Consider the following 57,671-nt stretch of genomic DNA (forward strand, 5'->3'; position numbering starts at 1 on the left):
ACTTTTAAAACAGGAACATAACCTTCTAAAGATTTAACCGCCTGACGATTTTTAATTTCTAATTGATTTCCGTTTAAAGTTGAAATCGCTGGTTGATATACCCATTTATTTTCAAAAATCGAACCTTTTGGTTTTCCGTTAGAATCAACAATTCCTTTTGTATTGAAATTTCCGTCATGGTATTTTTCACCAAAATCTCCTCCATGCGCAAAATAATTCTGACCCGATCTTGAATCAAATTTCACTAAACCTTGGTCTTTAAATTCCCAAATACAGCCTCCAATAACTCTTGGAAGCGAGCGGAATTCATCCCATAATTCTTTTAGATTCCCAACTGAATTCCCCATTGCATGAGAATATTCAACGAAAATAATTGGTCTTGTATCTTTCTTTTGATCTACTAAAAACTTCGGTGTGAAAACGCCTGGATAAAAACGGCTCACCATATCTACATACGAATCGTCTTGCGGGTTTTCGAATCTATAAGCGTGATCGATTGTTTTTGGATATCTTGGATCAAGCGGGTCGATGTAACCGTCTAATTTTGCATTTCCTTGCGCTGGCTCATAATGTACTGGACGTGTAATATCGAAATCGTGAACCCAACCCGACATTGCCGAGTGATTTGGTCCTTTTCCTCCTTCGTTACCTAAACTCCACATTACCACAGACGGATGGTTTTTATCGCGTTCTACCATTCTGATCATACGTTCCATGTAAGCATTTGTCCACTGTGGATCGTTGCTTAACTTACCGCCAATTCCGTGTGTTTCTTGGTTGGCTTCGTCCATAACCATAATTCCGTATTGGTCGCATAATTCGTAGAAATAAGGATCGTTTGGATAATGGCTCGTACGTATAAAGTTGAAATTAAACTTTTTAATCGTCGTAATATCTTGTTTGATGTCTTCTCTCGTAACCGCTTTTCCTCTTGTTGGATGATGATCGTGACGGTTTACGCCATACACATAAGTCTCTTTTCCGTTGATGAGCATTTTTCCGTTTTCTTTCGAGAATTCAATCGAACGGAAACCAACTTTACAGCTTTTGGCTTCTGTAACATTTCCGTTTTTGTCTTTTATAGAAATGACCATCGTATATAAATTCGGTTCTTCTGAACTCCATTTTTTAGGATTTTTAATATTCTCTTGGAAGAATCCAAAGCGAACATTGTCCAAACGAGGATAACTTTCGTTGATCAAATCGATCACCGGTCTTTGAAGTGGTTCTTTGAACATTGCCGTATTATTGGCATCGTACAACTGAACATTCATCGTATAATCTTTTATTTTTTCTCCTGTAAGGTTTTCTACTTTTGGTCTTAGTTTGAAAATAGCATCTTTGTATTCCTTGTCTAATTTCGTTTGAACAAAGAAATCTTGAATACGCAATTTTGGTTCTGCCATAATGAAAACTTCACGTTGGATTCCGCTCATGCGCCAATGATCCTGATCTTCTAAATAAGAACCATCTGTCCAACGAATTACGCGAACTGAAACTACATTTTCTCCTGCTTTTAAATATGGCGTAACATCAAATTCTGAGGGCAAGAAACTATCTTCTCCGTATCCTAAAAATTCTCCGTTTAACCATACTTCAAAACCTGAACTAACTGCTCCAAAATGTAATGTAACGGTCATATCTTTCCAATTTTCAGGAACGGTAAAACTTCTTTGGTAAGAACCTACTCCATTATAATCTTTAGGAATATAAGGCGGATTTATAGGTCTAAAAGGATAAACAGCACTTTTATAAATTGGATTATCATACCCTTTCATTTCCCAGTTGGAAGGCACTTCGATTTTATCCCAACCTGAAACGGTATTTTTATAGAAATCTTTTGAAGCTAAATTTAAATTTACTGCATATTTAAAATTCCAATCGCCGTTCAGCATTTGGATTCGGCTTTTGGTTCTATCACCTTTTAAAGCGTCTTCAACACTGGTGTACGAGTATGCAGTTGCTCTCGAAGGCTGTCTGTTGATGCTTGTAATCGTTGGATCTTCCCAAGGCGCAAATTCATATTTTTTATGAAGTTCTGGAACTCCTGCTGGTTCTCCTGTTACGGATTGGGCCTGTATTGTGTAAGATGTGAATAGTAAAATGTAAAATGTGAATACTGATTTTGGTATCGAAAATCGAAACCTTGAAAAGTGATTATTTTGAATTGGTTGAAACATTATAATTTATTTTTTTATTCGCCTTTTTTTGTCATTTCGACGAAGGAGAAATCTCCGTAAGTAACTCCGCAATGTGAGTCAAATCTTTGTAGAGTTTCTCGCGGAGATTTCTCCTTCGTCGAAATGACAAAACTGTGTCTTTATTTATTTTCTCCGTTATTAAACCTAACAGGTTTTTAAAACCTGTTAGGTTTGAAACGTACTATATCTTAGTTCTTCTTTTTCTTCTCAGGTGGAGCCACAAAATTCATTTTGCTTTTTCCTAAATCTTTAGAAGTTGCGATTGCGATTCCTCTTTGTTCTGCTTTGTTAACAGCACAATAAAAATGATACACAACACCATCATGTTTTACAACAAAAGATTTATGAGCAAACATATCATCGTAAGGTTCAGATGATTTCACTAAATCCTCTCCTTTCCAGTCGGTCCAGTTGACTAAATCATTTGAAACGGCGAAACGGTTAAATGCACCTTGATCCCATCCCGTCCAGAAAGCTCCAAAATAGAACATTACCCAAGTATCATTAATACGCTGAATATAAGCATCTCCAGAAATTCCTTTATGATGATTGATTAACGGTTTATTGCCATAACGCTCCCAATGTTTCATATCATTTGATACCGCCATCGCAATTCGCTCTGCACCTTTAGCTGGATTGATACTATCACCACGGGCATTGTAATACATGATAAAATTGTGCCCTGTCAATTTATCCTTATCACGAATCACACTATTTTTATACATTGTGCTATTATCCCACCATTTAGCATCCTTGTCTTTTGGCGTTAAAACCGGATTTTCTAATCTTTGAAATTCGTGTGGTTTTGTCGGCGCTTCTTTCGTATAAGCCATTCCGATTGATAAAACGCCAGCTTCATAACCTTTGCTGTCTCCACCAAAATAACTCATCCAGTATTTGTCATCGTATTTTTCCCATTCATAACTTCCTCCCCAAGTCATGTCTTGCAACGAAATATAACCTGCTTTTTGGTTGACATCCCAGTATTTTTCATTTTCTGAGAATGACATTACTTTTCCTAGATGCTTCCAGTCTAGTAAATTGTCGCTTTCCGCTAACCAAGTTTCATAACCTCTTCCATCATAAATTAAGTATGTCATGTACCATTTGCCGTCTTTTCTGAAAACGCTCGGACAGTCCATTTTATAAGAGTTGTCCGTTGGAACCATCACCAAACCGTATTTGTAAGGCGTTTTTATTTCCTCATAAATTTCCTGCATTACGCTGTCGGTAATTTCTCTTTTCTTGTATTTGGTTGCACAGCTTGTTAGGACAACTGCTGAAATGGTTAGGATTAGATACTTAATTTTCATTTTTTGGTTATGTTTTGTTTGCTTTTGCCACGAGGGCGCTAAGACTCTAAGTTTATTTTTTTCTTTGTGACTTTGTGTCTTTGCGAGATTAATTCTAAGCTTTATTTATTGCTCTCGCAAAGTCGCTAAGGCGCAAAGTTTTTTTATTTTTCTCTCGCAGATTTTACAGATTTAGCTGATTTTTTTATCTGCTTGATCTGCAAAATCTGCGGGAAACTTTAATTTATTTCTTTAACTAAAATAAAATCTGTGCAAATCAGCACCTTTACGAAGTAAATCCGTTTAATCTGCGTTCTATTTATGCTCAATTATTTCTTCAATTCTTTTAACTTAGATTCCATCACATCTTTATTCAATTTGACTTTTATCATTCCTGTTGGGTGAAATCTTCTTTTTAAATCTATTGCGTTATAAACTATGGTGTAAACGTCATTTCCTTCTGGGATTAAGCATAATGGCGTTCTCATAATATCCCACCATTTATCAACTTTGGTTTCGATTGGTAAATAATGTGCTTCTGACCAATTAACGCCGTCTGCTGATAATGAATACGCAATCATATTTGGTAAATGATGTCCCCAGCCGTCTGGACCTCCGTCGAAAATTGCGATGTACAATCCGTTTGGTAATTGGCTTACAATTGGATTTTCAACAAAAAGCGGATGCATGGTTTTAATTGGCTCCAAACCTTTGTTCATTCTCAACCAAGGACCTTCTAAACTTTTTGATTCGGCTAAAGCCACAAACCAGCCTTTTCCTGATTTCTTTGGATAATCTGCCCAAGAATTAAACGGATAAGCTCCACTGTAAAATCCGAAATATTTGTCGCCTACTTGATACGGAAAAAAAGAAGCCACACCTTGACGACCTTCCCAAGGTTGAGAATCTAATCCTGGTTCCATAATGATTCCCATATCTTTATAAGGACCACCGATTCCATTGATTCCTTCAACAGTCGATTCGCAACGCCAAATTCTTCCGAATGAGTGATTTGGTTCTATTTCTTTACTAACAGTATAAGCCAAATAATAGCCGTACCATTTGTTTGCTTTTTCATTAAAAACTGGCATGTAAGACCAAATTGCCGCTCGACGATCATTCATTGGGTTGTCATCTTCGGTTACGGCATAAGTTCCGCTTGCTTGATAGATAGTAGATTCTCTTTTCCAATGAATCGCATCTTTACTTGTCCAATGTCCGATTTTGGTTTTTACACGATCATAGTAATAATCAACACCTTTTTCTCCTGCTCTTTCTGTTGGAAACATATGATAGGTATCACCAACTTTTACAACGCGTCCACCTTCAAAACCACCTTGAATTCCATCAGTTCCAGACATTCCTTCATCAATAACCGGTTTATTTTCTCCGCCAATAACTTCAAAAAGCGGTTTTTCATCTGAAAATCCTTCAACGATAAATGTTGGATTCCAAAGTTTTCCATCTGGCAATTTAGCATCTCTTGCATTCAACTGTTGATCGCTTTTTAAAACTCCTAAAACAGTAAACAATCCTTTTTGATTTGGTAAAATAGTGTGAGTTCCTTTTCCGTAAGGAACTGCATAAACATCAACAGGCGGTAAACCCGTAATGGTAGCTCCATTTGAAATAATCTCATTGTTATTTCCAATTTGATTCACTTGAAGATACTCCCCATTTTTATCCTGAAAAACACCAACCAAAACCATTACAGGTTCTTTAAACTTTAATTGTAATGGAGTGTTTGTTCCGTTTTTGTATTTATCTAATGGAAGTTCAATTCCTGTCAATCCTTGTAATTCTGGAGCTAAACGAACGATATTGTGTTTGCTTCCTGAAAAAACATGAGCGTATTGAGTAGTTTTGAAAGTTTTGTAATTTGATTTTACGATTTCAAATGAGGCTGGTTTCCATAATGCGTTTTGGGCTGTTGCTTGAATGCAGATAGCAAACAGCATTAGGAAAGCAATTTTTACTTTGAAATTGGATGTTGTGTCTTTTGAAAACATTGGTTTTTATTTTTTTGAGTTTTTTTGTCATTCCGACGAAGGAGGAATCACACTAGAAATTCCTCAAGTATAATCGAAAATCTTTGTGGAGTTACTTGCGGAGATTTCTCCTTCGTCGAAATGACAAAACTATCGTTGTAATCTTTGTGGTTACGAGTGTGATTCCTCCTTCGTCGGAATGACAAACTGTAACGATAAACTTAACTTAAAACTTAAATCGCTTTATAATTTATTACATACTCCACATTTGGCTTCACAATCAGCTGATATTTATTTTTTGCTAATTCTGTAATTGTTCCTGAGTTTGTTTTTGGTTTGCTTGCACTTTTGAAAATTAATTTTCCTTCTCCTTCACCTGCTTTTACTTTAATTTCTTTGGTACTGCAATACACAGCAACTTCTCCGTTTGGTGTTGGAACTTTTCCTTCCATCCATTTTAAACCTCCTAAATTTGGTTTGATTTCATATTCTGAATAACCTGGAGCGGTTGGTTTTACACCTAAATAATATTTTCCTAATAAGTAAATCGGACTTGCTCCCCACGCGTGGCAAAGGCTTTTTCCGTAAGGGCGACCGTACATTTCTAAATGGTCTTTTCCACTTTGTTTTGGATCGTATTTTTCCCAGAATGATGTTGCTCCGAGATTTAACATTCCGCCCCAATAATCGCGAATTTCATTAAGAACAAATTTCTGTTCGTCCATTGCGCACAAGGCTTCTAACTCATAAAAACGCATGTAAGGCGTTGTAATTTGAAGAACATCTTTATTCAGTAATACTTTATTTTTCACACTTTGCTTTTGTTCTTCATTAAAATAATTGAAGAAAATACCAAACATATTAGCGTATCTGGTTACAATATTTTGCATTTTTCCATCGATACGCTGATGTTTCATTACGTTTTCTTTTTTATCCCAAAAGACATCAAATAAGTTGGTTTTTAAATCGGCAGCTAATTTTTGATATTGTCTTTGGTCTTCATTTTTACCAGCGATTTCAGCGCTAACAGCCATGGCTTCTAAACTTCTTGCCAAAAGCATTTGTTCAAAACTAACTTCTCCTGTCTTTGGCAATCCATCTGCCCAATCAATAAAAACCCAGTCGCCTTCTAGTGGCTCTAAGAATCCGTTTTTGTTTCTTCTTTCTAAACAGAAATCCATCAATGATTTCATTCTTGGATAGTATGTTTTGATGAATTTTGTATCACCTGTGTGTAAGTAGTAATCGTAAACACCTACAAACCAATACAACGAATAATCCATAATGATATTAACGTGAGCCGTTACAGGATCTTTTCCGCGAAGCGCTGACATTGTTCGTTCAACAGAAGGCGAATCAAAGAACAAATAATAGTTCATTAAATAACTTTGATACGCATCTCCAGACCAAACCCAACGGTCACGTTTGATTCCGTCAATAAAAAATTCACGAGAAGTTAAATGCATCGTGTAAGCCGACACATCCCAAATTTTATTCAATAATTGATCTGAAGATTTGAAGGCGCCACGATAATCTAATGGCAGATATTCATAAAGCATCGAAATCGAATCGTATTTCACACCTGCATCTGCTTGTACTTGAACATAGCGGAATGCTTTTGATCCATCGTGCGTGTAAGTTTCAGATTGTTTTCCATCGAAAGATAAATGATCTAAAGTTTCGCATTTCGCAGAATCCAAAGCTTCTTCACGAGATTCGCCGTAATAAAGGGCTACTTTACCTTTTCCTTTTAAACCGTGAATTTTGATGTAACCAAAAGTTTCTTTTCCGAAATCTACTAATTCACCACCCGCTATTTTTTCTGTTTTCTTAGCACTTAATGGTTTGGTTGTTAATTTAAATTCAGAAGGTTTATTTTCTGCCGAATCAAAATTCCAAGAACCAACAGGAACCCAAGGCGTACCAGATTGTTGTGCTTTTCCGGCTTCGTCAATCCAAAGTTTATCTTCATTGGTTACTTTCCAAGAGGAATCAGATTTCACATATTGACCAGAAATATAAATCGCTGGCAATACTTCCTGATTGTAAACTTTAAAAGAAATTTTGTGTTTTCCATCAGGAATTTTTATTGATTTTGGCTGTCCATAAATTTGAACGCCATCTAAAAGTAATTGAAAAGGTCCTTCAGAGAATATTTTCACTTCATCTGGCTTTGGAATATCTACTTCGGTTTGAAAAGTCACCAAAGCATAAGGGCTATAATATTGCCAAAGTGGCGGAAAAACTGCTTCGCGTTCTGTACGTCTTACTTGCATTTTATTGCTCAACCAAACTTCGAAATCGCCTGGATACCAAATCCATGTCGCTTCTTTTGATTTTTCCTGTGCAGATACTAGAGAACAACAAAAAAAAGCAACATAAAGAAATAAAATTTTAAAAACGGAAGAGCGGTTTAGCATAGTAAGTTTATTTTGGGACTAAAGATAAGTGTTATAATTACATTTCACAACCTGTACTGTCCTGTTATTTCATAAATGATCGCACTATTTGATAATTTTTTAAGGGAAAAATTATGGGGTATCACTTTTTTAGTATTAAAAAAAATGATGTTGAGATTTTTACGTACGCTGATGACACGGATTCGCTTTCGCGAAGACGCTGATTTACGCGGATTTTAATTATATCAACGTAGCAAGCTTTGTCAAAGTTTAAAACTTTGACAAAGCTATTGATGATAATAAAAAAAAAAAAAAACGTGTTCACCCGCGTCTTCGCGAAAGTGAATCCGTTTTATCCGCGTCCTAATCTATAGTTTAAGCAATCAGTTTTTCAGATTCGTTCTCATCTTCCAAAATATAATTAGAAGGTGTTGTTCCTAAATGTTTCTTGAACATAAAAATGAAAGCGCTAGCTGTTTCGTAACCTAAATCTAAAGCGATTTCTTTTATAGATTGTTTTTCTCCCAATCTTTTAATGGCTTCCAGTAATTTCATTCGCGTACGCCAATCGCTGAAATTCATTCCTAATTCTTTTATGAATAAGCGTGATAAAGTTCGGCTGCTCATAAAAGAAAGTTCAGCATAATAATCAATATTTTGTTTGCTGGCAATGTCATTCATTAAAAGTTCAACCACTTTTTGAAGTCTTTCGTTGTTTGTAGTTGGCAAGAAAGTGGCGCTTGGAATAATTAATGCTAATTCATCCAAAAAAACAGCAATTATTCTTCTTTGTGATTCACTTAAGTTTCCGCTTGTTCCAAAAGAAATGATTTTGAAAACTAATTGTTTCAAAAACATCGGAATATCAAATGAAAAACTCTTTTCTGGCAATCCTTTCATTGCAGACGGATCGATAAAAACGCTATAATAATTTACATCTTTCTGAAAAGTAACCTGATGCTCTACTCCACCGGGAAGCCACAAACCTTGAAGCGGATTTACAACCCAAATATTATTTCCTACCACAACATTCATAACGCCGCGTGTCGCATAGATTAACTGACCTCTTGGATGCGAATGGGAAATACACTCTTCGTTGGTTACCATTTCGGTATAACCAATAACTGGGATCGAGGAATCAACTTGATATCCAAAATCCGTTGCCATTCTATATGTCCGATATTGACTATTCATTGTCCAAATATAGCAATTTTGACATTCTAATTTGTTTCAATTTTGTAAAAAAATAATTCAGCTGTTATTTTTAAAATTACCATTAATCTAAATATAACTCATGGAAACCGTTAAAGTACAACCAGAAGTAATTAAAAAAACAACGTATTCGATACTTTTTATAATCAGCTTTTCGCATTTAATCAATGACCTTTTACAAGCTGTTGTCCCTTCAATTTATCCGCTTATTAAAGACAATTTTGGACTGAGCTTTACGCAGATCGGAATTATCACTTTTACTTACCAAATCGTAGCTTCAATCCTGCAGCCTTTTGTTGGAATGTATACCGATAAAAATTCTAGACCCTATTCTTTAGTTATTGGAATGTGTTTTACGATGACTGGATTATTTCTAGTGTCTATCGCGACTAGTTTTGTTTTCTTATTAATGTCAGTAAGCTTAATCGGAATTGGATCTTCTATTTTCCACCCAGAATCTTCTCGTGTAGCGCATTTGGCTTCGGGCGGTAAAAAAGGATTGGCGCAGTCTATCTTTCAATTAGGAGGAAATGCAGGAAGTGCCATCGGACCTTTATTGGCGGCTTTTATTATCATTCCGCATGGACAAAGTTATGTAGCTTGGTTTTGTATTATTGCTTTAATTGGCGTTTTTACTTTGTACAGAATTGCGATTTGGTATACTGCTCATTTATCTGAAAGAATGGCTAATAAATCAGCTCATAAAATTGAAACGCACCATTTATCTAAAAACCGTGTAATTGCTTCATTAGTTATTCTATTGGTTTTAATTTTCTCTAAATACTTCTACATGAGCAGCATTACGAGTTATTATACTTTCTTTTTGATTGATAAATTCCATATTTCAATTCAGCAGTCACAAGTATACTTATTCTTGTTCTCTGGAGCTGTTGCAGCAGGAACTTTAATTGGAGGACCAATTGGTGACCGTTTTGGAAGAAAATATGTAATCTGGGTTTCTATTCTTGGAGTTGCTCCGTTTACTTTGATGTTGCCTTATGTCTCTTTATTCTGGGTTGGAACTTTATCTGTAATTATCGGATTGATTCTTTCTTCGGCTTTCTCTGCAATCTTAGTTTATGCAACCGAATTAATGCCAGGAAAAGTTGGCTTAGTAGCAGGTCTTTTCTTTGGATTTGCTTTCGGAATGGGCGGATTAGGTTCTGCTGTTTTAGGAAAAATTGCCGATGCTACAAGTATTGAATATGTATTTAAAATTTGTGCATTCCTGCCTTTGATTGGAATTATTACTGGATTTTTACCGAATATTGAAGGGAGAAAGAAGGCTTAATTTTTAAGTTTTGCAGCGAAGTCGCTAAGGCGCAAAATTTATTTTAAATATTATAATTCAATTGCGTCCAGCTTTAGCTGGATAAAAATTAACACAAAGCTCAAAAGGCTTTAGCCAAACTACACGTTTTTTGGCTAAAGCCTTTTTCTATTCTTACTTTATACCTCCAGCTAAAACTGGAGGCAATTCATAAAAAAGAAATTTCATTATATAAAAATTTTCCTATAATCATTTTTTTGGTTTCCTATCCACAATACAGGCTTTTCATAACATAAAAACAGGCTTTCGTAACTAATTAAAATTTTCAAATTATTTTCTGAAATACCTTAGTTATTAATTTAACCTAAAAAATTATGGAAACAACTACATTTATCAAAGCAAAGCAATTATTAGGAAGCTGGTTGCCCCAAGACCCGCAAATTATTGAAAATTGGACACAGAAAATTAGGAACTTTACCAAAAAATATCCAACATTTCTCATTCCAGAAATTGCCGAATTTCAAAATCTAGTATATTCAGACCCTGTTTTGTATGCGAATGTGCAAGGAATGTTTGCCGAAGCTCATTTTCTAAAAAAACAAACTCCTTTGGTTTGGGAACCAGAACCTATGACTTTTGAAGATTTCCTTTATTTACTAAACGGAATCATGAGAACTGCTCCAGAAGCTTATCAAACTGGTGCTCCCGGAAATCAAACTCCTGCAGGTATGATTGGTTTTCCAATTAATGCCCTTTTAGCGTGGCCAATGGCAACCAGTTTTGGGTATGATGTTTTTTCAAATGCATTGGTTAATCAGCAATTAAAAAAAATATTAAAGTATTGGTCTAAATTCTTGACTTCAGAAGATTCTAGATATGTTTTGATAGACAATGATGCTTCAGAAAATGTAATTGCATGGTTGAGCGAATTAGCACAATCTGAAATGATGCAAGTTGCCAAAGGTGCTTTAGGTTTAGAACCGAATCCTATTCCTGTCAACGCCACATTTTCTGATGTTTTTCAGTCCAATACTTCAGATCCGTATTACGGATTTAAAAGTTGGGATGATTTTTTTACCAGATTGTTTTGCAAAAATATACGTCCAGTAACTGCACCTAATGACGATTCGATTATTGTAAACGCTTGTGAGTCGGCACCTTTGCAAGTAGCTAAAAATGTAGCTTTGTCGGATCAATTTTGGTTAAAAGGACAGCCGTATTCATTAGAAAACATGATGAATTTTGATGAATTAGCTCCTCAATTTGATGGAGGAACAGTTTATCAGGCTTTTTTGAGTGCTTTGAGCTACCATCGCTGGCACAGTCCTGTAAACGGCAGAATCGTAAAAACGGAAATTGTAAACGGTACTTATTATTTAGAAAATCTCTATCAAGGTTTCTACAATCCAGACGGACCTGATGCAAGCGCGCCTAACAATTCACAACCTTTTTTAACAGCAGTTGCCACCAGAGCTCTCATATTTATTGAGGCAGATAATCCAGCCATTGGACTTATGTGTGTAATTCCTGTCGGGATGGCAGAAGTTTCCAGCTGTCAAATTACAGTAAAAGCGGGCGACATTGTAAAAAAAGGTGACGAACTGGGAATGTTTCATTTTGGAGGTTCTACACACTGTCTGATTTTTAGACCGGGTGTTAATTTAGATTTCACTACTTATGAAAATCCAGGTTTGGACGCTCCTAATAATATTCGTGTAAATACACAAATAGCAAAAGTGATTTAGATTGTGCTTCGCAAGCAATTTCTCTCTATAAATGTAAAAACACATAACGTTCTTTGAATGTTATGTGTTTTTAAGTTGAAACCTTGGGCTATGTTTGAGATTCTTTGCCTAAAAAAATAATTAAGCTCGCAAAGTCGCTAAGACGCAAAGTTTGTTTTTTAAAAACTTAAAAGAAATAAACTTTGCGTCTTAGCGACTTTGCGAGCAATTTCTATTTAATGGAAATTGAAAATTAGATACAAAACAAAGATTGTCAAGCCTAATAGGCCAAATAACACTTTGACTTTCTTACTAGTTTTAGGAATATCTGTTTCATCTGAAACATTAAGTTCAGGATTCTTATCAACTAAAGAAATAATCACCGCAGTAATTAAAAGCACAGCAAAAATGTAAAACGAAATCAATAAAAAGTGAGGCCAAACTGGGTATTTATCGGCTGGGAAAATCCACAAGTATAAAACTCCAACAAATAAACTAAAAGCAGAACCCCAAGAAAGCGTTGCATTTACGGCTTTTTTAGTGGTGCGTTTCCAGAAAACACTCAAAAGGAACACAACAGATAACGAAGGCGCCAAGAAACCTAAAACTGCCTGAAAAATGTTGAATAAATTCTGTCCTTTGATATTGTCAATTGCAACGGCAATCAAAATCGCAAATACACAACCAGCAGCAATCGTTAAACGACCAATTCTAATCTGGTCTTTAATAGTCGCTGTCGGGTTGATTTTCTTTACATAAATATCATTCGTAAAAACGGTGCTCAAAGCATTCAGTGAAGAACCAATTGTTCCTACCAAAACGGCAATCATTACGCAGATTACCAAACCGTTCATTCCGCTTGGGAAAAGGTTCGTAACCATTGTCATATAAGCTAAATCGGAGTTTTCTCCTAATTCAGGATACAAAGCGTAGCACAAAATTCCAGGCAAAATAAATAGCGGAAGCGCCATCACTTTCAGCCATCCAATGAAGTTCACTCCAAGTTGTCCTTGCTCTAGGTTTTTCGCTCCTAAAACACTCTGCACCATTGATTGGTCCGTACAGAAAAAAGCAACTGCAGCAACAGGATATCCTAATAAAATAGCTGGCCATGGATAACTTGCATCATCAGAAGGACGAACTAAATTCCAAAAATTTGATGGTGTTTTTGCTGCTAAAGCTTCGATTCCGCCCACTTTCTGCAATCCTAAATACGAAAGCGTTAATGAAACTACAATCAGTAGAATCATCTGAAAAACGTTGACTTTTGCAATCGCTTTTAATCCACCTGCAAAAGTGAAAATTCCAGAGAAAATCACTAAAACGGTAACGCTTTGCCACATCGGAATTCCCAAAATCTGACGTACTAAAACACCTCCACTGAATAATCCTAAAGACAACCAGCTTACTAATATTTTTACCAAAGCGTACCAAGCCAAAATGTTTTGAGTACTGTCGCCGTAGCGTTTTCCCATATACTCGGGCATGGTGCTTACTTTACTCGCAATATAACGCGGTGCAAAAACCATCGCCAAAAGCAGTAAAAAAACAAAAGCATACCATTCGAAATTTCCTGCTACAATTCCCGTTGCGTAACCAATACTAGCAAAGGCTAATAAAGACGACGGACCAACATTGGTTCCCCACATATTAAACCCGATGCTGTACCAGTTTAATGAATTTCCAGCCAAGAAAAGCGTTTCGTCTTTCTTTCTCTGCTTGACACTTACCACATAACCAATGATTAATAATGCGACTAAATAACCAGCCACAATTACAAAATCAAGTGTTGTTAATTTATCGTAGATACTGTTCATAGTCCGTATTCATTAAGAATATCCGCAATTTTAACCGGCATTCCAGTTTGCAGCGATTTGTCCATTGCTTGTAATAAAGCTACGGTTCCAATTCCTTCTTCCATGTTTGGATAGGCTTCGAAATTCTGTTCGATACTATCTACAAAATATTCTAAATAATTCTGATATTCTCCGCCATGATGACTTTGTCCTTCAAAACGGAAATAATATTTTAAAGTGCTGTCGCCCCAAGTAATTACTTTTTCTTCGCCAGTTTTATCAGTAACCGCATAACGCAATTCGTGATAATCGGCTTGGCTTGCGCCTTCTGTTGCTCTCAAAATGGTACTCATGCCGCTATCGCGTTGCGCTGGCTGAGTTGGCGAAGTATAAACACCACTTACACGGGCAATTCTACCGTCAGTTGCTTTAAAAATAAAGTGCATCGTATCTTCATTTTTCAATCCCGCCGATTGTCCATTAGCGCTAATCATTCCGTAACCCATAACTTCCTGAATGTTTGGAAGATACCATCTTATGAAATCTACAGGATGGCTCAAACCTCCGTACAACCATTTAAATGACTGTAAAAGCGACCATTCTTTCTTTAAAAACCATCTATGGTCAGCATGATACTGGGCTTCAATGGTAATCAAATCTCCAATTAATCCTGCTTCGTAATCTGCTCTTTGTCTTTTTGCTGGTTCGAAGAAACGTGAACTTTGTCCAATGAAAACCTTTTTTCCTGTCGATTTACTTAATTCTAAGAGTTCTTTAGCATCAGATAAATCATCGATGAACGGTTTTGTACAAACAACATGTTTTCCACTTAACAAAGCTTGTTTTACGTGTTGTGCATGCAAATGATCTGGCGTATAAATCGCGATAATATCAATCGATTCATCATTCAATAAATCATCATAATTGGTGGTGTACGAATGAAAATCGAATTCTTTTGCTCTCTGCTTGCAGATTTCTTCGTTTCTGTCGCACACTTTTACAAGTTCTAATTTTGAACTTTCTAAGGCTGCCGACATTGTGCTTCGTCCTTCTCCAAGTCCGAGAATGGCTATTTTTAACATGGGTTGTGGTTATTTTAGATTGTTGATTTTAGATTTTTAGATTGTTTTTTAGCCACAGATTAAAAGGATTAAAATGATTTTTTCTAATCTGTGAAAATCCTTTAATCTGTGGCAAAATATTTCTCAACGTATTATTTTTTTGTTTCTATTTCTACTTTGTTTAAGAAAATCCAAGTCTCATCTGGTTTTGTGCCATCGATACCACTTTGGTATTTTTTCATTAAGGCATTCCAGTCGTCTACACGCGGATTGTTTTGTGTTGTTTTCGGATTTAATTTATCCAGATTTTCACCTTTCGGAATACTGATTACCAAGATTAATTGTCTGTCTTTTTTAAAGACTTGCAACTGCTGGAAATCAGCATTACAAAAACCTTTTGCTACTTCTGGCCATTTCTCGAATTGCGTTTTATGATATTCTACATATTCTTTCTGCAGTTTTTCATCAGCAGGAAGATTGGCAGTTAAAACCACATTTTCCCAATCTGATGCTGGTTTTGAATCTTTGCATCTTTCGAAGTTTTGGAAATCGTAAACCAAATCATCGTATATTTTAATTTCTAAAGAAGGAAAAGCGCCCGCCAATTTTCTCTTAGTTCTTTCTGGCTGATTCATTTTTCCGTAAATCACCAAATGATTTTTCCATTGGTACAATTCCTGCCCCACGATTCTGAATCCAACCAAAGTTGATTTAATTTTTTCGATATCAAAATCAGAACCTATCAATTCAATTGCATACGGTTTAGGCATTTCCTGCAATCCCCATTTTTCGTCGATTACAACTTCTTTTTCTAAATCTTTGTAAGGCGCTCTAATTCCGGCATCATCTTTAATTTTTGTGCTTACATACGGATCGTTGTGTTCCCAGATATTTCCTTTTGGACCGTTATGATTTTTTAAGATTTTCTTTTCAGCAATCCAGTTATTTTTAATCGTAAAACCTTCAGAACCTTCATCGGTATACAAATACAACCATAAAAACGGGTCGTGTGCATAAGGACTGTTGTAAACCTTGTCAATATAATTTTCTTCTATTCGGCTTCCAGGTTGTGCAGAAAGCGTGTAGATTCCAGCTACATCGTGTAAATGTTTTGCGTAATGATGAATTTTATTTCCTAAAATTTTATTGTTCTGCATTACGTTCGGCGTATGCGTCCAACCCCAACCCATTGCAATTCCAGAGTACGATACATCTGAAATTTCGTTGTGTTCAATTGTAATATTTCTAACAAAACCAGCACTGATTCCTAAAGTTCCCCAATCTTCATTGGTTACGTTCGTAATTAAATTATCAGCTATTACTTCATCAGAACACATTTCTCTTTCATCTTTTATGATTAAAGGCAAATGCGCTTCAAAAGCTTCTTCAGAGAAAATCCCAACATTAATGGCGCTTCCGCCAATATCTTTAAATAAATTTCCTTTTATTGTATTGTGATTTGTTCCTTTATTTAAATCTAAACCAGTCGAAGCCAAATGCTCAAAACGGCAAGACTCAAACTGAATGTTATTCGAATAATTCACTTCAACTGCTGCGCGAGGTCTTCCAACCCAAGCCTGATTTTCTAAATTCGCCTGATTTGGAGTTCCTGGTTGTTTCAATTTATAAGCGTCTAACAAATACAAACCGGATTGCAAAGGAACATGACCTTGCTGCGAAGGACGAAGCCAGTTGCTGTATTGAAATGAAATTCCTTTAAATCTAAAATGCCTTACAGGAGAATCGATTGTTCCTTTTACTTCCACTAAATTTTCTAAAACTGGCGCTGTAACTGTAACCGAATTAATTTCTTCACCAGCTCTTGGAATGTAATAGATTTTAGCATTTTTCTTGTCTAAATACCATTCTCCAGGTTCATTTAAAAGTGAAAAAGCATTGTTTAAGAAGTAAGCCGAATTTCCATTGTTTTTAGAAATCCACGGTGCTGGCCACGGATGCTCGCTTTGAATACGGCTTTCTGGTTCTTCAAACGAAAGTTTGGCGCTGTCTTTTTGTACTTCAATATTTTTGATACGAAGATTCGCATTTGACCACCATTGCACAATAAACATTTCCATTCCTGGCTCATACTTAACCGATTTATCTTTAAACGGAATCCAACACGTTTGCTCTTCGTGATTCCATGAAAGAATACGTTCCATTGTAGTTCCAGTCGTATTTTTGGCTCTTACGGCTTTTTTACCATTTACCCATAATTGTCTGTAATCGATAATGCTTCCTGCTTTTTTTGGAGCATCAGCAACCCAAACAGTACCTTTTTTAAGTCCGTTTATAACTGTTGTCGATTTTGTCCAATTTTTGATTTCAATTCCACCACTGATAATTGGTTTTGCGTTTACATCGGCTTCGATTGTAGTCGGACTATCTGCTGTTCCAGAATCTTCAGGTCTTACAAACAACGGTTCGTTTAAGTAATACGTTCCCTTCATTACTATAATTCTAATTCCGTCTTTTACTGATGTATCTTTTAGTCGACGAAGTTCTCTGGCTTTTCGCATTGCCATATGAACTGTTGCCAACGGACTCTCTTTTGTTCCCGAATTTTTATCGTTCCCTTTTGGAGAAACCCAAATTTCAGCCCCACTCATAGAAAATGAAGTGACGATTAACAAAAAGACAACGAGTATTTTAGTAATAGAATTTAAGCGCATTATTTAGATTTTTGATTTTTTTCTTGGAATAAAATTATTAGGCATTCAATAGAAGCAGTAATTATTTTACAAATAAATGTATTTTTAACACTTTTACCAAATAATTCGTCTAATATAAAGGAACATAAAATTACGACCATCCTGTACCCTCCTGTAATCTTCAGACTTAGAACGTTATTTTGATGTTATTAAAGATTTCATTAGTAAAAATTTATTTATGTTTTTGATTCCAACTAATCGGTAAAAAAATCAAATTCATAAAAATTCTGTTATAATTTAATCAAAATTATAGTTTGGTAATATTTTTTTAATAGATTTGTGTAATCGATTACATTATCAATTTGTAGTTTTTAAAATGGAAATTTTATTCATCATCTAAAAAAATACAAATTAAAAAATCGACTTGACATCTAGTATCATTAAAAAACAACCATAATACAAATCAGAATGAAAACTAACTTAACTAACCTTTTTTGTACTGCCGTGAGCATTTTGGCATTGAGCTTCTCCAATCCCAGCAATGCCCAAAAAGCAAATGACTACAATGTCGAATTTACTATGTCAAAAATTAATGAACCTGTTATTCCAAATAACACCGTAAACATTAAAGACTTTGGAGCGGTAAACGGCGGATACGTGTTAAACACAAAAGCATTTGCAGATGCCATAGATGCTGTTTCAAAAAAAGGTGGTGGAAAAGTCGTTATTCCTCCAGGAATCTGGCTTACGGGACCAATCATTCTAAAAAGCAATATCGAATTGCATGCTGAAAGAGGCGCTTTGATTAAATTTTCTACCGACAAATCTCTTTATCCTCTTATAGAAACCAATTTTGAGGGATTAAATACATGGAGATGCATCTCTCCTATTTATGGTAAAAACCTTGAAAACATTGCTTTTACAGGAAATGGTGTTTGGGATGGTTCTGGAGAAGTTTGGAGACAGGTTAAAAAAGGTAAATTGACTGAAAGCCAATGGAAAGAAGTTATTTCAAGAGGTGGCGTTTTAAATAAAGAAAAAACGAGTTGGTATCCATCAGAGATTTTCATGAATGCTTCTAAAGGTGCCGACCAAAATGTTCGTCCTGACTTAAAAACAAAAGAAGAATTCGAAAAAATTCATGATTTCCTTCGTCCTGTACTGGTAAGTATTCAAAACAGTAAAAGAGTTTTATTTGACGGACCTGTTTTTCAAAATTCACCGGCATGGAACATTCACCCTTTTATGGTTGAAGATTTAATTGTTAGAAATACAACGGTTCGTAACCCGTGGTATTCGCAAAACGGAGACGGTCTTGACGTAGAATGCTGTAAAAATGTATTGGTTGAAAATTCAAGTTTCGATGTTGGAGACGATGCCATTTGTATTAAGTCTGGTAAAGATAAAGACGGACGCGAAAGAGGTGTTCCTTGCGAAAATATTATTGTGAGAAACAATATCGTATATCACGGTCACGGAGGAGTTACAGTTGGTAGCGAAATGTCTGGTGGTGTAAAAAACCTTCACGTTTCAAACTGTACCTTTATGGGAACTGATGTGGGTTTACGTTTCAAAAGTGCTCGCGGAAGAGGTGGTGTTGTAGAAAACATCTTTATTTCGGATGTATTTATGACTGATATTCCTTCACAGGCTATTTCTTTCAATTTGTATTATGGAGGAAAATCTATTGCTGAAACTTTAGAAGAAGGCGGAGATAAAATCGTAAATAAAGCAATGCCTGTAACGGTTGAAACACCTCAATTCAAGAATATTTCAATTAAAAATATTACGATTAAAGGTGCTCAGCAAGCTGTATTTTTACAAGGTCTTCCTGAAATGAATTTAGAAAATATTGAAATTACCAATTTAATTGCCAAAGCTGAAAAAGGTTTTTCAATTATTGATGCTAAAGGACTAAAAATTACCAACGTACAATTGGACATTGAAGCTAAAAATGCTTTTGAGATTTATAATGCTCAGAATCTTACTTTAAAGAATGTAGAATTTAAACCTTCTTCGGCAAACACTATTACAATTGATGGTGGAGTAACTAAAAATGTCGACTTAAGTGGTTTATCTAAAACTACAACAGTTGGAAAAGATGTTCCTAAAAAAGCGGTAAAATTCTAAAAACAGGGAGGTATGTTTAAAGCGAATTCCATAAACGGCTCAAAATTGCTTTTAGCAACTTTTTGTACACTTTCATTTGTATGTTCGAATGCGCAATCAAGTGAAATCAGTACAAAACCTTTTACAGACGGCACCAATCATTGGTATTTTATTAAAGACAAAACCAATATCATAAATCCGATTCCGAATCAGCCGAAATATGCCGAAACGGATTACACCAAAATCGCCGATAACATTCTGTATTTCCAGCGTGATAATGGCGGATGGCCGAAGAATTATGATATGAAAGCCATTCTAACGCCACAGCAGATTGATAGTGTCGTTAAAACGAAATATATTGAACATACGACTTTTGATAATGAAACGACTTACACGCATATTCATTATTTAGCGCAGGTTTATACACTTACAAAAGACCAAAAATATAAAGATGGTTGTTTACGTGGAATTAATTTCACTTTAAAAGCGCAATACTCAAACGGTGGCTGGCCTCAATATTTTCCTTTGGAAAAAGGTTACAGTCGTCATATTACGTTTAACGACGGAGCGTATATGGGAATTATGAATCTCTTAAAAAAGATTGTAAATAATGATCCAGATTATGCTTTTATTGATGCTAAAACCAGAAAAAAAGTTGCCAAGGTTTACGAAAATGGTTTAGACTGTATTTTAAAAATGCAGATTAAAGACAATGGAAAACTAACAGCATGGTGTCAACAACATGATGAAATAACACTTGAACCTGCTTGGGCGCGTAAATTTGAACCGCCAAGCATCTGCAATGCTGAAAGTGTTGATATTGTTTTGTTTTTAATGGACATTAATAATCCGAATGAAAGGGTTATTAATGCTGTTCAAAGTGCTGTAAAATGGTTTCAGGATTCTAAAATTTACAATACCAGAGTAGAAAGTTTTCAAGCTCCCGAAATGGAATCAAAATACAAGAAAATCAAAAATGATGTGAGAATTGTAAACGACCCAACAGCACCGCCGATTTGGACGCGTTACTATGAGCTTAAAACACATAAACCTTTATTCAGCGACCGTGATAGCGAGCTTTTATATTCTCTTGCAGAAGTAAGCCGTGAACGAAGAACAGGTTATGCGTGGTATACAGATAAACCTGAAAAAGCTTTGAAAAAATATCCAGAATGGCAGAAGAAATGGGCGCCAAATACGGATGTTTTGAAGAAGTAAAATATTAATTCTAAATTTTTTAGCCACAGATTAAAGGATTAAAATGATTTAAAAAAAATCTATAAAATCCCTTTAATCTGTGGCTTTTTTTGTTTTCTATTTAAAACATAGCCCATGGTTTCAACCATGGGAGACAAAGATGGAAAAACGTTGCGTTCCCATGGTTGAAACCATGGGCTATATTTGATCGTATCATTTGTCATTTTGAATAAAGAAAAAAATATAAATTCTAAAAATTCAAATTCAACCTGTTTAGTGCTCCAGCGGAGCAAAATATTTATAGAATATTAGCAACACATAATGAAAAAAGCTCCAGCGGAGCGACATATAATTATAAAAAACATGTCGCTCCGCTGGAGCTTTATATTGTAAACGTGTATTTCTAGCTATAGATATTTCGCTTCTCTGAAGCTTACAAAATTAGATACTAATCATTCAGATTATAGAATGAAATTGCATTCTCAAACCAAATCTTATTCTGGTCTTCGACTGAAAATTTCGAAATATAATCTTCTAAAGTTTTTACAACTTCATTATAATCTGAAGCAACATTTAAAACTGGCCAATCTGACCCGTACATTAATTTATCAACTGAGAAGTTTTCAAATATTACATCTAGGTATGGTTTCAAATCTTCTGATTTCCAGTTTTTCCAATCTGCTTCTGTGACCATTCCGGAGATTTTACAGTAAACGTTGTCGTATTTTGCGATTTCTTCGATGCCTTTCTTCCAAGAATCAATGCTTCCTAATTTGATATCTGGTTTGGCAATATGGTCAATCACAAATCGCTGATTTGGGAAGTCTTTTACCAAACTAATTGCAGCTGGTAATTGACGTTCGAAAATTAAAATATCATACGTATAATCGAATGATTTTAAAGCTTGGATTCCGTTTCTAAAAGCTTCTCCAAACATAAAATCGTCTGGTTCGCCTTGAACAACGTGCCTAAAACCTTTTAGTTTTTTTTGATTGGAAAAGAATTGTAAACGTTCTTCAATATTTTCATTTCTTAAATCTATCCAACCGACAACACCTTTTATGAAATCATTTTTTGAAGCTAAATCCAATAAAAAATGCGTTTCATCTTCTGATTGACTTGCCTGAACTGCAACGCAACCTTCAAATTGATTTTCTTTTAAAATTGGCTGTAAATCTTCAGGCAAAAAATCTCTCTGAATATTTTGCATGGTTTCATCAATCCAGCTATCTCTAACGGGATCAAACTTCCAAAAATGCTGATGGGAATCAATTCTTTTACTCATAATTTTTTAGTTAACATCGCTGATTAATGCGCGGTCTAAATGTACGTAACCTCCATCCACAAAAACAAATTGTCCTGTAGTATGCGATGATTTTTCTGAAATAACGAAAAGTGCTGTATCTGCAATTTCTTCTGTCTTAGTCATTCTGCTTTCTAGTGGAATACTTTTATTGATTTTATTCAAAACCGTTTGTCCGTCTGGCAATGTTTTAATCCAATCTTCATAAGCTGGCGTATAACTTTCAGCAATAATAATCGCGTTAGAACGAATTCCAAACTGAATCAAATCTACCGCCCATTCTCTTGTTAATCCCAAAACTCCGCCTTTCGCAGCAGCGTAACCAGAAGTACCGCCTTGTCCTGTCAAAGCCACTTTTGAACCAATATTTAAGATATTTCCTTTTGATTCTTTCAAATACGGAAGTGAATATTTAGCCAAAAGAAAATAACTTACCACATTCAATTTCAAAGAATTCATGAAATCTTCGTAGCTAGAATCTAATCCTGCTCCGTCATTTACTCCAACATTATTGATTATGGCATCGATTCTACCGTATTTCGCAGCAATTACTTTTACGGCATTTTCTATTGCAACCGGGTCGGTTACATCAGTTTGCACAAATAAAGAATTAACGCCTCTATTTTGAAGTCTTTCTGCGTATTCAAAACCTCTTGCATTTCTATCAACCAAAACTGGAATAGCGCCTTCATCTGCCAATCTATTGACAATCGTTTCTCCAATACTGCCTTCTTTTCCAGCCGAACCAGAAACGACAACAATTTTATTTTTTAAGTTTAAATCCATTTTTCGTGGTTATTTAAAGTTATAGTTTTCCTCATTTTTTGTCATCCTGACGAAGGAAGGATCTCCGTAAGTAGCTCCGTCTAGAAATTTGCCAATCTTTATAGAGTTTCTTGCGGAGATTTGCTTCTCCTATTCGCTATCGCTCGAATCTCCTTCGTCGAAATAACAAACAGTACTTTATAATATACTTTTACTCAATTTCAATTAAAGCTTTAATCACATTATTTTTAGGATCAGTTAGATCTTTAAAATTAGTAATCATACTTTCAAAACTCGTTCTGTGCGTTATGTATTTCTTAGGATCTATTTTTCCTTCTTTCAAACATTTCATTACATATTCGAAATCTTCAATAGTTGCATTTCTACTGCTCATCAAAGTCGATTCTCTTTTGTGGAAATCTGGATGACTGAAACTCAATTCTCCTTTTTGAAGTCCAACCAAAACGAATCTTCCACCGTGTGAAATATAATTGAAAGCGCTATTCATCACTTTCTGATTTCCTGTTGCATCAATTACCACATTTGCCATATCTCCGTTTGTCAATTCAGCCAATTTTGCTGCAACATCATCGTTTAACGGATTAATCGTTTCATCTGCTTGCAATTGCTCTTTACAGAAATTCAAACGGTAATCGTTGATATCCATTACGATCACTTTTGCACCAGCGATTTTAGCAAACTGAATCAAACCAATTCCGATTGGCCCTGCTCCCATTACCAAAACCGTATCTGTAGCTTTAACAGCCGCTCTTCTAACACCATGCGCTGCAATTGCCAAAGGCTCAACCAATGCCAATTCATCGTAATCTAAACCTTGACCATGCAATAAATATTGTTCCGGAATCGAAACATATTCGGCCATTCCACCATCAATATGAACTCCAAAAACTTTAATATTTACACAGCAGTTGGTCAATCCGTTTCTGCAGGCAACACATTTTCCGCAATTAAAATACGGAATAAAAGTTACTTTATCTCCTGGTTTAAAACCTTCGGCATTTCCTTTTACATATTCTGCAGCCAATTCGTGACCTAAAATTCTTGGATATTCAAAATAAGGCTGAGTTCCGCCAAAAGCATGAATATCAGTTCCGCAGATACCAATTCTTTTAATTTTCAATAAAACTTCACCTTCTTTTGGTTCTGGAATATTCGTTTCTTTAAGTAGAAATTCCTGCGGTTTTTCGCAAACAATATATTTCATTTTGTACTTTCTTAATTTTTATTTTTGATACGCTACAGCTTTCTGCTTGCTCGTTCCTAAACCTTCAATTCCTAATTCTATCACATCTCCCGCTTTAATGTAAATCGGATCTGGTTTGATACCTAAACCAACTCCCGGAGGAGTTCCTGTACTGATGATGTCACCAGGAAGCAACGTCATAAACTGACTTAAATAATGTACTAAATAAGGAATTTTGAAAACTAAATTCAGCGTGTTGCTGTCTTGGTATTTTTTACCGTTTACAGTCAGCCACATTTTTAAATTGTCAACATCTGCGATTTCTTCTTTTGTAGCCAAAAATGGTCCAAGAGGCGCAAAAGTATCGCTTCCTTTTCCTTTTGCCCATTGTCCGCCACGCTCCAACTGAAAAGCTCTTTCGCTATAATCATTCAATAAAGCATATCCTGCAACATAATCTAAAGCTTCTGCTTCTTCAACATAACTTGCTTTTTTTCCAACAACGAAAGCCAATTCTACTTCCCAATCTGTTTTTTCACTGTTTTTAGGAATAATCAAATCGTCGTCTGGACCACATAAAGAAGTCGTCGATTTAAAGAAAATAATAGGTTCTGTCGGAATCGGAGCATTGGTTTCTTTACAGTGATCGATATAATTTAAACCAATACAAATAATTTTTGAAGGTCTTGCAACAGGCGAACCCAAACGTACCGAAGCATCAACTTCTGGTAAAGATGGATTGCTTTCTAATGCTTTTTGTAATTTTTCTAATCCATTCTCTTCAAAGAAACTTTCGTTAAAATCAGTTACAATCGAAGAAACATCATATCTCTTTTCTCCAATTAAAACTCCAGGTTTTTCTTTTCCGATTTCTCCAAAACGTATTAATTTCATAATCGTATATTTTATTGTTAGTTTATTTTTTCTGATGAATAAACTTCATCAAAGTTGGTTGTTTTCGAATCCATTAAATTTAAAATTCACAAACACATAGAAACATAGTTTTTTACAAATTAAAAAAAGGCGTTTCACTCATTTCAATTCACATAGCTATGTGTGGAAACTTCTGTCTTTTGCTTTCTTTTTCAAAACAAAAAATTATGTTTCGATGTTTTACATTATATTCCATCCAAAAGATGTTTCGCTTTTCTCGCATTTATAAATTCACAAAAAAAGAATAGCAAAATTAATAAATGTAAAAATCACAATTACAAAAGTACTTTTTAAAAATTAATATTCGAGATATATTTCATTTTCCTATTCTTAAAATAACCAAACTTTAAATTTTTATAACATTTTTTAGACACTTTGTAAAAATAATATCACTAATTGTCAATTTATGCAAAAAGATTCTTGAATAAAGTTTGTATTTCTTGCGCATTTGAATCTTATTCCTACTTTTGTAATTGTAATTTTTACATTTATTATTTCAATCGATTTCACTACTCAAAATTCCTATATAAAAATGATAAAATTAAAAGGCATAACTTGGAACCATACAAGAGGTTTGCTTCCAATGGTTGCCACATCTCAGCGTTTTACAGAACTACATCCTGAAGTTGAAATTTCTTGGGAAAAGAGAAGTTTACAAGAATTTGCCGATGCTTCTATCGAAGACCTTGCTAAAAGATTTGATTTATTGGTAATTGATCATCCTTGGACAGGTTTTGGAGCGCAGACCAAAGCAATCCTACCGTTATCTGATTATTTATCTAAAGAATATATTAAAGATCAAGAGGTTAATACCGTTGGGAAATCATACGGAAGTTATGTTTTTCATGATAAATTATGGGCGCTTCCTATCGATGCGGCGACTCCAGTTGCTTCTTCCCGCTTGGATCTTTTACAAAAAAACAACTTAGAAGTTCCTAAAACGTATGATGATTTATTAGCCTTAGCAAAAAAAGGTGTAGTCGCTTTTGCTGGAATTCCAGTAGATGTTTTAATGAGTTTTTATATGTTTTGCTGCAGTCTGGGAGAAGCTCCGTTTCTTTCTGAAGAAAAAGTGATTTCTGAAACTACAGGAAAAAAAGCGCTTCAAATGTTTAGAGAACTGGCACAATTAATTGATCCAGCTAACTTTAACCGAAACCCAATTCAAGTTTATGAGGCAATGGTAAATTCTGATGAAATTGCCTACTGCCCTTTTGCTTACGGTTATTCTAATTATTCAAGAAGTGGTTACAGCAATAAACTTTTACATTTTTATGATTTAGTACGTTTGAATGATAATCCAATGATTTCTTCTTTGGGCGGAACAGGATTGGCTGTTTCTTCATTCAGTGAACACATTGAAACGGCAATAAAATATGCTGAATTTACGTGTTCATCACAAGTACAACAGAATATTTATACCGATAACGGTGGTCAGCCAGGACACTTGCAAGCTTGGAAAAGCGAGAGAATTAATGGCGTGACGCATGATTATTTCAAAAATACTTTACCTGCTTTAGAGCGTGCTTTCCTTCGTCCAAGATATTACGGCCACATGTATTTCCAAGATCATGCGGGCGATGTAGTTCGCAATTATTTGATGAATGGCGGAGACGAATTGAAAGTATTAGAAGAAATGAATGGACTTTACGCAGAATCTTTAAAAATCCAGACGATATGAGACCTTTAGAAGGACTAATTGTTTTGGAATTCTGCCAGTTTTTGGCAGGACCTTCCGCTGGTTTAAAACTAGCCGATTTGGGTGCTCGCGTCATCAAAATTGAACGTCCTGTAAAAGGTGAAGCTTGCAGACAATTAAGTATCAAAGATTTATTTGTAGACGACAGCAGTTTGCTTTTTCATACCATAAATAGAAATAAAGAATCTTTTGCAGCCGATTTAAAAAATCCAGACGATTTGGTTTTAATTAAAAAACTGATCGAAAAGGCTGATATTATGACACATAATTTCAGACCTGGTGTGATGGAAAAAATCGGTTTAGATTTTGAAAATACGCTTTCTATAAATCCGAAAATTATTTACGGAACGATTACAGGTTACGGAAACGAAGGTCCGTGGGCAAAAAAACCAGGACAAGATTTATTGTTGCAATCGCTTTCTGGTTTAAGCTGGTTGAGCGGACGCAAAAGTCAAGGTCCAGTTCCGTTCGGATTGGCGGTTGCCGATTTAATGTGCGGGAATCATTTTGTACAAGGAATTTTAGCAGCACTTTTAAAAAGAGCCAAAACCAAAAAAGGCGTTTTGATTGAAGTGAGTTTGCTAGAATCGATTCTAGATGTACAATTTGAAGCGATTACTTCTTTCTTAAATGATGGAGGTCAATTGCCTGAACGTGGCGATATTAAAGGAAGTGCGCATGCTTTTTTAAGCGCGCCTTACGGAGTTTACCAAACGCAAGATGGTTATTTGTCTCTCGCGATGGGCGATTTGATTTTCATAGGAAAAACTTTGGGATTGGATTTAAACGCTTTCGCGGATAAACATTTATGGTTTGAAAAACGAGATGAAATCAGAACTATTTTGAGCGAAAGAATTCAAACCCAAACTTCTGATTATTGGATTGAAATCCTGCAGAAAGAAGGTATTTGGTGCGGAAAAGTTTTCAATTACGAAGAATTGGACAGCCAGCCTTTTGTAAATGAATTACAGTTGAAACAAACTGTTAAAAATACAGAAGGAGAAACTTTGGTTACCACCAGAAGTCCGATTCAATTGGATGGTGAAATTCTGCTTAGCGAAAAAGCAGCTCCAAAAGTAGGTCAAGATAATTTAGCAATACATAAGGGGTTAATCGGTTAATCGTTTATTTGTTTAATCGAGAAATCGTTGAATCGAAAAACGAATAAACGGTTAAACAAATAACCAATTAAACAAGAAATAACGATTAAACACATAACCGATTAAACGGTTAAACAATAAAAAAATGAAACCATTAGAAGATTATTTAATTGTAGATTTCAGTCAGTTTCTTTCGGGACCTTCAGCCAGTTTACGATTGGCGGATTTAGGTGCGCGCGTGATAAAAATTGAAAAACCTGGAACGGGAGACATCTGCAGAACCTTATATACTTCTGATTTGATTATGAACGGCGAATCGTCTGTTTTTCATACCATCAACAGAAACAAAGAATCTTTTGCTATTGATTTTAAACAGCCAAAAGAACTTCAAAAACTAAAAAAATTATTAGCCAAAGCCGATGTTGTCATGCATAATTTCAGACCTGGAGTTATGGAACGCATTGGTTTGAGTTATGAAGATGTAAAAAACATTAATCCAAATGTAATTTATGGTTCGATTTCAGGTTTTGGAGAACATCCGGATTTGAAAGATTTGCCGGGTCAGGATTTGCTTTTACAATCTTTAACGGCTTTGACTTGGCTAAGCGGTAATCAAGAAGACGGCCCAGTTCCGATGGGATTGTCGATTGTAGACATGCTCGCAGGAGCACATTTGGCACAAGGAATTTTAGCTGCTTTATACAGAAAAGCAACTCACAATATTGGAGCGCAAGTTCAAGTGAGTATGTTGGAATCGGCATTTGATTTTCAATTTGAAACCATTACGACTTATTTCAACGATGGTGGCGAATTGCCTGTTCGAACAAAAACCAATAACGCACACGCTTATTTGGGCGCGCCATACGGAATTTACAAAACCAAAAATGGTTATTTAGCCTTGGCAATGGGTTCCATTCCTGTTTTGGCTTCTTTGCTGAAATGCGATGCTTTATTGCAATTTCCTGAAAATAAATTTACGCTTAGAGACGACATCAAAAATATCTTGGCTGAGCATTTGCAAACACAAGAAACCCAATTTTGGCTGGATATTTTAGAACCTGCTGACATTTGGTGCGCTGGAGTTTTAAACTATCAGCAACTTTTTGCTGAAGAGGGTTTTAAAGTTTTGAATTTCACACAACAAGTAGAAATGTTGGATGGCTATACTTATAAAACAACTCGCTGTCCAATAAAAATTGACGGCGAATATTTAACTTCTGGAAAAGGTTCACCAAAATTAGGTCAGGACAACGAACGCATTATTAAAGAATTTATAGACTGCTAAAATGGATAAAATTAGAATCGCTGTTCGAAAATTCGATCCCTTTGAAAGTACACTGCAAAAGCTTTGGGATGCTTTCTGTCTTCAAAACAATATTCAAGTTGAAGCCGAAATGATTCCGATGGAACTTCATGAATTGTATGAAACCACGATTTCTAAAAAAGGTTTAAAAGAAGGGAAATGGGATATTGCGCACCTCAATACCGATTGGATTTTTGATGCTGTACACGAAAAAGCTATTCAAGATTTATATCCTTTTATTGCAGAAAATCCGCCAGAAAATTATCCTTATGGCTGGCATAAATCCCTTTTACATTTACAAAAGCTGGATAATGGAACTTTCGGACTTCCTTTTCACGACGGACCGGAATGTCTGATTTACAGAAAAGATTTATTCGAAAACGAAACTGAAAAAGAGAATTTCAAAAACCAATTTGGTTACGAACTTTCTACACCAAAAACTTGGAAAGAATTCACCGAAATAGCCACTTTTTTCAATAGACCAGAAGAAAATCTATACGGAACTATTTTTGCGAATTATCCAGACGGACACAATATGGTTTTTGACTTTTGCCTGCAATTATGGACGCGTGGAGGATCTTTAATCAATAATAAAAATCAAATTTCTATTTATAGTGAAGCTGGAATTCAAGCTTTAGATTTTTATAGAAAAATAGTAACTAATAAAGATGCTGTTCATCCAAAATCGAAAGACTTTGGTTCGGTTGAAGCTGGTTTGGCTTTTGCCGATGGACAAGCCGCAATGGCAATCAACTGGTTCGGATTTGCCTCAATGGCTCAAGTAATTGAAGAATCGAAAGTAAAAGGCAAAATTGATATTACTTCCCTTCCATCCGATCCTGGTTTTAAAACCGCTTCTTTGAATGTATATTGGCTGTATACAATCGGTTCTGGAAGCAAACATAAAAAACTGGCTTACGATTTTCTGCGTTTTGCCACAACTGCTGAAAGCGACAAATTGTTGACAAAAGAAGGTGGCATTGGCTGTAGAAAATCAACTTGGAAAGATGAAGAAATCAATACTTTGATTCCATTTTATCATAAATTGGAAATGCTGCACGAAAATGCTTTGACATTACCACAAACTCCAATTTGGCCAAAAGTTTGCGAATTTATCGATCATATGGTTTTAAAAGCCATCAATAGCGATATTCCTTCGGCACAATTATTAGAAGAAACACAGATTAATATTCAAAAAATAGAATAGAAAAAATTACCGTCATGAAAAACTCTGCCGAAGTTTTAAACTTTGACAAAGTTGACACTAATCTTAAAAATAGTTTATCATGAATATTCCATATAAACCTTTATTACCTGAAACAGAACAGCCCATCATCATTATCGGCGCAAGCGGAATCGTAAAAGATGCACATCTTCCTGCTTATGAAATGGCTGGTTTTAAAGTTTTTGGTATTACCAACAGAACGATTTCAAAAGCATACGATTTACAAAAAGAATTTAAAATCGATCATGTTTTTGAAAGTGTTGCCGATGCGGTTAAAAATGCGCCTTCAAACGCCGTTTACGACATTACGGTTTTACCAGATCAATACATCGAAATTTTGGAGCAATTGCCTGACGGTGCCGCAGTTTTGATTCAAAAACCAATGGGGAATGACTTGGCGCAGGCACGTGAAATTGTGGAAGTTTGTGAAAGAAAAAATTTAGTTGCTGCTATAAACTTCCAACTTCGTTTTGCTTCTTTTGTGAGTGCTGCCAGATATTTAATTGATCAAGGTATTATTGGCGAATTGTACGACTTAGAGTTTAAAGTAACTGTAAATACGCCTTGGGAATTGTTTCCTTTAATAAAGGAACACCCAAGATTAGAGATTCTTTTCCATAGTGTGCATTATATCGATTGTATTCGTTCTTTCTTAGGAAACCCAAAAAATGTTATGGCAAAGACGGCTAAACATCCTCTTAAGAAATTATCTTCTAGCAGATCTACTATTATTTTAGATTATGGCGAAGATAAGCATGTCGTGATCAATACGAATCACGATCATCATTTTGGGCCAAAACATGAAGAAAGTTACATTAAATGGGAAGGAACAAAAGGTGCTGTTAAAGCAAAAATGGGATTATTAATGAATTATCCTGACGGTCTTCCAGACGTTTTTGAGTATGCTCTTCCGAAAAAAGATAATGAAAATGAATACGAATGGACAGAAGTCAAACTAGAAGGTTCATGGTTTCCAGAAGCTTTTATTGGCGCCATGTCTAATCTAATGCGTTATAAGGAAGGTTCTGATGCTATATTGTCTGCAAGTGTTCAAGATGTTTTAGGTACAATGAAAGTTGTGGAAGCTTGTTATGCAAGTAGTAAAAATGGCGGAATTTCTTTTGATGAAGTGTAATTAAAACACTATATTTCAAAACCAAAAAAAACAAATTTTAGTCCTCTTCAAAACACAGGTCATTTTGATCTTGATTTGAAAGAGCTGACGAATAAAAAGTATCTAAATTATGTATTTTAAATCGACTTTTTTCGAAGATTATACAATCGACGATAAACGAGTAACCGTAGGCAGAACGATAACAGAAACTGATTTTGTGGTTCATGCAGGACATACGGGAGATTTCTTTCCTCATCACATGGACGAAGAATGGTGTAAAACACAACCTTTCGGACAAAGAATTGCACACGGAACCATGGTTTTCAGTATTGGAATCGGTTTAACTGCATCAGAAATAAATCCAGAAGCTTTTTCAAGAGGTTACGACAGAATGCGTTTTGTAAAACCAGTTCATATTGGTGATACCATTCATTCTGAAATTACTATTTCTGAAAAAGGTGAAGCAAAAAATCCCGAATTGGGCGCTGTCACAGAACATGTAGAAATCATTAACCAACGCGGTGAGGTGGTTCTTGTTTGTGATCACCTTTTATTTGTGAAAAGAAAATCTTAAGATACTAAGGTGCTAAGGTTCTAAGATGCTAAGTTTTTATATACGTTGCGTTTTAGAATCTTAGCAACTTAAGCTAAATTAAAATCTCAGAAACTAAACTTAGTACCTTAGTAACTCAGAACCTTAGAACCTCAAAAAACAAAAAACAAAAAAAAAAACTATCTCACAATGCAAATTACAAACCAAGCTGGCGATCAACACGAAGTGCCGACAGAAGGTGGAAAAGGAAATCAATATCTTTTGCCTTTTATTCTTGTTACCTGCCTATTTTTCTTATGGGGAATGGCTCATAATCTTGATTCTGTTTTGATTCCACACTTGAAAAAAGCGTGCGAATTAAACAACCGTCAATCTACTCTTATCGATACTTCTGTATTCTTTGCTTATTTTATTATGGCAATTCCTGCGGGAATGCTTATTAAAAGATTTGGATATAAAAACAGTATTATCACAGGTTTATTAGTTTTTGCTATCGGAGCATTTTTATTTGTTCCTGCAGCAAATACAAGAACTTACGAATTATTTCTATTTGCCTTATTTGTAATTGGATGTGGCTTGACCATATTAGAAACCAGTGCCAATCCGTATGCAGCGATTTTAGGACCTGCCGAATCATCTTCAAAAAGACTGAATTTAGCGGCTTCTTTCAACGGATTAGCTGCTATGGTAGCTCCAATCGTAGGATCATTATTTATTCTTTCTGGAACAAACCATACACCAGAACAAATGGCAGCAATGCCTGAGGCTGAAAAAGCGGCTTATCTTTTAGGTGAAGCGGCTTCTGTAAAAATGCCTTATATCGTGCTAGGAAGCATTTTAGTTTTAGTAGCTATTATATTCTATTTTGTACAATTGCCTTCAATGAAGGTCACTCATACGGAAGCTGAAATTAAACCAGGATTTTTCTCTGTTTTAAGATTTAGACATTTAAGCTGGGGAGTTGTAGCGCAGTTCTTTTATGTTGGTGCACAAGTTTGTATTACGAGTTTCTTTATTAGAATTGCACAACAAGGTGCAGGGTTAGATGAAAAAACAGCTGGATATTACTTAGGAATCTACGGTTTCCTTTTTATGGCCGGACGCTTTATTGGAACTTTCTTTTTACGTTTTGTAAAGGATTATGTATTACTTTCAATCTATTGCATCATGAGTGCTGTACTTTGTTTAGTCGCTATTTATGGTTCTGGAATTGTTGTTATTTATGCACTTGGCGGAATCGGGTTCTTTATGTCAATTATGTTCCCAACTATTTTCTCTTTGGGAATTAAAGGTTTAAAATCGAATACAGAAACAGGCTCTTCTTGGCTGGTAATGTCAATTGTGGGTGGAGCAATTATTCCTTACGGAATGGGAACTTTAATCGATATGAATCATGATGATATTCAATCAGGATATATTATTCCTTTGGTTTGTTTCCTTATAATTCTTTCTTTTGGAGCTATTGGACATAAAGTAAAAGAGGTTACAGAATAGTTTTTTTTGCCACAGATTATTTGGATTAAAAAGGATTTCTTTTTTAACGCAAATTACACAAATTGGCACAAATTAATTTTTATTGAAAATATTTAAATATTAATTGCCTCCAGCTTTAGCTGGAGGTTTTTTGTTTATAGGAAAAGTAAAAGGCTTTAGCCAAACTTTGCGCTTAGTTCGGCTAAAGCCAATACATGCACAATCTATATACCTCCAGCTAAAGCTGGAGGCAATTCATTTTCTGCTTTTAATCATAACCCGAGTGCTAGCGAATAGGCGAAGCAATTACACCAATTCTCAAGAATTAAAAAAAAATAGTGTAATTCGTGTAATTCGTGGCAACAAAAAACGCCTCTCAATGGAGAGGCGTTTTCATTTAGGCTTTTACAAAAAATTAATGGCGTTTATTACTAGAATGATCGTGGTCTTTGTTTGACTGTTGTTTGGAGTTGTAATTTTTGTTGTTATTTCTGTTATCCGATTTTTGCTTTCCTTTTCCGTTATTGTTTTTAACCGGTTTTTCTCCTCTGTTTTTTTGAGGTTTTCCGACATAACCTTTTGGATAAGCTTTTCTGTGATTTGTATGATAACTGTAAGGAGAATCTCCTCTGTAATCGGTCAAAACCACTTTATAACCTGAATACAAATCATAATTTCTGTATCTTGAAGGAAGTCTTTTTTCACGAATCCATTTTCCTCCATTATCGTAGATAAATACGCTTTGATTTACATCATAATATACATCGATATCAGGCAAGTAATAATATCTGCTGTCATCGTAACCTTGTGGTCCCCAATTTGGAGGAGTTCCAATATTTACATTAATCGAAACTTGAGCATGAGCAAAAAATACACTCATAAAAAGCACTGAGGCGAATACTAACTTTTTCATGTTTTTAGATTTAAATATTAATTTTAGTAGATATGAATCTAAAGTAATGCCAATATTTAACGCAGTCGCATTCATTATACAGAACCTCAAAACTAATCGACGAATAGTACTTTTCAGCCGATATACATTTAATAAAAAAACGCCTCATTTCTGAGGCGTTTTTTAGTCATGTTTTTATTTAAATTAAGCGATCGATCAAAACAATTATGATCATGGTGGAACTTAATAGACTTTAATTATTTTTAACCGTTTCAAAGGTATATCCTATTCCCTATTACTTTTTAATTAATTAGACGAAAGGTGTAATTTTTCCGACAAACGGTTATTTTTTTCTAAACTACAGTCTTTTTATTTCCATCCTCCACCTAAAGCTCTGTATAAATTAACTACAGCTTGCAATTTTTGAAGATTATCATTAATCCCGCTTAATTGTGCTGCCAAAAGATTTTGCTCAGAAGTCAATACATCCGTATAATTAGTAGCTGAGCTGTATTCTAAAAGCTGTTGTGTAAAATCAACCGCCTTTTCTAAAGCTTCAATTTGTTTTTGTCTAGAATCTTCTTTTTCAACAGCCATTTCGTAAGAATACAATGCATTTGAAACTTCTTGTCCCGCTACCAAAAGGCTTTGTTGGAAATTATTGTAAGCTTGTAATTGTTGTGATTGAGCTGTTGTTAATCTCATCTTATTTAATCCCTGATTAAAAATTGGCTGTGTTAAACCTCCAATAATCGAATAAAAAATAGAGTGACTAAAAAAGTCATTTAATTCTAAATTTGAAAATCCTGTACTTGCTGTAAGCGTTAAACTTGGATAAAAATAAGTCTTAGCCAAATTTGTAGATTCAAAAGCAACTCTGAAATTAAACTCTGCCTGACGAACATCTGGACGATTCTGCAATAATTGAGCAGGCATACCAATAGCGATATTTTCAGGAATAATTTGTGCTCCTAATTCTCCTCTGTCAATTGGTCCTGGCGCTTGCCCTAATAAGATATTCAAAGCATTTTCTGTTTCGCGGATATTTTGTTTTAAATCCGGAATCAAAACTTCTGCTGCATGTTGATTGGCTTCACTCTGAACAACTGCTGCTCCTGTCACAATTGCACCTTCTTTTAAAGCTTTAATTGTTTCTACATTTTTAATACGACTTTCTAAAGTTTCCTGCGTAATCTTTAACGATTTATCGTAAGCCAGAAGCATAAAATAATTATTAGCAATATCTGAAATCAATTGAGTTTGAACAGCTTGTTTTGCAGCATCAGTTGCTAAATAAGTTGCCAAAGCCGCTCTTTTAGAACTGCTTAATTTTCCCCAGATATCTAATTCCCAAGACGTACTTACTCCTAATTTATAGGTTGTAGTTAAAGTATTGATGTTGATTCCTGCTGGGAAGTTTAAACCTGCCTGCGATTGCTTATTATGCGTTGCACTTGCATCCAATTGCAAAGTTGGATAATACGCTAATTTGCTTTGACGCAAAGAAGCTCTTGCCTGTACAATATTCTCGATTGCATTTTTCAGATTTAGGTTTTGATCTAAACCTTTTTGAATTAATGCATTCAATTTTTCATCTTTAAAAACACTCTGCCAAGGCATATCTGCAATTGTAGTCGAATCTGTAGAAGACTGATCACGATACAACTGATCTGTTTTTAAGGTTGTGGGACGTTCGTATTTCTTGGTAACAGAGCACGCACTAATTAGTGCGGCTGTTATTACCAGTAAAATATATTTATTTGAACTATTCGTCATCTTTGTTGTAATTAAATTTTACTCTTTGTGAGCTTCTATTAAATGAATTTCGTCTTCATCGTCATCTTCATCATCATACCCTTCTTTTGCTGGTCCGCTGATTTTTTCTTGTAAATTTTGGAAAATGATAAACAGAACTGGAATAACAAAAACTCCTAAAATAGTTCCGATTAACATACCTCCAACAGCTCCAGTACCGATCGATTTGTTACCAACAGCACCCGCACCAGAAGCAAACATCAACGGCACAAGTCCAAGAATAAAGGCGAAAGAAGTCATCAAAATAGGACGTAAACGTGCTACTGCTCCCTCGATTGCTGCTTGTACAACCGGAAGACCTTTACGTCTTCTATCCAAAGCAAATTCGACAATCAAAATACCATTCTTGGCCAGAAGTCCAATCAACATGATTAAAGAAATCTGTAAGTAGATATTACTGTTCAATTTGAAAATAATCGAGAACAAATACGCTCCTGCCAATCCAAACGGAATTGATAATAATACTGCAAATGGCAAAATATAACTTTCGTATTGCGCACTTAACAGGAAGTAAACGAAAACCAAACACAATACGAAAATGAATATGGTTTCACCTCCAGAAGCTAATTCCTCACGCGTTAAACCTGAGAACTCATAACCATAACCTGCAGGAAGATTTTCTGCCGCTACTTCTTGAATTGCTTTAATTGCATCTCCAGAACTATATCCAGGTTTTGGCGCTCCTGTAATCGAAATCGACGTAAATAAGTTAAATCTTGAAATCGATTCTGGTCCAAAAACTCTTGTCATTTTCACAAACTCTGTAATTGGCGCCATATTTCCAGCACTATTACGAACAAAGATTTTATTTAATCCTTGCGTATTTGCTCTAAATTCTGGTGAAGCCTGAACCATTACACGATATTGTTTTCCGAATTTATTAAAGTTCGAAGCATACAATCCTCCATAATATCCTTGCATTGTAGAAAGAATTGTATTTACAGAAACTCCTGCATCTTTCGCTTTCGCTAAATTAATATCCATCATATACTGGGGGAATCCAGGGTTAAATGGAGTTGTCGCATATTGTATTTCTGGGCGTTCTGCTAATTTTGCAAGGAATTCATTGTTTACTTTATAGAACTCAGCAGTTGTATGCCCTCCTTTATCTTGCAATTGGAATTCAAATCCACCACTTTGACCAAAACCTTGAATAGTTGGAGGTGAAATAAAGAAAATACTAGCCTCACGAATACCGCTTGTTTTAGCAAAAAGCTGTCCGATTACATCATCAACACTAAGATCACGCTGATCCCAAGGATATAACTTCACAATAACCATACTGTACGCACTACCAGCTCCAGCTGTAAAGTTCTGTCCAACAATACGAAGTGTATTTTTAACTCCTGGAATGGTTTTCGCGATACTATCAACTTTCTTAGCCATAATATCTGAACGTTCCATAGAAGCTGATGGTGGTAAACTAATATTGGCGAAAACAGTCCCCTGATCTTCCGAAGGAACGAAAGCAGACGGAGTAGTTTTCATCATATAAACCAACGCTACACCAGCAATTATAATAGAAGCTAATGCAATCCATTTTTTTACAGAAAGGAAACTTACCGAACGCTTATATCTTTGGGTAACATTATCAAATGCAACGTTGAAAGAAGTATAAAAACGCTGTAAAAAACTTTTATGTTTATGATCGTCTGCGTGTGGTTTTAATAAAAGTGCACACAGAGCAGGACTTAAAGTCAAGGCGTTTACCGCAGAAAGAATAATCGCAACCGCCAGTGTAATACCAAACTGCTTGTAAAAAACCCCTGTAGATCCTGTAATAAATGTTACTGGAATAAATACGGCAGCCATTACCAAAGTAATCGAAATAATCGCTCCCGAAATTTCGTCCATCGCATGTATTGTCGCTTTCTTAGCCGATTTATATCCATCGTCGAGTTTGGCGTGAACGGCCTCCACAACTACAATCGCATCATCGACGACAATACCAATGGCGAGAACCATCGCAAAAAGCGTCAAAAGGTTAATCGTAAAACCGAATAAATTCAGGAAGAAAAAGGTACCCACAATCGCAACCGGAACCGCAATTGCTGGAATTAAAGTCGATCTAAAATCTTGAAGGAAAATAAATACTACGATGAAAACTAAAATAAAAGCTTCGACCAAAGTGTGAATTACTTTCTCAATAGAAGCATCTAAGTTTTCGTTAACATCCACCATAATAGTGTACTTCATTCCTTTTGGGAAACTCTTCGCAGCTTCTTCAATCAATTTTTTTGAATTGATGATTACGTCACGCGCATTCGACCCAGGAGTCTGGCTGATTGCCATCGCTGCCGATTCTACACCATTTGTTTTAATCGTAGATGAATAACTTAAAGATCCTAATTCTACTTTAGCAACATCTTTAAGTCTAAGCATCTGTCCATTTCCAACAGATTTTATAATGATATTTTCAAATTCCTGAGAACTTGTTAAACGTCCTTTGTATTTAATTACATATTGAAATGCTTGATTTCCGTTTTCACCAAATTTACCTGGTGCCGCTTCAATATTCTGTTCTGCTAAAGCAGCCGAAATATCACTAGGAATCAATTTGTATTGTTGCATTACGTCTGGCTTCAACCAGATTCTCATAGAGTAATCTTTTGCACCAAAAACGGTTACATCTCCTACCCCAACTACACGCTGAATTTGTGGTACAAGGTTGATTTTCGCATAATTCTGAAGAAACGTCTGATCGTAAGCTTTATCATCACTGTATAAAGAGAAAATCAGCAAGTTACTACTCTGGCTTTTGGTTACCGTAACCCCAGCCTGAGTTACCTCAACAGGAAGTAAACTTGTAGCTCTCGAAACCCTGTTTTGCACGTTTACCGCTGCTAGGTCAGGATTGGTACCAACTTTAAAGAAAATTTTAATAGAGGCATTTCCATCATTGGTTGCTGTAGAAGTCATGTACGTCATGTTTTCTACACCATTAATTTGTTCCTCCAAAGGAATTACGATACTTTTCAGTACCACATCTGCATTGGCTCCAGTATAACTTGCTGCCACGTTTACCGTTGGAGGCGCAATATCTGGATATTGAGAAATCGGTAACTCAATTAGGCCTAAAACACCTAAAATAACGATAATAACAGATATTACCGTTGAGAGTACGGGTCTTTGTATAAATTTTTTAAACATTTTTTTTATTTTAAATCGGCGTAAACTGTTTCTGGGCTTTGATTTTGGGCTTTAATCTCAGTTCCTTCTTTTAAAGAAGCTACTCCTTCTAACACGATTTGGTCTCCTGCTTGTAAACCACTCGTTACTACATAATAATTTCCAGCTGAATTGTCCATAACAGTGATATTGGCATTTCTGGTTTTACCATCTTTTCCAACAACTACAGCGAACATTTTATCCTGAAGTTCAAATGTTGCACTTTGAGGAACAATTAAAGCATCTTTTACATCTTTTGGAATACGAACTGTTGTACTGCTTCCGCTTCTGATAATTCCTTTTGGATTTGGGAAACGAGCTCTTACATTTACTGTACCCGTTTCTGTATTGATTAATCCATTTACGGTTTCAATATGTCCTTTTTCACCATAAGCAGAACCGTCTGAAAGTAATAACGAAACCGCTGGCATGCTTTTTAATTTTTGATTTAATGAAGCTCCTGAATCTTTAGTAAAATTCAACAATGTTTTTTCATTCATTGCAAAATAAGCATACACATTACCAATACTTGAAACCGTAGTTAAAGGTTCAGTTGTATTAGAACTTACCAAACTTCCTAAACGAAACGGAATTGAACCCACAACTCCATTTACGGGACTTGTTACAGTTGTATATCCTAAATTTACTTTAGCATTTACCAAAGCGGCATTTGCCTGAGCTACAGCTGCCACAGCTGATTCATAAGTATATTGAGCAGATTCTAAATCATACTTACTGATAATTCCCTTTTCAACCAGTGGCTTTACTTTATTTACAGCCAATTTTGCCGCACTTAAATCTGCCTGAGCACTTTTGATGCTTGCCGTTGCGGTTCTAACTTGCTGCTCATATTCTGGAGCACTGATTTTAAATAAAGGCTGTCCAGCTTTTACAACTGCTCCTTCATCTACAAAAATTTTATCAATATACCCTTCAACTCTTGGGCGTATCTCTATATTTTGCTGTCCCTGAATACTAGCAGGAAAATCGCTGTTTAGTGTAGCAGATTCCGGCTGTAATGTCACAGTCTTATACTCTTTTACTTGTGGCGCGCCGCCAGCCTGAGCCGACTTGTCATTTTTACCGCAAGAAGCGATAACAATTGATGCTGCCAGAATACTTAAAAATGATTGCTTATTCATTGTGAAAAATGTGTGATTATCTATTATATGACAACAAAAGAACTAAAATATTACAAACGAAAATTTTCAAATAGACGAAAACCCTAATAGAATCGATAAAGGTAACCTTAGAACCGATGGAGTTTTTTAAAATATTAAACAAGTGTTTAATTTTTGTCTTATCGGCTCTAAAATGCTTTTTAGAGATTCTAAATCGGAGTTGGACGATTGCTTAAAATTCGAACGTAAATAAAATGTAATATTGCTTTTAAAATTATAAATTATAATGACACCCACCTTTTTCAGACCTTACTTATTCACCGGAATCCACATTCTTGGATGGTTGCTTCTAGGATATTTAATGTTGTTTTATATTCCTTTAACCTGGAATGTTGCACTTCCTCAAACATTTTGGATTTGGCAAAGCATCATTCTGGTTTTATTAATCATTACTTTTTATTCCACAGCAAAAATTGTTGTTCCTAAAACCATTATCAACGACAATACTTCTTTGTACTTACTTTGGGCTTTTCTTGCCATTTTTACTTTGCAGCTAATCGCTTATTTTTATACTTCTCAAACAGATCTACATAACCAAATTAGTAAAGCAATTGGTTTTAAAAAATACAAAAATCCTTATTTCGACAATTACGTTTTTACACTGACTTTGTTGGTTTTAGGAATCAGTACAAGCTGGGCCATGTTACAACATTGGCAGAAAGCAGCGCAACACAAACAAAAATTAGAACAAGACAAAACCATGGCCGAATTGGCGATGTTGAAAGCACAAATCAATCCGCATTTTTTCTTTAATTCCTTAAACAGCATTTATTCTTTGACTTATACTGATATTGAAGATTCACGAAACGCTCTTCATACTTTAAGCCGAATGATGCGCTATTTGCTTTACAGCACAGAAGAAAAAACGACATTATTGAAAGAAGCCGAATTTATGCGTGATTTTATTGCTCTAATGAAACTTCGCGCCAATAGTAAATTAACAATCACCACAGACATTCCTGAAAACATACACGATTATCCAATTGTTCCAATGTTATTATTACCTTTAGTAGAAAATGCTTTTAAACATGGCGTTCATGCTACTGATAAAAGCGAAATTCACATTAAGCTTACGCAGCAAGAAAGCAATCTTGAATTTGAAGTAGAAAATACTTTTTTCGAAAAAACAGCTGTTTCTGATGTAGGCGGAATTGGTTTAACTAATACCAAACGAAGATTACAACTGATTTATCCAGATCAGCATTATATCACATTTGGAGTTACCAATCACGGAACATATAAAGTTAAATTAAAAATAAATCTAGAGCAATGACGGTATTAAAATGTATAGCAGTAGATGATGAACCATTAGCTTTAAAATTGGTAGAAACGTTTATAGAACAAACTCCTTTTTTAGAATTAATAACCACTTGTGACAATGCTGTTGAAGCAATGGGAATCATTCGCGATACCAAACCCGATGTCGTTTTTTTAGACATAAATATGCCAAATTTAACGGGAATGGAACTTGCGAGACTTTTACAAGACCAACCTGGACCTCTTCCGAAAATCGTTTTTACAACGGCTTACAATCATTATGCTATTGAAGGTTATAGAGTAAATGCAGTAGATTATCTTTTAAAACCTTTCAGTTATGAAGAGTTTCTTCGTGCTTCAAGTAAAGTTTTACAACTGCATGAAGAAGCCAATAACAATCAAATCCAGAACATTGTAGGAGATGATGAATTTATCTTTTTAAAAGTCGAATACCAATGGGTTCGAATTTCTTTAAAAGACATTTGTTACATCGAAAGTTTGAAGGATTATGTAAAAGTACATTTGGAAGATTCACAAAAAGCTTTGTTATCACTGATTTCTTTGAAAGCATTAGAAGAAAAACTTCCTTCATCAAAATTTATGCGTGTACATCGCTCCTTTATAGTTGCATTAGATAAAATAAGTGCCATTAGTAAAAATTCGATTTTCATCGATAAAATAGAAATTACAGTTGGCGAACAATACAAAGAAGCCTTTAAAGTCATGGTTGACAAATGGCTTAAATAAAATTAGCATTCAAAAATTATGGAAAAAAGATCAAACAAATATTACTTAACCTTAAGTCTTAAACAATACGCAAACGGAGAAACCGAACCTGCAAGAGAATTAGGAATCGAATTTGACAATCATGATGAGATTTTCGGAATAATCGAAAGAATCAAAGAAAAGAACATTTTTGCAGATGAATCTGAGGCAGTTCAATTTGCTTTAGGATTAAAATTATTCAGCGAAATCAAAATTAAGAATCGCAAAAATCCACTTTTTGACGAATTAAATGAAGTTTTTCCTGTTTTTATGAAGAAGCTAAAAAGTCTTTAAAAATCCCTTTAAAAATAAGACCTACGCCAATTTTTTATTTTCATTTTCAATAGTAAGTTTCCTTAAAAAGGACATTATCTGTTTTTTTTCGGCAATAATTTGTAACAATTTTCCGTTAAAATTAAGCATGTCCCACTAAATGCTTTCCAAAAAGAAGTTTAATTTCTATTTGAAATTCTTTTACTTCAATGAATTAGGTACAAGTATTTAGGCAATCTTAATTGAAAATAGAATCTAGAATTTCATTTGAAACTGACCATTTCATTTTTAATGAATTTCTAAAAAATAGTTTTCACTTTCGAGACATTCGGGAAGGCAAAATCTATTTTTTAACCATTAAAATGAAAGCATTATGATATTTCAAAAAAGTATTTTTCTTCTTGTTGGTGTTTTAGCTCTAAGCAGTTGTTCCAACAATGATAACGATGACAATGTCAACACAGGACCAACAGGACCACCTGTAGAAACAGGTACTGCCAATACAACATACCAACCAGCTTTTGCTGGACAAACACGTGCCGGAAGCATTCAAACTACTACAGAAATTGAATCTAAAGTAATCACCAGCGGTTTAAGTGCTCCTTGGGGAGTTGCCTATCTTCCGGACGGACGTCTTTTAGTAACTGAAAAAGCAGGTAAAATAAGAATTGTAACTCAAGCTGGAGTTATTGGAAATGCATTAACAGGTGTTCCTGCCGTAAATCCTGCAGATCAGGGTGGATTACTAGGAATTTGTCTTGATCCCTCTTTTGCTACAAACCGAATGATTTATTGGGCATTTTCTGAAGCAGTTGCTGGTGGTAATATTACCGCTGTAGCGAAAGCCAGAATATCAGACAATGAAACTGCTCTTGAAAATGTAACGGTTATTTATCGTTCTAATACACCTAATGCAAGTACACTTCATTATGGAGGCCGCGTGTTGTTTGATAAAACTGGGAATTTATTTGTGAGTATTGGTGAAAGATCTGTATTAGAAACTCGTCCTTTAGCACAAGCCGTTACGAGCAGTTTAGGTAAAATTGTTCGCATTACGACAAGTGGACAAGCAGCACCAGGAAATCCTACATTTACACAAACAGGAGCTTTATCAGAACTTTATACGATTGGACATAGAAATCCACAGGGAATTGCCATTCACCCAACATCTGGAGAATTGTGGCAAAGCGAACACGGTCCAAGAGGTGGGGATGAAATTAACCGAATCAAAGCTGGAGCTAATTATGGCTGGCCTACAATTACGTACGGAATTGAATATGGCGGTGCAAAAATTGGCGAGGGAATCACTCAGAAAGAAGGAATGGAACAGCCTGTTTACTATTGGGATCCTGTAGTTTCTCCAAGTGGTATGACATTTTACGCAGGAAACCGAGTTCCAGAATGGCAAAATAATTTATTCATAGGCGCTTTAAGCGGCATGCATATTGTACGTTTAGCTTTTAAAGACAATAAAGTAGCTGGAGAAGAAAGATTATTGGCCGGAGAAGGACAAAGATTTAGAGATATTACACAAGGAAAAGATGAAGCATTATACGCCGTTACCGATCAAGGAAGACTTTACAAAATTGATAAAAAATAGAAAGTAACTTGTTCATTATATTAGCCAAAAACGCCCCAAGAAATTGGGGCGTTTCGTATTTATATTATTTTTTGTTTAGATTTAAGCTTTTGCTTTTCTCTTCACTGTACAGCCAATTTCTTTGGTCTGCGTTACAGCTGGTTTTTGGCCACTTTTTAAAGCTGCAATAACATCTTCAGCATACTTTACTTTATCTGCTTTATTTCCTTCAGGATCATTGTCGATTGCGCCTACATATTCTACCACATTTCCTTTTGCAGTTTTCGAAATTATGAAAACATGTGGTGTACGCTTTGCTCCGTATTCATCAGTGATTTTTTGTCCTGGATCAAACAAATATGGGAAAGGATATTTTTTGTCTTTTGCTAAATCCTGCATTTTAGAAAATGTATCGGCTGTAGAAGCTTCAGGATCATTTGGATTAATTGCGATTACAGGATATCCCTGTGGTCTGAATTTTTTATCTAAATCGATAATTCTCTGTTCGTAACCAATTGCGTATGGACAAGTATTACAAGTAAAAACTACGATATACCCTTTTGCATCTTTAAAAGTTCCAAAAGAAACTTCTTTATTATCTACATTTTTCAGTTTGAAATCTGGTGCTTTGTCACCCGCTTTTAGGGTTGTAGCTGTTTGCGCCTGAGCCCAAAAAGCAGAAAATGCCAGAGTCAGTAATAAGATTATTTTTTTCATGATTTACAGTTTTTTATATTCAGTTAATAATTGTTCGTAGGTAAATTCACTTTCAACAAATTTTCTTTTATCGTTTTTAATGAAAAGCGTTGCAGGAATACTTCCTGACCATGATGGATCAATTCGATCAATAAATTGCTGTGGATCGCTTTCGTTTAAAAGAAAAACTTCATTTTTAAGATTTTTCTTTTTTACAAACGGAACTACATTCGAAGCCAATTTAGATTTAAAATCCAAGCTTACCAATAAAACAGCCAATTTCTCCGATTTGTGTTCTGCTGCTAATTTCTCGAAATGAGGCAATTCTTTTATACAAGGCGCGCACCACGTTGCCCAAAAATTGACTACATAAGTACTGTCTTTTCCATTTTTGATTCTTTCGTTAAGCTGATCGATATTCAAAAGCTTCACGTTTTGATTGTATCCTTTTATTGAAAAAAGTAGAATAAGTAAAAAAGAGATTTTTAAAAGTTTGATTTTCATAGGTTCTAAGACTCTTAAAATTAATTTGTTTCTTACAAATATAAACCAATGACCAATCACATTTTGTTAATAAAAGTTTAATGTAGTAGAATGTATTTAAATTACCTTATAATAAACTCCTTTGGATATCCTTGTATTTTTTCGACTTCGAAATATTCATCAAAAGCTGTAATTTCATTCTTTTCGAAATAATAATTTAATTGTGATAGAAAGGCTTCAAGATTTGGAGCTATAACATTCCTATCATTATCAGCATGCCAAAATTCAATAATTTGTCCAGCGTTTCCTGTGAAAGTGCCTTCGCAATCATAACAAATGTAATCTCCTCCTCCATTATGAAACAAAGGAATCCATTTTGCATTCCACCAATTTTCAATTTCAAAATCAAAACCAATCATTGAGGTATTTTCAGAAGCGATATCAAGAGCTTCATCCAGAGCAATAAACATGGAATTATTTACAAACGATTCAAAATTACTATTTTCCTGTCCGTTTTTCCATTTATAAAGTGCTTTTAGATCTTCTGGTAAAACGATATTGTATTTCTTTTCTAGAGATTCTATAATTGTATCGTTTACCGGTTCTTGCAAGGTTTTATAAAATTCTGATCTTAGAGAAGACAAATTTTGATCTAATTTTTGAAGTGTGTTTTCCATAATTCTAGTTTAACTTTTCAATAACGATTTGAGGTGCATAATGAATTTCATATCCCTTTGCAACTGCTTCATCTACAATTTTAAAATAAGCTGCCCATGTATTCTCTTGATCTGAATATTTTGTAGAAGTTGTTTTGCAAAACACTTCTGTCTCATTTCTGATTTCAAAAATGTCGTATTCTGAATAGTTGGATGGATTCATAAAACAAGAAACGGTTTGAGGTCTCAGTGCATTAATAAATTCATCAAGCGTACAAATCTCTTTTTCCAGTTTATATTTCATCCACTCCGAATCAAAAACATCCTGTACATGAAAAATATGGATTGTGTTACGAATTTTATTGAGAAGAACTATTTCTGTTACTTCATACAGATTTCCAATCTGAATAAATTCATCTGGAACATCTTCCCTAAATTCACTTTCAAAAGTATCAAGTTCATCTTGCCCCGAAAGAAAACGAAATGGTTTTTCAAATTCTTCATCATCTCCTTCCATTAGTAAATTTGAAGGAATCGCTAATAAATTACTTCCGAAAACTTTATATGTATGAAGTTCCCTAAAATCTTCAGGAAAAACTAAAAGATTATTTCCAGTCATATTAGAATCTACTGCAAAAGGTTGCAAAATTTGCTCTAATTGTTCTAATTTATTTTTCATGGTAAAATTATTATTTGAATATTCAAACTAAAGATCAACTAGTTTCCAATCCACAATACACATTTGAAAAATCTTTTTTGGCAAGATCACTTTTATGAATGACAAAATAAATTTCGCCTGCATCCCAAAAACAAAATCCTGGATTATTGTCACTGCTTACACGCAATAATACCATCCATTCTTCTGGTTTTCCTTTCAGTGTATTTACTGCTTCAATTTCAGGCGAATCATGTTGCTTGAAAACATAACTATTAATTCCGTGAGAAGATTTTTCATTAAAAGGCAAAAGTGCTTCATTTAGCGCCTCAGTTTCATCGTATTGCTCTTCTAATTCCTTTAATTCGGGTGCAATGTTTTCGTAATAATGCTCATCATTATAAAATGATGGAAAACTTACACATTTTGCTGAATCAGTTTTAAATGGTTTATAAATACCTCCTTCATCATAGATAAACTCTTCATCAAAATTTAATTCTTTTGCTGATTTTAGATGATCCGTTTCTCCATCATAATAAATGACTTTCGGAGTAAAATCCTCTTGGTCTTTAATAAAGAAATAAAGTATTCCAGTTCGAGGCAAGTAATCCTGTAAATCGGCGATAGAAGTGCAATTAATCTGAGCAATAAACTGATAGCCTTTCTTTTCTTCATCGATTGTTACCGTCGGATACTCTAGATTTAAAGGTAAATCTGGAAGACCTCCAAATCGGGTATTCCCCAATTCATTATAAGAATCTGGAGTTGTAGTAACAAAATTTACTGCATGACGCGCAATTTTAGAAAGTCCATTTTCATATTCCTGAAAATCTGCTTTTTTAATCGCTTTTTGAAGACTTGAATTTAAATCCGAATCATTTCGGGCATAAAATAATTCATCATTATAAGCTATTGTTCCTTTGTTATCTGCTCCTTTATAAGTGTAATCTAACAAAATCATTTTCTTCTCCAACTCTAAATCAAGTCCTGGAATATTCTCAATTCCCGCAGGAAGTGATTTTAGGGGATTATTTCTAATATGGAGTTTTCTAAGATTCTTTAATTGCGTATAGGAACTCGGAATATCGGTAAGCTGGTTTCCCTCTAAATGTAAAACCTCCAAATTTTCAGGTATTGATTTAGGAGCCGATTCTAAACTGCTATTTTCAAGAAAACAAAACTTAAGTTTTGAAAGATACTGAAGCATATAAGGATGAATCCCTTCAACTTTACTTCCCGTTAACAATAGAAATTCTAATTCGCGAAGATCTCCTATCCACTCTGGGAATTTGGTAATTGCAGTAATTCCCCAAAGATATAAACGTTTCAAATTCTTAAAATGTTTAATTGACGCAGGGATTTCCGTAAAAGTTTCTGCTTCTTTACTGTTATTTGAAAACTCAATTGAAAGTGATTCTAAATGAACTAGTGAATGAAGCTCTTCTCTTAATTCAATTGGATCTGGATCTTTTAATTTCAGTTGGCGTACAATTTGGGGTGATGCTTTTTCCAATTCTCTCAACATTGTAAAATCGTACTTTTCCCATCCTAATTCCTGTACTGCTATCTTTTTAGCTAAACTTATCTTATATCTTTTAGGCTCCCATTCATTTACCAAATAACCATTCAGCCCAAACCATCCTTCTGTTAAAGTTACATTACCAGTAAAAGAAAGTGAATATTGGAACCCCCTATCCCATAAATAATGATTGTAACTTTTATCCTTACCTTTTTCAAACGGAATTACTCCAGTAGGTATTCCTGCATTATATATCTGACTAAGAGAAAAATTTAACGCTGCCGCTCCGTTATAAGAATCTACTATGTAACCGTGTTTTTTCTCCTCAAATTCAGGAATAATCCCTTCCAGATTAACGTACAAAGTTCCATTTACAGAGGCACTGCATTCTGGTAAAAACTGTAATTCAATATCATCTATTGTCCAATATTCTTTGCCGTCTGTGGGAATAGAAAATTCTTCTATAACTGGGATTTCTTCTAATTGTTCTTCTTCATCATCATCAAAATTTAATTTTTTTTCTGATTCTGATTCTGTATGATAATAAAAATCAAGTAAAAACTGAGGAAGTTTATTTATTGCTTCTTTAGGATTTCCAAAATATTCAAGACTTTTCCATATTTCTTCAAAAAGAGGTTCATAAAAACTTCTATTTTTTATTTTACAATCGCCTTTAAAAATATAACAAAATTCATCGCTTATTTGGACAATTGCGAAATAATAGAAGAGACCATCGTTTGATTTCAACAACCGAATATTTGATGTATGACCTGCTAATTGAATTTCCTTTTCCTCTATGAGCTCCGTTTCTTGGTCTTCGTGTTTACAAGATTCCCAATAGCGTAAAACAATAGTCTCTCCAGTAAATTCATTAAAAAATGCTACAGGAATAAGTGTTGTCGTTGCATACGACAAATAATCACTCTTGGGCAATTCGTGCGCTGCTCGAATGCTTTCCCAAACCACCTGCATATTGGTGTAAACAGAAGGAATTAAAAGAGAAAATGTTTCGGTTTCAAATTTTTGATTTTCCATAAAAAAAATATTTTGGCTTATATTAATAATTTTAAAAATCAGTTATTCCAGCGTAGTCAGAATTTTATTTAGTGCTATTACATCTTCTTTATAACGCGGATAATCTGTTACATTTCTGATACTATGATTTTGATTGTTAGTTAAACCAATTTTCGGTTTTTCTTCAAATGGAGATTCCATGATTAAACCATTTAAAATGCAATTTGCAATATATTCTGAATGCATTTCAAATTTTGGAATCAAGTTCAGGTGTTTAATTATAAAAGGTTTTAAAATAGCTTTTTGATCTTCTGTTATTCCCGTCATTGGTAAAAAAAGAAGAAATACATTCGGATATTTTTCAAAAGCTAATAATTCTTCCAAAGTAAAAAACCAAGCTTCAAAATGGCCTCCTAAATTTCCAAAGTAAATATCGTTTAGAAAAAAATTGATTTCATATTCTTGAAATTCAATTGTGTAATTCAAGTTGGCATTTAGCTCTTCTGTAATGTATCTTGGGTTTTCTTCTATATCTTCTTCATTTAGAAACAATCTTTCCCATTCGTAAGCTTTCGTTTCATCTGTTTCGACAACTTCGAGAACCTCATCAATATTGAGTTCTTTCTGGTCATCAAAACCTCTTGACCAGCAGAAATAATATTTCCAAAAAAAAGTGTTATTGTTGAGTTCTTCTATTTGTATTTCTTTATTCATGTTATTTGCTCTTATTTCAAATAGTTGAAAGGTCTAAAATTCTATTCTAAACGGATACGTAAAATCAGCGGTAAAATCTGGTTTTTCTTCCGAAGGCTTTATAAGAAATTCAAAAGTCGGTTCCATGTCTTCTACCTCCTCTATTTCTCCAGATTCTGTTTTGATTTCCAGCGTTTGTTTGGTTAAACCAGCTAAAATCGAAACACTGTAAAAACCATTTGGAAGTTCTATGGTCGCATGTTTGTACTTTTTCAATAAATCGACTTTCTCTTTTGTAAAATTTCTTAAATACGGAATGGTATATAAATAAATTCTTCCGTTTACAACCGTTAAACAATATCCGTCACGCTTGTGCTGGAGTTCGTTACCAGGTTTTAATAATTCAGGAACATCATCTGAAAGATTAAAATAAACAGTATAGGGATAATTTTCTATTCCGATCATGGGTACAATCACGCCTTCTTCTACCACTTGATCTCCTGTTTCTTCTGTCGTAAATTCCGTTAGAAGGTCATCTGGTAAATCATTTTCGATTTTATATTGCATTAAACAATCTACATCTCCCAGAATGAAATAATCCATAAGATCGTTTAAAACTTCATCAAATTTATGTATCGCCATAATGTTTATAATTTGGTTCTTTTACCCATATAATAGCTATATTCTTTATCAAAAGCATAACCTCTTTCATCAATTACTTTAAAATGAAAATCGTTCAAACTTTTAGTTTTAATCACTTTTACCTCATCGCTGATTGTCCTGATAAAATAGGCATACTGATTATCTTTGGCATAAAAAGCATTATCACATTCCAGATAATAAGTTCCATCTAAACATCCTTCCAAAACTTTAAACGTCTTTGAATTCGCTTCTGGAACTATTTTTCCTTTAAAGAAAACATGATCTTTATCCTGAGCCAAATTCTCGATTAATTCTGGATGAGGAATCACAAAAGATTCCAAATCGACATTTTCAATCAGTTTGACATCTGCAAAATATAATTTGTCTTCTACCTGAATATGATAATCATTAAGATGCCTTGCTTTACTCAAGTCAAAAGGCATTTTATCATCATGACGGAAATAATTTCCATTTGAAAAAGAATATCCTTTCTTACTATCTATTATTTTAAAATCGTCTGGTTTTGCGTCTTCTATAATAGTAAAACTGGTAAAAGCACTTTGAATGTAAACATGGTTTTTATCTGTAAAATAAATTGTCGAAGCAAAACCATCTCTGTCGTGCTCTTCGTTTGTTGCAGCGATCTTAAAAGTTTCAAAATCTATTGTTTTATAGAATTTTTTAAACACTTCACTTTCGTAACACAAAATAAATTTGTTGTCAATGATTTTATAACCGTGTCCTAAATCTTTAATCATATTACATGTTTTATCTTATTATCTCCAATTCATCAGAGTTTTTAGGTTTATGCAAATAAATAGTATGCACTTTTGGCATTGCATTTTTGGCAGTTTTTGAAATTAAAGGAGAATAACCAAAAGTTGTTATGTCTTTGCAGCTTAAGGTTACAATTTTTCCATTTGCATAAAATTTCATTTCAGCATTTTCGCAAGGGTAAATAAAATTGCGTTCTTCGATTGCATATTGAACTATTTCTTTAGACAAATCTTTTTCAAAATCTGGCTCAAACCACGGTTTCGATAATGCTTCTTCGTGTATACTTGTTTTTAATAATTTTAGATATTCTTGCTGCTTTTTTGAGGCTAAAACATTCTTGAAATTCTCATAAAAAGAATCGACCTGTTTTCGTAAATCAGGATCATTTCTTAAGTCTTTGCTTTCAGTCCAACCGATTATTTTCCAATTAATATCTTTTCCATCAACATTAAAAGATGTTTTAAATTCATGAAAAGAGCCATCAGATTCTATTTTTGGAGTCTCAAAAGATAAAACTTCCCATTCTGTTTGAATTCCTTTTTCTCTTGCTTCTGCTAAATCCAAAATAGACAATGGTTCTTTATTCTTCTTTATAGCAATTTTTACTTTAGCCATCTTACTTACTGTTGCCTCAAAAGATGTTTCAGTTTTCTTTTGCGGATAAATTCTAATGGTAATTTCTTGTTTTCCCGAATTCAGAATATATTGGTTCAATTCTTTTTTCAAAGAAAATCCGTTACTTAAACCAAAGCTAGTCGCTACAGGCATGTCATTTAGCAATATTTCGTACGAGCAGCCCTGATTTTCATATTTTAAAGTAAACATCATTCCTTTTTTTGTCTGAGCAGTTATCTGAATACTTGTGAAAAGCAATAAAAACATGACAATTAAATAGTATTTTTTCATTCTTTTTGTAATGCTAAAATTTCATATTATTGTTGTTATGATTGCCCCCAATGAAATTCACAGTTAGTAAAATTTAGCGCTTTTAAATCGTCTTTATCAATTAAAACACTAAAAACACCTTCGTCATTAAATCCGTTTTCGCCAATCTGTAAAAGCACAACTTTATCCGAATTTACTACATCCAAAATTTGTTCTTCCTGTGCCTGACAATGTGTAAATATTCCGAAGATTTTGGAAGTTTCACTTCCTGCAAAGAAATCCCATAAAAGTCCATCTTCGTTGGCATCATCTTCCTCATATTCATCTTCTGGATCACGGTAACGACTTGAAAGTTTTTCAGTATTTGCAAAAACTTCTTTTATTAACACACCTTCAAAAAAATTATCATCGTGATCTTTTTCAACTCTTACCAATTCGTTGTTGTCAATATCAGCATAAAAGACCAGACCTCGATCTTCTATAATATCAGCAAAAAAGAAAAGATGTCCCGTTTTTGGCAAAAGTTCCGATTTATCATGCGGCGCAATTTGCTTTAGATCAAGCTGACCTGCAAAACGCAAATCATCTGGATATAGAAAATCTTTTGGAAGATCAGCAATTGGTCCTGCATAACGCGAATGTCCAAGCGGAATATCGATTGTAGATGCTTTTACCAGTAATCCATCCTCCAATAATATATCTGGCATTTCTATACTATCACCATAATAATGTTTTGTTCCGGGACGTAATTCAATAATGTCAAATGTTTCCTGTTTCATTTGGTTTTATTTTTTATTTAAATGAATATAATTTGGTACCAACAAAATGTTATTACGAAACATTTTACCGATTTATTTTTTTTTCTACCGACCAAACGTTCCGATGGAACGTAAAATCATCAACGATTATTTTTTTGCTACCGACCAAACGTTCCGATGGAACGCAAAATCGCCAACGACTATTTTTTTTGCTACCGACCAAACGTTCCGATGGAACGTAAAAACCGCTAACGATCATTTCTTTGTTACCGACCAAACGTTCCGATGCAACGTAAAATCGTCAAACGATTATTTTTTTGCTACCGACCAAACGTTCCGATGGAATGTAAAATCGTCAACAATTATTTTTTTGCTACCGACCAAACGTTCCGATGGAACGCAAAATCGCCAACGACTATTTCTTTGCTACCGACAAAACGTTCCGATGGAACGTAAAAACCGCTAACGATCATTTCTTTGCTACCGACAAAACGTTCCGATGGAACGTAAAAACCACTAACGATCATTTCTTTGCTACCGACAAAACGTTCCGATGGAATGTAAAACCGCCAACTATTATTTTTTTGCTATTGACCAAACGTTCCGATGGAACGTAAAATCGCCAACGACTATTTCTTTGCTATCGACCAAACGTTCCGATGGAATGTAAAATCGCCAACGATTATTTCTTTGCTACCGACCAAACGTTCCGATGGAACGTAAACATATCATAAATGTTCCAGCGGAACATTTCGTCGGTAACACTAATAATATCCTTCCAGCATATTGTTCCGTAGGAACATTTGACATATCACCGAATATCTACGCTACTCCATCGGTTCCGTAAAAATATATTTCAAATCATAATCGATCTCAAACACTTTCAACATCTCTTGATATTCTTCTAAAAATGTTTTCTTCTTATGATGTTCTTCCTGATTTTCTATATAACGAATTACATTGGAAACATGGCTTCTTGAATATGAAAAAGCTCCATAACCTTCCTGCCAAGCAAAATTTAAACACAAATTTTGATCCTTAATCCATTTGCTTGTTTCTGTTTTTACATTCTGAATCAAGGAAGAAATAGATTGATTTGGACGCATCCCAATAAATATATGAATATGATCTGGCATACTATTTATACACAACATTTTATGTTGATTAGATTGAATAATTCCAGTTATATATTGATGTAATCTTTCCTTCCATTCTTTTGCAATTAATGCTTTTCTGTATTTTACTGCAAAAACAAACTGTATATGCAATTGTGTGTACGTGTTTGCCATTCTATGTCATCATCCAAACGTTCCTACGGAACGTAAATCCATTCATCATCATTTTTTTTCTACCAACGAGATGTTCCTAACGGAACATTTTTTTGATCTAATCAATGTTATGTTTAAGAACATCACTTTCTTGACATCAATAATTCTAACCTTTTTTCATTCAGTAATCTTATATTGATTTCCTTGCAGTTTTGGCTATATTAATTTTGTTCATTCATTTGCAATTTCTCAAATATTAATTTTCCTTCATTACTAAGCATTTTTCCAATTTTAGAAAAATTTTCCATTTGTCCAAACGTCGTATACATCACACCTTCCCAATAATAATCTGCCATTTCTTGAGCTTCGCTTTCATCTAAAAAATCTTTCATATTTTCTTCAGTAAAATAATACTTCGCAAAATTCTCCTTGCTTTCTAACAGCAGTTTTAAACTATTTTCATTCGAGAAGTAGGAAGCAAATACTTTGTTATGCGGATGTTCCTGCATTGATAAAATCGCACTGATATAGACTTTTATCGATTTCTCGTTGATACCAAATTTTTCTAGAAACACTGACGTAAATTTCTGTTGAATGGATTGATGTTCTTCATCTACAGTTTGATAGTAATCAATCAACGTATCAAAATATTTTTCATCTTGTAATCCTAAAGCCAAAACAGCAAAAGTAGAAGGCATCGCACAATTTTCAGCTTCAAGATTCGTATACCATTGGTATTCTTTTTTAGCAAGACTTATGTATTCTAAAATACTTTTATGAAGATTTTGATATTTTACTGCGCCAGCAAAAAGGTAATTTTGTCCACATTTTGGAAGTCCTTTTATTGGTAGCAATTCTTTTCCTTTGGATGAAAAACTAATTTCGAAACTTTTAGGAAAATCTGTCTGCAGCAATTTATTGATAAAAGTTAAAGCTTTACTATAACTTTCTTCGTTATCATTTGCCAGTTTTATATTTATTGTAGCAAAAACATCATTAGCTTTGGCTGTTAAATCATTGTCTTTGTATTCGATGAGTTCTTTTGGCAGTTTGCCTGTTCCGTTTTTCTTTAATTCTGCTACTTCATTAGAACCTAATTCGGTTACCATATCAAAATATCGGTTTGCGGTAACAGATTCGTAACTTGCTCCGTATTTTATATGACAAACTGCTACATAACAAACAAAAGATAAAATCTCTTTTTCTTCTTCAGATATCGAGATTTCTGAGTTTGTTTTTTTGGTCATAATTTCTTCCCAATATTCTTTTTTTACATCAAAAAACTTGTTCGTTACATGCTCCTTGATCCATTCTCCGATGGTATAACTGATTTCCTTAAAACTGCTCAGTTTTCTTAATTTTTCAAAAAATTCAACATACAGTTCTTTTGAAAATTGTCTTGTCTGAAAAAAGTATTTTATTACAGAACTATTTAAAAATCGTTCACCCGAATCCAGTTCATACGGATTTGGATAATCTTTGGCTATTTTAACTGTGTTATTATTAATCGCTTCAATAAATTTCTCTAAAAGCGCTTCGTTTCCTTCTATTTTTACTAAATAGTTTAGTTCTCTCATTTTTTTCTTTTACGGCTGAACTAGTTAATCCAGCACATCTTCAATATTGTTTGTATTATTTAAAACCTCTTCTAATGTATTACCGAGAAATCCCCAGCAGTCATCGTCGTAACCTATATTTCCTGAAGAAACAACAAGAATCGAAGGTGTTTGTTCTTTCCTAAAATCGTATACATAAAACTTTCCTCCGCCATTTAAAGCTATTGGAAGAAATTCGGGTGCCCAAAACGGAAAACCATACGCGATATACATTTCGCGAATGTCTGTCATCGAAAAATATCCAAATTCACGATCGCCGTTTAAAATCCCGCCTCCATTACAATATCTTAAAAGTTCTACATATTCTTCGGGAATTTTAATCTCTTTTGGAATCTCAATAATATCTGGAGCCATCCCTTCTGGGTATAAATTCCTGATCTTGTTTAATGTCTCTAATTCTGTTTCTGAATACGGTTTTGTAAATAAATCTTCTGGAATTGGTTCTGTTAATCCTGGTTGTTTGTCGAAAAACTCAAATTTATCAAACCACATCATTATTTGTTTTAATTGAATTAATCTTCATTCTCTTCATCTTCATAATATTCTTCGTCGTCGTCATATGAAAGATAAGACCAATCAATGTCTATTACATCCAAAATTGAATCAAAACGTTCTTGATCGCTGGTTCCAATAAAAGCAGCTGTACAATTGTTATTTTTATCGAATGATAAACTAATTACATCATAAAAATCATCAGTATATATTTTTTGATTGTCTCTGCTGATTTCGGGTACCAAAATCCATTTTTCCTGAACTTTTTTGACCATTTCAGCGTCTATTTCTCCTATGAAATTTCCATTGTATTGCAATCCTCCGAAAGTTCCGTTATAAATAGCCATCATTAAAAAGAAGTCTTCTGTTGTCTGGGTTTCAATTTCCCAATCTGATTTTTCAATCGTATCATAATTGCCATAAACGGGTGGATTGTCTTTAACCAAATCTTCTTTTTTGATTCCCCAGATTACTACATTTTGATTTTCTTCATAAAAAACTAAAAAATCATCGTCTGAAAATTCAATTTCATCATCAGGTTTTAAAAGGCGGTTATAAACGTAATTTAGGTTTTCTTCTTTTCCTAATTCTTGGTAATACTCTTTAAATTTTACGGGTAATTTTACCTCTAATTGTTTTTCAAGAGCAATCATTTCTTCGTTAGAAAATCCGTAATTTTCTGTCTCAGATAGTTTGTAAAGGCGTTTTATCTTTTGTATGTAATTCATTTTATCTATTTATATAGAATTAATACCTCCATTTTTTAACTGTTTTTTCTCCCAGAAGTTCAATTACAACTTCTTCTGTCCAATGATCAGCTTTATTATCTGAAGCTAAATCTGCCTGTGCAAAAATTAGACAGCCTTTTAGGTAATCATCAACAGAATTGAATATTTTGGTTAGATAAGGCGTTTCATCGTGATCGTAATAATAAATTTCTTTTGTCTCGCTGTGAAAACAAAACATATTGCCATTACCTAAATAATCGCTAAACGAAATCAAATAAGGTAATACT

The 57,671-nt window shown here is 34.4% G+C and carries 47 protein-coding genes (1 of these 47 running past the window's edge); 16 read left to right on the forward strand and 31 right to left on the reverse strand.

Annotated features, from left to right (window positions below; genetic code table 11):
• From VGE71_RS09255 to VGE71_RS09275, 5 genes are all read right to left on the reverse strand, one after another.
• Positions 1 to 2,180 (reverse strand): glycoside hydrolase family 2 TIM barrel-domain containing protein (locus tag VGE71_RS09255; RefSeq protein WP_331138066.1); only part of this gene is annotated, 2,180 nt, incomplete at its 3' end.
• A 209-nt stretch (positions 2,181 to 2,389) separates the two neighbouring features.
• Positions 2,390 to 3,514, reverse strand: coding sequence for a glycosylase (locus VGE71_RS09260; protein WP_331138067.1), 1,125 nt, complete (start codon positions 3,512 to 3,514; stop codon positions 2,390 to 2,392).
• 308 nt (positions 3,515 to 3,822) lie between these two features.
• Positions 3,823 to 5,502: a hypothetical protein gene (locus VGE71_RS09265; protein ID WP_331138068.1), complete on the reverse strand. Its 1,680-nt coding sequence runs from the start codon at positions 5,500 to 5,502 to the stop codon at positions 3,823 to 3,825.
• A 212-nt stretch (positions 5,503 to 5,714) separates the two neighbouring features.
• Positions 5,715 to 7,901, reverse strand: coding sequence for an alpha-rhamnosidase (locus tag VGE71_RS09270; RefSeq protein WP_331138069.1), 2,187 nt, complete (start codon positions 7,899 to 7,901; stop codon positions 5,715 to 5,717).
• A 354-nt stretch (positions 7,902 to 8,255) separates the two neighbouring features.
• A complete protein-coding gene (locus VGE71_RS09275; RefSeq protein ID WP_331138070.1) occupies positions 8,256 to 9,047 on the reverse strand; it encodes a helix-turn-helix transcriptional regulator in 792 nt (263 codons plus the stop codon).
• 127 nt (positions 9,048 to 9,174) lie between these two features.
• On the opposite strand from VGE71_RS09275, the gene VGE71_RS09280 reads away from it, so the two are divergent.
• Together VGE71_RS09280 and VGE71_RS09285 are read left to right on the forward strand one after the other, a co-directional pair.
• Entirely contained in the window at positions 9,175 to 10,383 is a 1,209-nt protein-coding gene (locus VGE71_RS09280; RefSeq protein WP_331138071.1) for an MFS transporter, read from the forward strand.
• A gap of 353 nt (positions 10,384 to 10,736) precedes the next feature.
• On the forward strand, positions 10,737 to 12,107 hold the full coding sequence (locus VGE71_RS09285) for a phosphatidylserine decarboxylase family protein (protein ID WP_331138072.1): 1,371 nt from the start codon (positions 10,737 to 10,739) through the stop codon (positions 12,105 to 12,107).
• A gap of 215 nt (positions 12,108 to 12,322) precedes the next feature.
• Here the strand turns inward: VGE71_RS09285 and VGE71_RS09290 are convergent, their stop codons facing one another.
• The 3 genes from VGE71_RS09290 to VGE71_RS09300 form a co-directional block, all read right to left on the reverse strand.
• On the reverse strand, positions 12,323 to 13,903 hold the full coding sequence (locus tag VGE71_RS09290) for a sodium:solute symporter (RefSeq protein ID WP_331138073.1): 1,581 nt from the start codon (positions 13,901 to 13,903) through the stop codon (positions 12,323 to 12,325).
• Positions 13,900 to 14,964, reverse strand: coding sequence for a Gfo/Idh/MocA family oxidoreductase (locus VGE71_RS09295; RefSeq protein WP_331138074.1), 1,065 nt, complete (start codon positions 14,962 to 14,964; stop codon positions 13,900 to 13,902). The genes VGE71_RS09290 and VGE71_RS09295 overlap by 4 nt, the downstream gene beginning before the upstream one ends.
• A 131-nt stretch (positions 14,965 to 15,095) precedes the next feature.
• Positions 15,096 to 17,615: a right-handed parallel beta-helix repeat-containing protein gene (locus VGE71_RS09300; RefSeq protein WP_331138075.1), complete on the reverse strand. Its 2,520-nt coding sequence runs from the start codon at positions 17,613 to 17,615 to the stop codon at positions 15,096 to 15,098.
• A gap of 447 nt (positions 17,616 to 18,062) precedes the next feature.
• On the opposite strand from VGE71_RS09300, the gene VGE71_RS09305 reads away from it, so the two are divergent.
• Together VGE71_RS09305 and pelA are read left to right on the forward strand one after the other, a co-directional pair.
• A complete protein-coding gene (locus tag VGE71_RS09305) occupies positions 18,063 to 19,724 on the forward strand; it encodes a glycoside hydrolase family 28 protein (protein WP_331138076.1) in 1,662 nt (553 codons plus the stop codon).
• A gap of 12 nt (positions 19,725 to 19,736) precedes the next feature.
• Positions 19,737 to 20,921, forward strand: a complete 1,185-nt coding sequence (pelA, locus tag VGE71_RS09310; protein WP_331138077.1) for a pectate lyase — start codon at positions 19,737 to 19,739, stop codon at positions 20,919 to 20,921.
• A gap of 427 nt (positions 20,922 to 21,348) precedes the next feature.
• Here the strand turns inward: pelA and VGE71_RS09315 are convergent, their stop codons facing one another.
• The 4 genes from VGE71_RS09315 to VGE71_RS09330 all read right to left on the reverse strand — a co-directional run bounded on the left by VGE71_RS09315 (position 21,349) and on the right by VGE71_RS09330 (position 25,066).
• On the reverse strand, positions 21,349 to 22,185 hold the full coding sequence (locus tag VGE71_RS09315) for an amidohydrolase family protein (protein ID WP_331138078.1): 837 nt from the start codon (positions 22,183 to 22,185) through the stop codon (positions 21,349 to 21,351).
• Positions 22,186 to 22,191: 6 nt separating this feature from the next.
• On the reverse strand, positions 22,192 to 22,989 hold the full coding sequence (locus VGE71_RS09320) for an SDR family oxidoreductase (protein ID WP_331138079.1): 798 nt from the start codon (positions 22,987 to 22,989) through the stop codon (positions 22,192 to 22,194).
• Positions 22,990 to 23,179: 190 nt separating this feature from the next.
• The gene (locus VGE71_RS09325; protein WP_331138080.1) at positions 23,180 to 24,193 is read right to left on the reverse strand and encodes a zinc-binding alcohol dehydrogenase family protein; all 1,014 of its coding nucleotides are present in this window, start codon (positions 24,191 to 24,193) and stop codon (positions 23,180 to 23,182) included.
• An 18-nt stretch (positions 24,194 to 24,211) separates the two neighbouring features.
• Positions 24,212 to 25,066 carry a fumarylacetoacetate hydrolase family protein gene (locus VGE71_RS09330; protein ID WP_331138081.1) on the reverse strand — a complete coding sequence of 285 codons (855 nt, stop codon included), beginning with the start codon at positions 25,064 to 25,066 and terminating at the stop codon, positions 24,212 to 24,214.
• A 571-nt stretch (positions 25,067 to 25,637) separates the two neighbouring features.
• Here VGE71_RS09330 and VGE71_RS09335 point away from each other — a divergent pair.
• The 7 genes from VGE71_RS09335 to fucP all read left to right on the forward strand — a co-directional run bounded on the left by VGE71_RS09335 (position 25,638) and on the right by fucP (position 33,593).
• Entirely contained in the window at positions 25,638 to 26,786 is a 1,149-nt protein-coding gene (locus tag VGE71_RS09335) for an ABC transporter substrate-binding protein (protein ID WP_331138082.1), read from the forward strand.
• The gene (locus VGE71_RS09340; protein ID WP_331138083.1) at positions 26,783 to 27,925 is read left to right on the forward strand and encodes a CaiB/BaiF CoA-transferase family protein; all 1,143 of its coding nucleotides are present in this window, start codon (positions 26,783 to 26,785) and stop codon (positions 27,923 to 27,925) included. Before VGE71_RS09335 ends, VGE71_RS09340 begins: the two co-directional genes overlap by 4 nt.
• Before the next feature lie 124 nt (positions 27,926 to 28,049).
• Entirely contained in the window at positions 28,050 to 29,189 is a 1,140-nt protein-coding gene (locus VGE71_RS09345; RefSeq protein WP_331138084.1) for a CaiB/BaiF CoA-transferase family protein, read from the forward strand.
• 1 nt (position 29,190) lies between these two features.
• The gene (locus VGE71_RS09350) at positions 29,191 to 30,414 is read left to right on the forward strand and encodes an extracellular solute-binding protein (protein ID WP_331138085.1); all 1,224 of its coding nucleotides are present in this window, start codon (positions 29,191 to 29,193) and stop codon (positions 30,412 to 30,414) included.
• Positions 30,415 to 30,493: 79 nt separating this feature from the next.
• Complete coding sequence (locus VGE71_RS09355; RefSeq protein WP_331138086.1) at positions 30,494 to 31,567, forward strand: Gfo/Idh/MocA family oxidoreductase; 1,074 nt, start codon at positions 30,494 to 30,496, stop codon at positions 31,565 to 31,567.
• Positions 31,568 to 31,676: 109 nt separating this feature from the next.
• On the forward strand, positions 31,677 to 32,120 hold the full coding sequence (locus VGE71_RS09360; RefSeq protein WP_331138087.1) for a MaoC/PaaZ C-terminal domain-containing protein: 444 nt from the start codon (positions 31,677 to 31,679) through the stop codon (positions 32,118 to 32,120).
• Positions 32,121 to 32,288: 168 nt separating this feature from the next.
• A complete protein-coding gene (fucP, locus tag VGE71_RS09365) occupies positions 32,289 to 33,593 on the forward strand; it encodes an L-fucose:H+ symporter permease (RefSeq protein WP_331138088.1) in 1,305 nt (434 codons plus the stop codon).
• Positions 33,594 to 33,987: 394 nt separating this feature from the next.
• Here the strand turns inward: fucP and VGE71_RS09370 are convergent, their stop codons facing one another.
• The 4 genes from VGE71_RS09370 to VGE71_RS09385 form a co-directional block, all read right to left on the reverse strand.
• Positions 33,988 to 34,485, reverse strand: a complete 498-nt coding sequence (locus tag VGE71_RS09370) for a hypothetical protein (protein WP_331138089.1) — start codon at positions 34,483 to 34,485, stop codon at positions 33,988 to 33,990.
• Positions 34,486 to 34,833: 348 nt separating this feature from the next.
• Entirely contained in the window at positions 34,834 to 36,240 is a 1,407-nt protein-coding gene (locus tag VGE71_RS09375) for an efflux transporter outer membrane subunit (protein ID WP_331138090.1), read from the reverse strand.
• Positions 36,241 to 36,258: 18 nt separating this feature from the next.
• Positions 36,259 to 39,429 carry an efflux RND transporter permease subunit gene (locus tag VGE71_RS09380; RefSeq protein ID WP_331138091.1) on the reverse strand — a complete coding sequence of 1,057 codons (3,171 nt, stop codon included), beginning with the start codon at positions 39,427 to 39,429 and terminating at the stop codon, positions 36,259 to 36,261.
• Between the two features lie 5 nt (positions 39,430 to 39,434).
• Positions 39,435 to 40,589 (reverse strand): efflux RND transporter periplasmic adaptor subunit, encoded by a 1,155-nt coding sequence (locus VGE71_RS09385; protein ID WP_331138092.1) that lies wholly within the window; start codon positions 40,587 to 40,589, stop codon positions 39,435 to 39,437.
• Between the two features lie 265 nt (positions 40,590 to 40,854).
• Here VGE71_RS09385 and VGE71_RS09390 point away from each other — a divergent pair, with 265 nt between their 5' ends.
• The 4 genes from VGE71_RS09390 to VGE71_RS09405 all read left to right on the forward strand — a co-directional run bounded on the left by VGE71_RS09390 (position 40,855) and on the right by VGE71_RS09405 (position 44,523).
• Positions 40,855 to 41,901 (forward strand): sensor histidine kinase, encoded by a 1,047-nt coding sequence (locus VGE71_RS09390; RefSeq protein WP_331138093.1) that lies wholly within the window; start codon positions 40,855 to 40,857, stop codon positions 41,899 to 41,901.
• On the forward strand, positions 41,898 to 42,632 hold the full coding sequence (locus VGE71_RS09395) for a LytR/AlgR family response regulator transcription factor (RefSeq protein WP_144219525.1): 735 nt from the start codon (positions 41,898 to 41,900) through the stop codon (positions 42,630 to 42,632). The genes VGE71_RS09390 and VGE71_RS09395 overlap by 4 nt, the downstream gene beginning before the upstream one ends.
• A gap of 18 nt (positions 42,633 to 42,650) precedes the next feature.
• The gene (locus tag VGE71_RS09400) at positions 42,651 to 42,944 is read left to right on the forward strand and encodes a DUF3861 domain-containing protein (RefSeq protein ID WP_144219524.1); all 294 of its coding nucleotides are present in this window, start codon (positions 42,651 to 42,653) and stop codon (positions 42,942 to 42,944) included.
• Between the two features lie 352 nt (positions 42,945 to 43,296).
• A complete protein-coding gene (locus VGE71_RS09405) occupies positions 43,297 to 44,523 on the forward strand; it encodes a PQQ-dependent sugar dehydrogenase (RefSeq protein ID WP_331138094.1) in 1,227 nt (408 codons plus the stop codon).
• Between the two features lie 81 nt (positions 44,524 to 44,604).
• Here VGE71_RS09405 and VGE71_RS09410 read toward each other — a convergent pair whose 3' ends face one another.
• The 10 genes from VGE71_RS09410 to VGE71_RS09455 all read right to left on the reverse strand — a co-directional run bounded on the left by VGE71_RS09410 (position 44,605) and on the right by VGE71_RS09455 (position 53,301).
• The gene (locus VGE71_RS09410; RefSeq protein ID WP_331138095.1) at positions 44,605 to 45,219 is read right to left on the reverse strand and encodes a thioredoxin family protein; all 615 of its coding nucleotides are present in this window, start codon (positions 45,217 to 45,219) and stop codon (positions 44,605 to 44,607) included.
• A gap of 3 nt (positions 45,220 to 45,222) precedes the next feature.
• Positions 45,223 to 45,702: a TlpA family protein disulfide reductase gene (locus VGE71_RS09415; RefSeq protein ID WP_331138096.1), complete on the reverse strand. Its 480-nt coding sequence runs from the start codon at positions 45,700 to 45,702 to the stop codon at positions 45,223 to 45,225.
• 101 nt (positions 45,703 to 45,803) lie between these two features.
• A complete protein-coding gene (locus VGE71_RS09420) occupies positions 45,804 to 46,358 on the reverse strand; it encodes an SMI1/KNR4 family protein (RefSeq protein ID WP_331138097.1) in 555 nt (184 codons plus the stop codon).
• 4 nt (positions 46,359 to 46,362) lie between these two features.
• Positions 46,363 to 47,016: a hypothetical protein gene (locus tag VGE71_RS09425; RefSeq protein WP_331138098.1), complete on the reverse strand. Its 654-nt coding sequence runs from the start codon at positions 47,014 to 47,016 to the stop codon at positions 46,363 to 46,365.
• A 34-nt stretch (positions 47,017 to 47,050) separates the two neighbouring features.
• Positions 47,051 to 49,546, reverse strand: a complete 2,496-nt coding sequence (locus tag VGE71_RS09430; protein WP_331138099.1) for a DUF1963 domain-containing protein — start codon at positions 49,544 to 49,546, stop codon at positions 47,051 to 47,053.
• Between the two features lie 42 nt (positions 49,547 to 49,588).
• Positions 49,589 to 50,239, reverse strand: a complete 651-nt coding sequence (locus tag VGE71_RS09435) for an Imm19 family immunity protein (protein WP_331138100.1) — start codon at positions 50,237 to 50,239, stop codon at positions 49,589 to 49,591.
• A 33-nt stretch (positions 50,240 to 50,272) separates the two neighbouring features.
• A complete protein-coding gene (locus tag VGE71_RS09440; RefSeq protein ID WP_331138101.1) occupies positions 50,273 to 50,860 on the reverse strand; it encodes a hypothetical protein in 588 nt (195 codons plus the stop codon).
• Between the two features lie 5 nt (positions 50,861 to 50,865).
• Positions 50,866 to 51,618: a DKNYY domain-containing protein gene (locus VGE71_RS09445; RefSeq protein ID WP_331138102.1), complete on the reverse strand. Its 753-nt coding sequence runs from the start codon at positions 51,616 to 51,618 to the stop codon at positions 50,866 to 50,868.
• 10 nt (positions 51,619 to 51,628) lie between these two features.
• Positions 51,629 to 52,543: a hypothetical protein gene (locus VGE71_RS09450; RefSeq protein ID WP_331138103.1), complete on the reverse strand. Its 915-nt coding sequence runs from the start codon at positions 52,541 to 52,543 to the stop codon at positions 51,629 to 51,631.
• A 35-nt stretch (positions 52,544 to 52,578) separates the two neighbouring features.
• The gene (locus tag VGE71_RS09455; RefSeq protein WP_331138104.1) at positions 52,579 to 53,301 is read right to left on the reverse strand and encodes a DUF1963 domain-containing protein; all 723 of its coding nucleotides are present in this window, start codon (positions 53,299 to 53,301) and stop codon (positions 52,579 to 52,581) included.
• 371 nt (positions 53,302 to 53,672) lie between these two features.
• Here VGE71_RS09455 and VGE71_RS09460 point away from each other — a divergent pair, with 371 nt between their 5' ends.
• Complete coding sequence (locus VGE71_RS09460) at positions 53,673 to 53,897, forward strand: hypothetical protein (RefSeq protein ID WP_331138105.1); 225 nt, start codon at positions 53,673 to 53,675, stop codon at positions 53,895 to 53,897.
• Positions 53,898 to 54,107: 210 nt separating this feature from the next.
• On the opposite strand, the gene tnpA is transcribed toward VGE71_RS09460, so the two are convergent.
• From tnpA to VGE71_RS09485, 5 genes are all read right to left on the reverse strand, one after another.
• Positions 54,108 to 54,569: an IS200/IS605 family transposase gene (tnpA, locus tag VGE71_RS09465; RefSeq protein ID WP_331138106.1), complete on the reverse strand. Its 462-nt coding sequence runs from the start codon at positions 54,567 to 54,569 to the stop codon at positions 54,108 to 54,110.
• Positions 54,570 to 54,769: 200 nt separating this feature from the next.
• Positions 54,770 to 56,125: a DUF6138 family protein gene (locus VGE71_RS09470; RefSeq protein WP_331138107.1), complete on the reverse strand. Its 1,356-nt coding sequence runs from the start codon at positions 56,123 to 56,125 to the stop codon at positions 54,770 to 54,772.
• Positions 56,126 to 56,149: 24 nt separating this feature from the next.
• Positions 56,150 to 56,659 (reverse strand): SMI1/KNR4 family protein, encoded by a 510-nt coding sequence (locus VGE71_RS09475; RefSeq protein WP_331138108.1) that lies wholly within the window; start codon positions 56,657 to 56,659, stop codon positions 56,150 to 56,152.
• Positions 56,660 to 56,676: 17 nt separating this feature from the next.
• Positions 56,677 to 57,384, reverse strand: coding sequence for an SMI1/KNR4 family protein (locus VGE71_RS09480; protein ID WP_331138109.1), 708 nt, complete (start codon positions 57,382 to 57,384; stop codon positions 56,677 to 56,679).
• Positions 57,385 to 57,403: 19 nt separating this feature from the next.
• Positions 57,404 to 57,671, reverse strand: partial view of an SMI1/KNR4 family protein gene (locus VGE71_RS09485; protein WP_331138110.1) — the end only. The gene runs 329 nt beyond the window's last position; only the last 268 of its 597 coding nucleotides appear in the window; its start codon lies beyond the right edge, outside the window; it ends in the stop codon at positions 57,404 to 57,406.

Source organism: Flavobacterium sp. (assembly GCF_036405015.1).
Classification (GTDB): Bacteria; Bacteroidota; Bacteroidia; order Flavobacteriales; family Flavobacteriaceae; genus Flavobacterium.

Coding starts and splice junctions, on each gene's coding strand:
- VGE71_RS09260 (WP_331138067.1), bottom strand. CDS start 3,514: ATGAAAATTAAGTATCTAATCCTAACCATTTCAGCAGTTGTCCTAACA.
- VGE71_RS09265 (WP_331138068.1), bottom strand. CDS start 5,502: ATGTTTTCAAAAGACACAACATCCAATTTCAAAGTAAAAATTGCTTTC.
- VGE71_RS09270 (WP_331138069.1), bottom strand. CDS start 7,901: ATGCTAAACCGCTCTTCCGTTTTTAAAATTTTATTTCTTTATGTTGCT.
- VGE71_RS09275 (WP_331138070.1), bottom strand. CDS start 9,047: ATGGCAACGGATTTTGGATATCAAGTTGATTCCTCGATCCCAGTTATT.
- VGE71_RS09280 (WP_331138071.1), top strand. CDS start 9,175: ATGGAAACCGTTAAAGTACAACCAGAAGTAATTAAAAAAACAACGTAT.
- VGE71_RS09285 (WP_331138072.1), top strand. CDS start 10,737: ATGGAAACAACTACATTTATCAAAGCAAAGCAATTATTAGGAAGCTGG.
- VGE71_RS09290 (WP_331138073.1), bottom strand. CDS start 13,903: ATGAACAGTATCTACGATAAATTAACAACACTTGATTTTGTAATTGTG.
- VGE71_RS09295 (WP_331138074.1), bottom strand. CDS start 14,964: ATGTTAAAAATAGCCATTCTCGGACTTGGAGAAGGACGAAGCACAATG.
- VGE71_RS09300 (WP_331138075.1), bottom strand. CDS start 17,615: ATGCGCTTAAATTCTATTACTAAAATACTCGTTGTCTTTTTGTTAATC.
- VGE71_RS09305 (WP_331138076.1), top strand. CDS start 18,063: ATGAAAACTAACTTAACTAACCTTTTTTGTACTGCCGTGAGCATTTTG.
- pelA (WP_331138077.1), top strand. CDS start 19,737: ATGTTTAAAGCGAATTCCATAAACGGCTCAAAATTGCTTTTAGCAACT.
- VGE71_RS09315 (WP_331138078.1), bottom strand. CDS start 22,185: ATGAGTAAAAGAATTGATTCCCATCAGCATTTTTGGAAGTTTGATCCC.
- VGE71_RS09320 (WP_331138079.1), bottom strand. CDS start 22,989: ATGGATTTAAACTTAAAAAATAAAATTGTTGTCGTTTCTGGTTCGGCT.
- VGE71_RS09325 (WP_331138080.1), bottom strand. CDS start 24,193: ATGAAATATATTGTTTGCGAAAAACCGCAGGAATTTCTACTTAAAGAA.
- VGE71_RS09330 (WP_331138081.1), bottom strand. CDS start 25,066: ATGAAATTAATACGTTTTGGAGAAATCGGAAAAGAAAAACCTGGAGTT.
- VGE71_RS09335 (WP_331138082.1), top strand. CDS start 25,638: ATGATAAAATTAAAAGGCATAACTTGGAACCATACAAGAGGTTTGCTT.
- VGE71_RS09340 (WP_331138083.1), top strand. CDS start 26,783: ATGAGACCTTTAGAAGGACTAATTGTTTTGGAATTCTGCCAGTTTTTG.
- VGE71_RS09345 (WP_331138084.1), top strand. CDS start 28,050: ATGAAACCATTAGAAGATTATTTAATTGTAGATTTCAGTCAGTTTCTT.
- VGE71_RS09350 (WP_331138085.1), top strand. CDS start 29,191: ATGGATAAAATTAGAATCGCTGTTCGAAAATTCGATCCCTTTGAAAGT.
- VGE71_RS09355 (WP_331138086.1), top strand. CDS start 30,494: ATGAATATTCCATATAAACCTTTATTACCTGAAACAGAACAGCCCATC.
- VGE71_RS09360 (WP_331138087.1), top strand. CDS start 31,677: ATGTATTTTAAATCGACTTTTTTCGAAGATTATACAATCGACGATAAA.
- fucP (WP_331138088.1), top strand. CDS start 32,289: ATGCAAATTACAAACCAAGCTGGCGATCAACACGAAGTGCCGACAGAA.
- VGE71_RS09370 (WP_331138089.1), bottom strand. CDS start 34,485: ATGAAAAAGTTAGTATTCGCCTCAGTGCTTTTTATGAGTGTATTTTTT.
- VGE71_RS09375 (WP_331138090.1), bottom strand. CDS start 36,240: ATGACGAATAGTTCAAATAAATATATTTTACTGGTAATAACAGCCGCA.
- VGE71_RS09380 (WP_331138091.1), bottom strand. CDS start 39,429: ATGTTTAAAAAATTTATACAAAGACCCGTACTCTCAACGGTAATATCT.
- VGE71_RS09385 (WP_331138092.1), bottom strand. CDS start 40,589: ATGAATAAGCAATCATTTTTAAGTATTCTGGCAGCATCAATTGTTATC.
- VGE71_RS09390 (WP_331138093.1), top strand. CDS start 40,855: ATGACACCCACCTTTTTCAGACCTTACTTATTCACCGGAATCCACATT.
- VGE71_RS09395 (WP_144219525.1), top strand. CDS start 41,898: ATGACGGTATTAAAATGTATAGCAGTAGATGATGAACCATTAGCTTTA.
- VGE71_RS09400 (WP_144219524.1), top strand. CDS start 42,651: ATGGAAAAAAGATCAAACAAATATTACTTAACCTTAAGTCTTAAACAA.
- VGE71_RS09405 (WP_331138094.1), top strand. CDS start 43,297: ATGATATTTCAAAAAAGTATTTTTCTTCTTGTTGGTGTTTTAGCTCTA.
- VGE71_RS09410 (WP_331138095.1), bottom strand. CDS start 45,219: ATGAAAAAAATAATCTTATTACTGACTCTGGCATTTTCTGCTTTTTGG.
- VGE71_RS09415 (WP_331138096.1), bottom strand. CDS start 45,702: ATGAAAATCAAACTTTTAAAAATCTCTTTTTTACTTATTCTACTTTTT.
- VGE71_RS09420 (WP_331138097.1), bottom strand. CDS start 46,358: ATGGAAAACACACTTCAAAAATTAGATCAAAATTTGTCTTCTCTAAGA.
- VGE71_RS09425 (WP_331138098.1), bottom strand. CDS start 47,016: ATGAAAAATAAATTAGAACAATTAGAGCAAATTTTGCAACCTTTTGCA.
- VGE71_RS09430 (WP_331138099.1), bottom strand. CDS start 49,546: ATGGAAAATCAAAAATTTGAAACCGAAACATTTTCTCTTTTAATTCCT.
- VGE71_RS09435 (WP_331138100.1), bottom strand. CDS start 50,239: ATGAATAAAGAAATACAAATAGAAGAACTCAACAATAACACTTTTTTT.
- VGE71_RS09440 (WP_331138101.1), bottom strand. CDS start 50,860: ATGGCGATACATAAATTTGATGAAGTTTTAAACGATCTTATGGATTAT.
- VGE71_RS09445 (WP_331138102.1), bottom strand. CDS start 51,618: ATGATTAAAGATTTAGGACACGGTTATAAAATCATTGACAACAAATTT.
- VGE71_RS09450 (WP_331138103.1), bottom strand. CDS start 52,543: ATGAAAAAATACTATTTAATTGTCATGTTTTTATTGCTTTTCACAAGT.
- VGE71_RS09455 (WP_331138104.1), bottom strand. CDS start 53,301: ATGAAACAGGAAACATTTGACATTATTGAATTACGTCCCGGAACAAAA.
- VGE71_RS09460 (WP_331138105.1), top strand. CDS start 53,673: ATGGAACGCAAAATCGCCAACGACTATTTCTTTGCTACCGACAAAACG.
- tnpA (WP_331138106.1), bottom strand. CDS start 54,569: ATGGCAAACACGTACACACAATTGCATATACAGTTTGTTTTTGCAGTA.
- VGE71_RS09470 (WP_331138107.1), bottom strand. CDS start 56,125: ATGAGAGAACTAAACTATTTAGTAAAAATAGAAGGAAACGAAGCGCTT.
- VGE71_RS09475 (WP_331138108.1), bottom strand. CDS start 56,659: ATGATGTGGTTTGATAAATTTGAGTTTTTCGACAAACAACCAGGATTA.
- VGE71_RS09480 (WP_331138109.1), bottom strand. CDS start 57,384: ATGAATTACATACAAAAGATAAAACGCCTTTACAAACTATCTGAGACA.